Source organism: Pseudomonas sp. Root562, from assembly GCF_001427125.1.
GTDB lineage: Bacteria > Pseudomonadota > Gammaproteobacteria > Pseudomonadales > Pseudomonadaceae > Aquipseudomonas.
On the sequence record NZ_LMGK01000006.1, the window covers coordinates 115,813 to 161,374 of the forward strand.

The 45,562-nt window shown below is 59.5% G+C and carries 36 protein-coding genes and 1 pseudogene (1 of these 37 cut by a window edge); 16 read left to right on the top strand and 21 right to left on the bottom strand.

Translation table 11 applies throughout. The annotated features are described in order from the left end of the window. The 6 genes from ASD60_RS07470 to ASD60_RS07495 all read right to left on the bottom strand — a co-directional run. Positions 1–128 carry the beginning of an SAM-dependent methyltransferase gene (locus tag ASD60_RS07470; RefSeq protein WP_056853389.1) on the bottom strand. Its footprint begins 1,132 nt before the window's first position, so the window shows 128 of its 1,260 coding nt (coding positions 1–128); the start codon lies at positions 126–128; its stop codon lies off the left edge, out of view. Beyond that, positions 100–915: a DUF1365 domain-containing protein gene (locus ASD60_RS07475; RefSeq protein WP_056853390.1), complete on the bottom strand. Its 816-nt coding sequence runs from the start codon at positions 913–915 to the stop codon at positions 100–102. Before ASD60_RS07475 ends, ASD60_RS07470 begins: the two co-directional genes overlap by 29 nt. Further along, entirely contained in the window at positions 912–2,159 is a 1,248-nt protein-coding gene (locus ASD60_RS07480) for an NAD(P)/FAD-dependent oxidoreductase (RefSeq protein ID WP_056853391.1), read from the bottom strand. The genes ASD60_RS07475 and ASD60_RS07480 overlap by 4 nt, the downstream gene beginning before the upstream one ends. A 6-nt stretch (positions 2,160–2,165) precedes the next feature. Then, entirely contained in the window at positions 2,166–2,915 is a 750-nt protein-coding gene (locus ASD60_RS07485) for an SDR family NAD(P)-dependent oxidoreductase (protein WP_056853392.1), read from the bottom strand. Continuing rightward, positions 2,912–3,334 (bottom strand): nuclear transport factor 2 family protein, encoded by a 423-nt coding sequence (locus ASD60_RS07490; RefSeq protein WP_056853393.1) that lies wholly within the window; start codon positions 3,332–3,334, stop codon positions 2,912–2,914. The genes ASD60_RS07485 and ASD60_RS07490 overlap by 4 nt, the downstream gene beginning before the upstream one ends. Before the next feature lie 115 nt (positions 3,335–3,449). Beyond that, entirely contained in the window at positions 3,450–3,905 is a 456-nt protein-coding gene (locus ASD60_RS07495; protein WP_056853394.1) for a PAS domain-containing protein, read from the bottom strand. A gap of 161 nt (positions 3,906–4,066) precedes the next feature. Between ASD60_RS07495 and ASD60_RS07500 the strand changes: the two genes are divergently transcribed. After that, positions 4,067–4,984, top strand: a complete 918-nt coding sequence (locus ASD60_RS07500; protein ID WP_056853395.1) for a MerR family transcriptional regulator — start codon at positions 4,067–4,069, stop codon at positions 4,982–4,984. Positions 4,985–5,359: 375 nt separating this feature from the next. Here the strand turns inward: ASD60_RS07500 and ASD60_RS07505 are convergent, their stop codons facing one another. Beyond that, positions 5,360–7,072: an amidase gene (locus ASD60_RS07505; RefSeq protein ID WP_056853396.1), complete on the bottom strand. Its 1,713-nt coding sequence runs from the start codon at positions 7,070–7,072 to the stop codon at positions 5,360–5,362. A 356-nt stretch (positions 7,073–7,428) separates the two neighbouring features. Here ASD60_RS07505 and ASD60_RS07510 point away from each other — a divergent pair, with 356 nt between their 5' ends. After that, positions 7,429–8,529, top strand: coding sequence for a polyamine ABC transporter substrate-binding protein (locus tag ASD60_RS07510; protein WP_056853397.1), 1,101 nt, complete (start codon positions 7,429–7,431; stop codon positions 8,527–8,529). 115 nt (positions 8,530–8,644) lie between these two features. Here ASD60_RS07510 and ASD60_RS07515 read toward each other — a convergent pair whose 3' ends face one another. Together ASD60_RS07515 and ASD60_RS07520 are read right to left on the bottom strand one after the other, a co-directional pair. Then, complete coding sequence (locus ASD60_RS07515; protein ID WP_056853398.1) at positions 8,645–9,616, bottom strand: EamA family transporter; 972 nt, start codon at positions 9,614–9,616, stop codon at positions 8,645–8,647. A 160-nt stretch (positions 9,617–9,776) separates the two neighbouring features. Then, on the bottom strand, positions 9,777–10,697 hold the full coding sequence (locus tag ASD60_RS07520) for a LysR family transcriptional regulator (RefSeq protein ID WP_056853399.1): 921 nt from the start codon (positions 10,695–10,697) through the stop codon (positions 9,777–9,779). A gap of 100 nt (positions 10,698–10,797) precedes the next feature. Between ASD60_RS07520 and ASD60_RS07525 the strand changes: the two genes are divergently transcribed. Next, the gene (locus ASD60_RS07525) at positions 10,798–11,547 is read left to right on the top strand and encodes an SDR family oxidoreductase (protein ID WP_056853400.1); all 750 of its coding nucleotides are present in this window, start codon (positions 10,798–10,800) and stop codon (positions 11,545–11,547) included. 8 nt (positions 11,548–11,555) lie between these two features. Here ASD60_RS07525 and ASD60_RS07530 read toward each other — a convergent pair whose 3' ends face one another. From ASD60_RS07530 to ASD60_RS07540, 3 genes are read right to left on the bottom strand one after another with little or no spacing between them, the layout of a single operon-like run. Continuing rightward, the gene (locus ASD60_RS07530) at positions 11,556–11,834 is read right to left on the bottom strand and encodes a Rho-binding antiterminator (protein WP_056853401.1); all 279 of its coding nucleotides are present in this window, start codon (positions 11,832–11,834) and stop codon (positions 11,556–11,558) included. Between the two features lie 4 nt (positions 11,835–11,838). Further along, positions 11,839–12,099 (bottom strand): DUF2024 family protein, encoded by a 261-nt coding sequence (locus tag ASD60_RS07535; protein ID WP_056853402.1) that lies wholly within the window; start codon positions 12,097–12,099, stop codon positions 11,839–11,841. Continuing rightward, positions 12,099–12,839 (bottom strand): hypothetical protein, encoded by a 741-nt coding sequence (locus tag ASD60_RS07540; RefSeq protein ID WP_056853403.1) that lies wholly within the window; start codon positions 12,837–12,839, stop codon positions 12,099–12,101. Before ASD60_RS07540 ends, ASD60_RS07535 begins: the two co-directional genes overlap by 1 nt. 127 nt (positions 12,840–12,966) lie before the next feature. Here ASD60_RS07540 and ASD60_RS07545 point away from each other — a divergent pair, with 127 nt between their 5' ends. The 6 genes from ASD60_RS07545 (at position 12,967) to ASD60_RS28055 (ending at position 28,954) form a co-directional block, all read left to right on the top strand. After that, positions 12,967–13,521 (top strand): MarR family winged helix-turn-helix transcriptional regulator, encoded by a 555-nt coding sequence (locus ASD60_RS07545; RefSeq protein WP_056853404.1) that lies wholly within the window; start codon positions 12,967–12,969, stop codon positions 13,519–13,521. A 70-nt stretch (positions 13,522–13,591) separates the two neighbouring features. Next, on the top strand, positions 13,592–14,812 hold the full coding sequence (locus ASD60_RS07550) for a hypothetical protein (RefSeq protein WP_056853405.1): 1,221 nt from the start codon (positions 13,592–13,594) through the stop codon (positions 14,810–14,812). Between the two features lie 36 nt (positions 14,813–14,848). Then, positions 14,849–15,478: a Vgb family protein gene (locus ASD60_RS07555; protein ID WP_056853406.1), complete on the top strand. Its 630-nt coding sequence runs from the start codon at positions 14,849–14,851 to the stop codon at positions 15,476–15,478. 335 nt (positions 15,479–15,813) lie between these two features. Further along, entirely contained in the window at positions 15,814–17,520 is a 1,707-nt protein-coding gene (locus ASD60_RS07560; RefSeq protein WP_056853407.1) for a ShlB/FhaC/HecB family hemolysin secretion/activation protein, read from the top strand. A 24-nt stretch (positions 17,521–17,544) separates the two neighbouring features. Beyond that, entirely contained in the window at positions 17,545–28,557 is an 11,013-nt protein-coding gene (locus ASD60_RS07565; protein WP_082557541.1) for a two-partner secretion domain-containing protein, read from the top strand. A 49-nt stretch (positions 28,558–28,606) separates the two neighbouring features. Continuing rightward, a complete protein-coding gene (locus ASD60_RS28055; protein WP_236708420.1) occupies positions 28,607–28,954 on the top strand; it encodes a hypothetical protein in 348 nt (115 codons plus the stop codon). Positions 28,955–29,039: 85 nt separating this feature from the next. Here ASD60_RS28055 and ASD60_RS07570 read toward each other — a convergent pair. Next, a pseudogene (locus tag ASD60_RS07570) lies at positions 29,040–29,375 on the bottom strand (IS4 family transposase); the annotation flags it as partial. 75 nt (positions 29,376–29,450) lie between these two features. Here ASD60_RS07570 and ASD60_RS07575 point away from each other — a divergent pair. Both ASD60_RS07575 and ASD60_RS07580 read left to right on the top strand, forming a co-directional pair. After that, complete coding sequence (locus ASD60_RS07575; RefSeq protein WP_056853410.1) at positions 29,451–30,149, top strand: transposase; 699 nt, start codon at positions 29,451–29,453, stop codon at positions 30,147–30,149. A 716-nt stretch (positions 30,150–30,865) separates the two neighbouring features. Continuing rightward, positions 30,866–31,876, top strand: coding sequence for a GlxA family transcriptional regulator (locus ASD60_RS07580; RefSeq protein WP_082557543.1), 1,011 nt, complete (start codon positions 30,866–30,868; stop codon positions 31,874–31,876). A 36-nt stretch (positions 31,877–31,912) separates the two neighbouring features. On the opposite strand, the gene ASD60_RS07585 is transcribed toward ASD60_RS07580, so the two are convergent. Continuing rightward, the gene (locus ASD60_RS07585; protein ID WP_056853412.1) at positions 31,913–32,773 is read right to left on the bottom strand and encodes a CAP domain-containing protein; all 861 of its coding nucleotides are present in this window, start codon (positions 32,771–32,773) and stop codon (positions 31,913–31,915) included. 154 nt (positions 32,774–32,927) lie between these two features. Beyond that, complete coding sequence (locus ASD60_RS07590) at positions 32,928–33,716, bottom strand: alpha/beta hydrolase (protein ID WP_056853413.1); 789 nt, start codon at positions 33,714–33,716, stop codon at positions 32,928–32,930. A gap of 52 nt (positions 33,717–33,768) precedes the next feature. On the opposite strand from ASD60_RS07590, the gene ASD60_RS07595 reads away from it, so the two are divergent. From ASD60_RS07595 to ASD60_RS07610, 4 genes are all read left to right on the top strand, one after another. Further along, complete coding sequence (locus ASD60_RS07595; protein ID WP_056853414.1) at positions 33,769–35,022, top strand: NTP/NDP exchange transporter; 1,254 nt, start codon at positions 33,769–33,771, stop codon at positions 35,020–35,022. Positions 35,023–35,043: 21 nt separating this feature from the next. After that, positions 35,044–35,988, top strand: a complete 945-nt coding sequence (locus tag ASD60_RS07600; protein WP_082557544.1) for an aldo/keto reductase — start codon at positions 35,044–35,046, stop codon at positions 35,986–35,988. A gap of 112 nt (positions 35,989–36,100) precedes the next feature. Continuing rightward, on the top strand, positions 36,101–36,763 hold the full coding sequence (locus ASD60_RS07605; protein ID WP_056853416.1) for a hypothetical protein: 663 nt from the start codon (positions 36,101–36,103) through the stop codon (positions 36,761–36,763). A 129-nt stretch (positions 36,764–36,892) separates the two neighbouring features. Beyond that, a complete protein-coding gene (locus ASD60_RS07610) occupies positions 36,893–37,546 on the top strand; it encodes a peroxiredoxin (protein WP_056853417.1) in 654 nt (217 codons plus the stop codon). 99 nt (positions 37,547–37,645) lie between these two features. Here ASD60_RS07610 and yghX read toward each other — a convergent pair whose 3' ends face one another. From yghX to ASD60_RS07640, 6 genes are all read right to left on the bottom strand, one after another. Next, positions 37,646–38,533, bottom strand: a complete 888-nt coding sequence (gene yghX / locus ASD60_RS07615; RefSeq protein WP_056853418.1) for a YghX family hydrolase — start codon at positions 38,531–38,533, stop codon at positions 37,646–37,648. Positions 38,534–38,693: 160 nt separating this feature from the next. Then, the gene (locus ASD60_RS07620; protein ID WP_056853419.1) at positions 38,694–39,095 is read right to left on the bottom strand and encodes a heme-binding protein; all 402 of its coding nucleotides are present in this window, start codon (positions 39,093–39,095) and stop codon (positions 38,694–38,696) included. Positions 39,096–39,112: 17 nt separating this feature from the next. Beyond that, positions 39,113–40,333: a glycolate oxidase subunit GlcF gene (gene glcF, locus ASD60_RS07625; RefSeq protein ID WP_056853420.1), complete on the bottom strand. Its 1,221-nt coding sequence runs from the start codon at positions 40,331–40,333 to the stop codon at positions 39,113–39,115. Between the two features lie 3 nt (positions 40,334–40,336). Beyond that, positions 40,337–41,401 (bottom strand): glycolate oxidase subunit GlcE, encoded by a 1,065-nt coding sequence (gene glcE, locus ASD60_RS07630; protein ID WP_056853421.1) that lies wholly within the window; start codon positions 41,399–41,401, stop codon positions 40,337–40,339. Then, on the bottom strand, positions 41,401–42,900 hold the full coding sequence (gene glcD / locus ASD60_RS07635; protein ID WP_056853422.1) for a glycolate oxidase subunit GlcD: 1,500 nt from the start codon (positions 42,898–42,900) through the stop codon (positions 41,401–41,403). Before glcD ends, glcE begins: the two co-directional genes overlap by 1 nt. 261 nt (positions 42,901–43,161) lie before the next feature. Next, a complete protein-coding gene (locus ASD60_RS07640) occupies positions 43,162–44,925 on the bottom strand; it encodes an L-lactate permease (RefSeq protein ID WP_056853423.1) in 1,764 nt (587 codons plus the stop codon). A gap of 178 nt (positions 44,926–45,103) precedes the next feature. On the opposite strand from ASD60_RS07640, the gene ASD60_RS07645 reads away from it, so the two are divergent. Next, on the top strand, positions 45,104–45,340 hold the full coding sequence (locus ASD60_RS07645; RefSeq protein ID WP_056853424.1) for a hypothetical protein: 237 nt from the start codon (positions 45,104–45,106) through the stop codon (positions 45,338–45,340). Positions 45,341–45,562: the final 222 nt, after the last annotated feature.

Genomic DNA, 45,562 nt, shown 5'->3' on the forward strand with positions numbered 1-45,562 from the left:
TGATAGATCAGGCGCAGACGTCCTTGGCGCAGGTTGCGCAGTTGGGAGAGCACGGCGCTTCTGCCCAGGCCGCCGAACAACGGCGCCAAGCCAAAGGATTTACTGACGCTCAGAGTTGGATCGGACATGCTCGGGCTCCTCGTGGAAGTCATGGCCAAGGTCTTGGCTGCTCTGACGGGTGGTGTGGGCAAAGAGTGGGGTGCGCTTGAGCAACAGGCACATGGCTTGCCAATAAATGGCACTGAGGGTACGCAGGCTCATCCAGGGGAAGGCCAGTACGTGTCGTCTCAATGCAGCGGCATCCAGCGGCTTGCGCTGCAGCGCCAGATCGGCCTCGAAGACTTTCTGTTCTTCGCGGTGGTTTTCCATGTGGATGCGCACGTGCGCGCCATCGATGTGGAAGCGCATGTGGTATTGCATGTCCATCGGCAAGAACGGCGAGACATGGAATTGCTTGCTGACCGAGAATTGTCGCGGCTGACCGGGCAGCACCGACAGCACATAGTGAAAACGCTCACGCCAAGGTGTGTTACGCACCTCCAGCACAATCGCTGCCAGGAGGCCATCGCTGTCGTGGCAAAAGTAGAAGCTCACCGGATTGAAAGAAATCCCCCAACTGCGCGGCTGGGTCAGCAAATGAATGGGGCCGCACGGCGCCTGGCCCAAGGCCTTGGCCACCACTTCGCGCACCGCGTCTTTCAAAGGTATGCCGCGACGAGTCCAGGCTGGCAGGTAATCGGTTTCTCGCCAGCTCAGCGGTGCCAGCCGAGTAGCACCGAGTAACGGAGACAGGCCCAGCAGCAATTGCTGTTCGTCCAGATCCAGGTAAAGCATGGCGCTGCGATAGCGGAATCCGTGGTACCGCGGCATCAGGCGTCGGTGGCTGACCCAACCGTAGCAAAGGCTGCTGTTCACAGGCGCTCCCCGAACCGTTCGGCGACGCCCAAAGCGCTGACCACGCCATCCTCATGGAAGCCGTTGGCCCAGTAAGCGCCGCAGAAGTAGCTGTGCTGGTTTCCCTGTAGTTCACCCTGACGTGCCTGGGCCGCCATGGCGGCAAGGCTGTATTGCGGATGTGCGTAATCGAAGCGTGCCAAAACCTGCGACGGATCCACGCAATCGCCCTGATTGAGGCTTACGCAGAAGGTCACCGGTGCGTCGAGGCCTTGCAGAATATTCATGTTATAGGTCACGGCGGCCGGCGCGTGTGCCGGGCCGCCGAGACGATAGTTCCAGCTGGCCCAAGCCTTGCGCCGACTGGGCAACAGGCGCGTGTCGGTGTGCAGCAATACTTCATTGGCGGCATAGGTCAGGGCTCCGAGCACCTCATGCTCGGTGGTCGTCGGTTTCTCCAGCAGCGCCAGAGCCTGGTCGCTATGGCAGGCGAACACGACTTTGTCGAAGCGTTCCTGGCCCGCGGCGCTGGTGATCACCACCCCGGTATCATCCCGGCGGACGCCCATCACCGGGCAATTGAGGCGAATGCGCTCGCTGAAGGTCCAGCACAACGGCTTCACATAACTGCGCGAGCCACCCTCGATCACCCGCCACTGCGGCCGCTGGCTGATCGAGAGCAGGCCGTGGTTGCGAAAGAAACGCACGAAAAAGTGCAGCGGAAAACGCAGCATATCGGCCCTTGATACCGACCAGATGGCCGACCCCATGGGGACGATATAGTGATGGATGAAACGCTGCCCGTAGCCTCGCATGCTCAGGTAGTCGCCAAGGCTTATGGCTTGATCAATGCGGTGGTCGTCAAGGTCTGTTACCGCCTGGCGGTTGAAGCGCACGATATCGCGCAGCATCCCCCAGAAGCCCGGCGACAGCAGATTGCTGCGCTGTGCGAAAAGGGTGTCCAGATTATTGCCGTTGTACTCCAGACCGCTGTCCGGATCGTTCACGGAAAAGCTCATCTCGGTGGGGCGCGAGACGACTCCCAGGCGATCGAGCAAGCGAATGAAGTTGGGGTAGGTCCAGTCGTTGAAAACGATGAAGCCGGTGTCCACGGCATAGCGCTGGCCCTGCCAATCAATGTCGACAGTATGGGTATGACCGCCAATCCAGTCAGCCGCTTCGAACACGGTCACCTCATTGCTACGCGACAACAGATAGGCACAGGTCAGCCCAGAAATCCCGCTGCCGATAATGGCGATACGCATATGACGCTATTCCTGTTCGGTTCGCGCCAGTCGACGGCCCAGGGCCAGGCGCCAACGCGCCGGCAGGGCGCCAAGCAAGCGCAGGACGAGAGTGAAGAGGCGTGGAAAGTTGATCTCCAGCGGTCGTCGCGTCAGGCGCGCGACGACATGCCGCGCAGCGCGGTCGGCCGTCCAGAGTTGTGGCATGGCAAAGGTATTGCGCCGAGTCAGGGGGGTGTCGATGAACCCCGGGCTGACCAGCGTTACATCAATGCCTTCGGCGTGTAGATCCAGGCGCAGGGATTCAACGAGATAACGCAGGGCCGCTTTGGACGCGCCATAGGCTCCGGCCCGCGGCAGCGCCAGCCAGGTCACTGAGCTGCCGATCACTACCAGATGGGGTCGGTGCCCGCGGCGCAGCAGTGGCAGTGCCGCCTGCAAACAGTAGCTGACCGCCAACAGGTTGGTACGCATCACGCGCTCGACTGTCTCGGCCTCGAACTTGCCCGGCACCAGGTATTCGCAGGTGCCGGCGTTCAGAATCACCAGGTCCAGTGCGCCCCACGCCTGCTCGATGTTGTCGCAAATGGCCGAAACTTGACGCGGGTCAGCCACATCGCCGGTAGCGAGCAAGGCCCCTGGGTAGCGCAGCACGAGCGGCATCAGTGCTTCCGCCCGCCGCCCACCCAAGGCCACCGAATGGCCTTGCTCCAGAAGCCGTTCAGCCAGGGCGGCACCAAGGCCGCTGCTGGCCCCTGTCAGCCAGCAGCGACTCATGCAAGCCTCCCTTTGATCCAGCCGATCACTGCGCCAAGTACGGGAACGTGCTCGTAGATCAGGGCACCGGCATCGAAATAGTCGTGGTGCAGGTAGACATGCGTTGCCCAGCGCAGGTGGCTGCAGCCTTGCAGACTGATCGGCTGGCCACGGGACAGGCGCGGATGACGGAAGTGCAGGTTCCAGCGCAGATAACCTTGACCGGGGGCGGTTTCATCCACGTCCAGGAGTTCGTAGCGGATATCCTCGACGTTGCTGTACAGGTTTTCAAAATAGCTACGCAGTGCCGGCAGGCCATTGAGTTGGTGCAACGGATCACGAAATTGAACGTTGTTGCTGTACAGCTCGCCCAGTTTATCCAGGCAATCAGCGTTCAGCGTTGTGAACGTGTCAGCGAAATGGCGGAGATATGCAGACATGGCCGGCTCCAGGCAAAATTGTACAAGTTGAGAAAACTGTACAGGTTTACCTGAAGCCTACGGGGAAAATTGTACAAGTCAATATTCTTGTACACTTTTTGTATCGGTCGTTGCGTTACTTGTCTTGACCGCCAAGCCTTGCCAGTTGACGGCGAAGATCAGCCACTTCGGTCTCAAGCGACTGAACTCTTTCCAGAGCGGCAATCTTTTCGCTGACGTCGTGCTGTATGCCAATGTAGTAGGTCAACTGATCGGCATCGTTGTACACGGGAGTGATAGACAACTCGTTCCAGAACAGGCTGCCATCCTTACGGTAGTTGCGCAGCACCTGACGGCAGGGCTGACCGAGGCGGATGGCGTCGCGGATTGCGTTGAGGCTGGCCTGGTCATGATCGGCTCCCTGCAGGAACCGGCAATCCTGATAGAGTATTTCGTCGGCACTGTAGCCGGTCAGGCGCTCGAAGGCAGGGTTGGCATAGATGAGAATGCTGTCACTGCCTTCCTGCTCGGCCACGACGATGCCGTCATTGGAGGCTTCGACCATAAGTTGCAGGAGTTTGGCGTCAATCATGGTCCGGGCTCGCTGTAGTTCGAGGATTTGCCTCACAGCGTAGTCGTCAGCGACAGCCATGCCTAGATGGCAAGACGCAGGAACCCGGACCGCGATTGGCTGGTTAAATAGCGCCATGCCTGGTTTAGAATGGCGACACACTCAGGATGTAACGACTTTCAATGACCGAGCCCCTCGAATCCGCCTCCGACGACGCCTTGCTCCCCATGCGCGAAGTCGCCAGCCTGACTGGCGTCAACCCGATCACCCTGCGGGCATGGGAGCGTCGCCACGGATTGATCCGACCTGTTCGCACGGTAGGTGGGCATCGCCTGTATTCGCAGCAAGACATCGAACATATACGCAGCATCATGCTCTGGACCAGCCGAGGTCTGCCAATCAGCAAGATTGGCGCTTTGCTCAACCGGCAGCAGAACACGCCGGAGCTCGCTGTCACAGACGCGGCCGAAGCCCCTCTGCTCCAATGGCAACAGGCAATTCATCGTGCCACGCAGGCTTTTGATGGCGCCGAGCTGGAGCGCCTTCACGGGCAACTGTTCACGATCTACCCGAAGGCTACGGTACTGGCGGCTGTTCTGCTGCCGGTCTGGCGCAGCCTGGCAGTTGGCGATGCTTTCGGTCGACGCAGTCAGTGGCTGTTCCTGGACGCCTTCTTTCGTGCGCGGTTGTTATTGCGACTGCAGATGAACCCGGGCAACGGTGCTTGCGTGCTGCTGGCCGACGGCTCTGGCCATGCACACGAACTGGAGCTGTTGTGCGCCGGCTTGTTGATGAGCAACGACCAGCTGCGCATTGAAGTGCTGAGCCCGGGCCAGCCCCTGGAAGAACTGCCATTGCTGTGTACAGCGATTCAGCCCGCCGCGCTGGTGTTGTTGGTCCAGACGCCACTGCAGGCCGATGCGCACAAGCGACTGCGTGCCCTTCAAATGGGCGTTACGTGCCCATTGGCCTTGGTCGGCGACGCAGCTGCCGCTTCGTCGTCAGGGCTTCGTGGTTCTTCAATTGCCGTATTGGGCAACGACGAAGCGAGTATTTTGCCCAGGCTGGAAGCCTTGGTAAGGGGAACGCTGCAAATATGAATTTGGCGTTTCAGCTAAGCAGGTTTATCTGAAACGGCATTACTGATTCCGTCCAGCTCCTGCCACGGGTTGGATAGAGAACCCTTCCTGGGACACTGGGAAATGTGAGGAAACTCCAGTGTTCTGTCTGACTCGGATTGCTCTGCCTTGCAGTTCCTGCAGACGACCTTTGTTTGCGAAAGAATCCAGTTTCCATGCCATGCAAGGAGTTTTTCAGAGGGTGACATGGTCATGAAACCTCTACAAATACTGTACAGATTTTTCTGTATTGTAGAGGTTTTTTGTCCGTTTCCAATCGACTTTGTGAGCAGCTCCACACAAATAGATGAGGATTTTCGGTGGTCACTCACGCGGTGCCCACCGAAAATCTGCACTCTATTCTGCTGATGACAGCGGCGGGGTACGAGGCGGGATCATTCGTTTCGACCCGCTGGCTTCGAATGCCGAGGCAAAACGCAACAGTGCCGAATCGTCATAGGCTCGGCCGGCAAACGTCAGGCCTACTGGCATGCCGATATCCGCCATGATGCCCATCGGCACGGTGACTGTCGGCACACCCAGATGCCGGATGGCCAGGTTGCCATTGGCCACCCATACGCCGTTACTCCAGGCGATGTCGGCAGAGGCCGGGTTGACATCGGCGTCCGCCGGGCCAACATCCGCGACGGTGGGGAACAGCACTGCGTCCAGGCCCAGCCGATCCATCCAGTCTTCCAGATCGAGTTTGCGCGTCTGCTCGAGCCCACGCAGTCCATCGGGGACGGTACTGATCTGGTCCCACGGGGTGATACCACGCTCGGCCATCTTCACGTATTCGTCCATGCCGGCAGCGAGGTCGCCCTCACGGTTGGGCAATGTTCCCGGGTCATGGGGGAAAATCTTCGGTCCATCGACATCGACCAGTCGATTCAGCTTCGGATCGCCATTGGCTTGCAGGAAATCATCGAAAGCCCACGCAGTGAGATCCCACAATTCATGGTGCAGGAACTCCTTGGAGACGATGCCGCGATTGAACACCGTCGGCGCACCGGGACGGTCACCTTCGCAATTGGACACCAGCGGAAAATCGACTTCGATGACCTCGGCGCCAGCGGCTTCAAGAGCCTTGCGCGCCTGTTGCCAAAGACCGATCACCGACTCGCGGGTATTGATACGTTGGCCGGTCGGGCCACCGATCCCGGGTGCTTCGCTGGTGCCTGCTTCCGGATCGGCATTGATGTACATGCGCGGCACGCCGAGGCGCTTGCCGGCGAGCGCATCGGGTTGCGCGGCAAGTTCAAGATAGGAGGCAGGACGTACCGAAGCGACGCTCGGAATCGGCACCCAGGGTTGCATGCGCCACAGGTCGCCACGGGTGTCAGGGTCGTCCGCCACGACCACGTCGAGCACCTCCAGCAGGTCGGCCATGGTTCTGGCAAACGGCACGACAACGTCCATGGTCGGTGTCAGCGGCCAGTTGCCGCGCACCGAAATCACGCCACGCGATGGCGTGTAGGCGCACAAGCCATTGTTGGACGCCGGGCCACGGCCGCTTGACCAGGTTTCCTCGGCCAAACCGAACGCCGCGAAACTGGCGGCCGTGGCTGTGCCGGCACCGTTCGACGAACCGGAGGCGAACGGGGCGGTGAGGAAGTCGGCGTTGTACGGGCTCTCCGCACGGCCATAGACCCCGCGCTGCATTCCGCCGTTGGCCATGGGCGGCATATTGGTCTTACCCAGGCAAATCGCACCGGCGGCGCGCAGTCGTTCGACGGTGAACGCATCGCGATAGGCAATCAGATCCTTGAACGCTGGGCTGCCCGAAGCAGCCGTCAGGCCCTTGACCAGGTAACTGTCCTTCGCCGTATAAGGAATGCCATCGAGTGGCCCCAGCGTCTCGCCCCTGGCCCGACGGGCATCGGCAGCTTGCGCTTCCTTGAGCGCGTCCGGGTTGCGCACCACCACGGCATTGAGCGCGGTGTCGGTGTCGGCGCCGTCATACGCATCGATCCGGGCGAGGTAGGCCTGGACCAGTTCGACCGACGTGGTCTGGCCGGATTCGAGCGCAGCGCGCAATTGGGCAATGGAAACTTCGGTGACTTCAATCATGCGGTTACCACCGGCTCTCTCAAATATGAATTTCTTGACGGATCTGCTTGCGCAGCGTTGCGCGACGCAATCCGGTTTTCAACCTTAAGCCGCGTATTTTGCACTAAGCCGGGGCAGGGCGCCGCCATTGCCCCTCCATACGGACACGGATAATGGCCATTTCGATCCCCTTTTGGCCGATCGCACGCTGTGAACGGTCCAGGCTGTCAGCAAGAATCGGTGGCAGGCGGCCGAAGCAGCCGTGTACACAGCTTCCATAACCATAATCTTTTGCTTCCTTTGCTCCAGGCCACGTTCAAGGCCACTGCCGTTACCGATTATAAAAACCAAACGAGCTGACATTGGGGAACTGATCCATGGACATTATGAAACGCATTCTGGGCGCCACTGTTTGTGGGCTGACGTTGCTTGCCAGCGCGGTGCAAGCCGAGCAGCGCGAACTGCGGGTGTACAACTGGGCGGACTATATCCTGCCGTCCGTGCCCAAGGACTTTGCCGCCAAAACCGGGATCAAAGTGACCTGGGACACCTTCGACACCAACGAGTCACTGGAAGCCAAACTGCTGACCGGTAACTCCGGATACGACCTGGTGGTGCCGTCGAACCAGTTCATCGAAACCCAGATCAAGGCCGGCGTATTCCAGAAGCTCGACAAGTCCAAACTGCCAAACTGGAAGCACCAGGATCCGGCACTGCTCAAACTGCTCGACAAGAACGATCCCGGCAATCAATACGGCGTGCCTTACATGTACGGCACCGTGTTGATCGGATTCAACCCGGCCAAGGTCAAGGCCGCGCTGGGCGAAAATGCCCCGGTAGACAGTTGGGACCTGGTGTTCAAACCCGAGAACATGGAGAAGTTGAAGTCCTGCGGCGTCGCCATGCTCGACTCGCCTTCGGAGATCCTGCCGCTGGCCCTGCATTACCTGGGACTGGACCCGAACAGCCAGAACCCGGACGATTACGAAAAGGCCAAGGCCTTGATGCTGAAGATTCGGCCTTACGTCACCTACTTCAACTCGGCCAAATACATGACCGACATCGCCAACGGTGATATCTGCGTGGCCATTGGTTACTCCGGCAGCTTCTACCAGTTTGGCAATCGCGCCAAAGAAGCCGGCAACGGTGTGGTGGTCGACTGGCGTTTGCCGAAGGAGGGGGCGCCGATCTGGTTCGACACGTTTGCCATTCCAAAAAGCGCGAAAAACGTCGAAGAGGCCCACGAGTTCCTCAACACGCTGCTGGACCCGAACGTCATCGCGCCGATCAGCGACTTCCTCGGTTACCCGAATGCCAACAAGGATTCGCTGGCGCTGATCAATAAGGAAATCACCGGCAATCCGAACCTGACACCGACCAGCGAGGCGTTGAAAACCCTGTACGTCGTGCAGCCGCTGCCGCAGAAACTCGAACGGGTACGGACGCGGGTGTGGACGGCGATCAAGTCGGATAAATAAGCCCGGACCACACCTATCCCTGTGGGAGCGAGCCTGCTCCGGGCGGCGACCCGATGATGAGACCTGCCAGTCAACGATAACGTTGAATGACAGCTCGCTCCCATAGGCTGTGACTTCAGCCGCGCTGCGCGACAGGCTGTTCAGGCTGCGACGCGCGCTGGCCCTTGCGATAAGTCAGCAACACAATCCCGGTCACAACGATCACACCACCCACCACTTGCCCGGCACTGAGCATCTGGTCCAACACCACCCAGCCCATCAACAGCGTGGCCAACGGCTCGATGTTCATCACCGGAGCGTTGCGCGGCATGTCCAGGCGCGGCACGCAAATGAACAGCACGATAAATCCGGTGCCGTACAGTACAACCAGTGTCGCCAGCGCCAGCCACCCGGTGCTGGTGGCCGGAAGGTTCAAGCCACCAGGCAGGGCGCCGCTCATACCGGCCAGATTGATACTGCTGAACACGATGAAAATTGTCAGCAGGCTGCGCACCGATCCACGAACCTCGGCCAACTTGTGGTCGGTGATCCACAACGCACAGGCAAACACGCTGGCCGCGCAAAAGGCCAGGGTCACGCCCAGCCACCATTGCGGGCCGACACTGGCGTTGTCCGCGAGGCGACCGGGGACATCCAGCACAAATACCAGGCCCAGCAAAATCAGGCCCATCAGCGCGGCGGTGCGTGCGGTCGGACGCGGACCTCCCAACGCCCAGGTGAGCAGCGCCAGCAGAATGGGAAAGACATTGGCCACCAACAGTGCCAACGCCACCGGCACCCGTGCGACCGCGGAATACAGGCACAGGCTTTGGGTAGCGATCAGCAAGCCCAACAGCAATTGCCAACGCCAGGCACCCGCCGGCAGGCGCAGCGTCTGGCGTTGCCAAATGACCAAAGCGGCCAATACCAACAACGTCCCGCCCGAGCGCATCAGAATCGCCAACAACACACCCGCGCCGTCATCGAAGGCAACCCGCGCCGCCACATGGTTGCCCGCAAATGCACAGCCCATGCACAGTAAAATCAGCACGGCGAGATGGCGTGGGAAGGGCGCAGGCGCTTCTTGGCGGAAGGTTGGTTGGGTCATGGCAGTGTCTCGAATTGAGTGCGCTCTCAAAAGAAATGAGGTGCGAATATTTATTATGTTGTCGTACAACTAGAGGGGTTTGTAACGCATTTGGCTTGCATGAACAAGGTCGAAGGCTTTGGAGAAGGGAGTTTAGCGCCTATTGATCGCAAACAATGAGTCAAGAGATCGTATGACTTGAAATGGATTGTCCTTCCAGTCGATACAGTTCCTGTTGTACAAAATCGGCAAACAGCTTGATCCGGATCGGTGTCAGTACACCAAACGCATGCAGGGAATGGATGGCCAGCGACGGCAACCGATGGCCGGGCATGATCTGCATCAACTCACCGCGATCGAGCTCTTGCTGGACCGTGCATTTCATCAAATACGCAACGCCCAGGTTTCCCAATGCGGCGGCACGCAAGCCGAATCCCGAGTCCAGACCTATTCGGCCACGGGGCACCAACGTTTCACCGTTTTCAAAAATGATGGGCAGGGTTCGACCATTGAGTTGATAGCGCACGAAGGGCAGAGCGCGCAGTTCTTCGAGGGTGTGCGGGGTTCCCCATTCGTCGAGGAACTTCGGTGAGGCCACCAACGCCATGTCGAGTTGGGCGAGGGTACGGCTTTTCAGATCGCTGTCAGACAGGTTGCCGGCGCGGAAAATCACGTCATAACCTTCACGAATCACATCGACATGGTGGTCGAGCAACGTCAGGTCCAGTTCCACCTCCGGGTGCTCGGCGAGAAACACCGAGCTGATCCTCGGCATCAGCAATCGTCCGAGGTCACTCGGCATGCTGACCCGCAAATGACCGCGCGCACCCCCGGTGTGGCGCAACGCATCGGCGCAGTCATCGATGGCCTGCAACAACGGCGCCACACGCTCGAAAAATGCCTGCCCCTCGGGCGTAAGGCTGAGCATCCGCGTGGAGCGGCGAAACAGCTTGGCATTCAGTTCGGATTCCAGTCGGGCGATGCTTTTGGAAATGGCCGACGGCGTGGTCCCGGCGTTGCGTGCGGCAGCACTGAAAGAACCGGCTTCCACCGCGCGGACAAAGGCAATCAGGCTGGCCGACTGGTTCAACAGGCTGGGCATCTTGTGACTCCGAAGCACAACTGATGTGCCTTTTTCTGGACTGGTTGGCGCTGGGGCGAGCGACATAATACTGCGCTCCTTCAACAATCGGAGTCAGTAGATGCAACGTCTTCAAGGAAAGGTCGCAGTGATCACCGGCGGCAACAGCGGCATAGGCCTGGCGTCGGCGTGCCTGTTCGCCAAAGAGGGCGCGCAGGTGATTATCACCGCACGTCGACAAGAAGTGCTGGACGAAGCCGTGCGCCACATCGGTCACGGCGCTTTTGGCATCAAGGGCGATGTCGCCAGCCTCGAGCACCATGCCGAGGTCGCCGAGCAAGTCCGGGTGCGCTTCGGTGCGTTGGATATCTACATGGCCAACGCCGGGGTCATCACCCTGACGCCATCGCAGCAGGTCACTCCAGCGGAGTTCGACGCGCAATTCAATATCAACACCCGAGGCGTGTTCTTTGGTGTGCAGTCGATCGTGCCGCTGATGCGCGACGCTGGCAGCATCATCCTGACCAGTTCCCTGGCGGCCACGAAAGTGCTCGAAGGGCATGCGGTGTATGCCGGTTCCAAAGCGGCCATCGGCGCTTTTGCGCGCAGCTGGGCGCTGGAGCTGCGGGCGCGGCGCATACGCGTCAATGTGCTCAGCCCGGGGCCGGTCGATACTGCGATCATCGGCAAGCTGGGCGTTTCAGAAGAAGCCCGCCCCGGCTTCGAGCAAATGATGGCGGCCATGATTCCCGCCGGTCGACTGGGGGAGGCCGACGAGCTCGCACAAGCGGCGCTGTACCTGGCCTGCAGCGACAGTTCGTTCGTCAACGGCATCCAATTGCATGTCGACGGCGGCATGTCGCTGGTCTGATAACCGCCTCAGAACGTGCAAACCGCATCGGTAAACACCACCCGGCCGAACTGCGCGTTGGCGTCCAGCGGGGTGATGGCCAACAGTTGATCCAAGCGGATTTCCTGTTGGCCGTCAGCCGTTTCAAGCTCGAGGAATTCTTCCTTGTCGGCGGACGTTCGCGTAGTCAGCGCCTTCGCTTCCAGGCGGGCGCCATCCTTCAACTCGATGTCCAGTCGGTAACCGCGCATGCAGGCGATTTCCAGATAGTCGTACAGGTCGCAGTTCATGGGCTGGTAGGTGTTCATTTCGTTACTCCTGGCAACCTTGCAGTTTGAGGATGAAGTAACCCTGCTTGCCGATCGCCGCTGCCACTTCGGGATGGGTCGGTTCGACGTGACAGAACTGGCAGCGGTCCTGGGCGATATCTTCGTCCTGTATGCCCTGTTCATCAAGGAAGCGGCGGGCATAGGTTTTCGCCAGTTCGGCGTCGTTACGCTCGATCAGCACATCGAAGTGCAGGTAGCGGCCATCTTTGGTGCGCACGTGGGTATCGAATACGTTCACGCTCATTATTTGCTCTCCTTGAGTTTCCAGGTGCCGGGCAACGACAGGTCACCCGAGGCAATGTCATAGACGCTGCTGACGCACAGCAATGGGTTGTGCAGGTCGGCATTGACTTTCAGTGCAGCGGTGACGCCGTCGTAGTTGAAACTTTCGGGGAAGCCGACTGCCGCCAACGGCACATGGATTTTCGCGGCGTTTTTCTCGACGCTCAGGTCGTAGCCGGGGGAGTCGATGTAGATCGGAGCGCCAGGCCAGGTGGCCGGTAACTTCGGTTTGGCATCCTTGGGAATGTCGCGGACTTTCAAACCGCCAGGCCCACAACTTTCGTCTTTGCTCAGCACCACCCAGTGCGAGTGCCAGAGGCCGCCGTCGTTATCCTTTTTGCCGTCCTTGTTTTCGTCCAGCTGCGGGGTGTCATCGAAATCCGGGTGAGAGGTCAGCGCCAGGGCCAGGATCCCGGACTTCGCTTCAAAGCCGACAACGGAACTGTCGAGGCTGGTAGGCCAGACATAACTGAACACCTCGGCCCCGGCAAACGAACCCTTGGCGGTTGGCACGCGACTGCCGGCCTGGCCATCGACCAATTGTTCGAACACCAGATTGCTGCCTTCCTTGAAAACCCGGGTATTGACCAGATCGAACGCGGCATCGGCTTTGCCTTTGTCGCTTTGGATGCCTTGTTTGTCATGGGCCACAGCCTGTGTCGCCAGCAGCGTGCCAAGGGTGAGTGCCAGAGCGGTTTTCATGTATGCCTCCGTTTGGAAGTAAATTAGGTTTCGAATCGACACCACAAATCCTACGACAAGCCGATATTTTGTCAATAAGGTTTTTATCCGATACTATTTATCAACGCTTTTGATCAGGAATGTCCTCGTGCTTTTTGATTTGCTGGAAAGGTTGTCGAGCCTGACTCGGGTCTGGTTTCGTGAGCACCCGCTGCTGACGGACCTGCAGCCGATCCAGCTCAGCGCCTTGATGTACCTCGGCCGATGCAACCGCTACTCCGACACGCCGCTGGCGGTGACCGAATATCTGGGACTGACCAAAGGCACGGTGTCGCAATCGCTCAAGGCTCTGGAAGGCAAAGGACTGCTGACCAAACAGCCAGATGCCCGGGACAAACGCAGCGTGCACCTGAAACTGACGGCTCCGGCACAGGCGTTGCTGGACGCCGTGGTGCCACCGGATTTTCTGGTCAATGCCGCCCAGCGCATGGGTGCGCGGGCAGTGGATCTGGAAGGCTTGCTGCTGGAGCTGTTGCGCAACATCCAGCAAGGTGAAAATGTCCCGAGTTTCGGGCTGTGCCGAACCTGCCGTTTTCATCAGGCAGTGGCGGGTGGAGCGTTTTGCGGACTGACACAGGAACCACTGGAATTCACAGAAGTGGATCTGATTTGCCGCGAGCATCAAATTCGCGATCCGGCATGAGGCGCCATCGTCTGAGATAGACTCAACAGCGACTAGCCGACAATGGAGTGACCCCCATGGCAAGACTGCGATGGACTCGCTGATCACCGCCGCCGCCCAGGCGCTGGCAGCGGGGGATCCGCTGGGCGCGCTGGACAGGGTCGCGTTGCGTGACGATGCACCGGCGCTGGCGTTGCGCGCAATCGCCATGGCGCAACTGGGTGATCTGGTACGGGCCAAAGCACTGGTGCGCCGGGCAATACGGGCGTTCGGGCCAAAGGAAGCGCTGGCTCAGGCGCGTTGCATCGTCGCCGAAGCCGAGATCGCATTGGCGTCGCGGGACCTCGGCTGGCCAGTGAAGGCGCTCGATGCGGCGCGGGTCACGCTGCAAGCTCACGGTGACAGGGTGAACGCGGCCCATGCGCGCTACCTGCACATCCGCCGCCTGTTGCTGATCGGCCAATTGGATGACGCCCAGGACAACCTCGCGCAACTTGACCCTTCGACATTGCCACCCGCTTTGCACGCCACCCATGAGCTCGTGGCGGCGGGCATCGCCATGCGTCACTTGCGCTCACAAGCTGCGCGTGCGGCGTTGGCCCGGGCCAAGTTCGCCGCGCAGCAATCCGGCATTCCCGCGTTGATAGCAGAAGTCGACAGCGCGCTGCGCTTGCTCGACAGTCCCGCCGCACACTTGATCAGTAATGGTCAGGCGCGACCCTTGTTGCTCGATGACGTCGAAGCATTGCTGGCCTCGACATCGCTGGTGGTCGATGCCTGCCGGTTCGTCGTGCGCGGTGCGGGCATGTCGGTGTCCCTGTCGAAACGTCCGGTGCTGTTCAACCTCGTACGGACATTGGCCGAAGCCTGGCCGGAAGATGTTGCGCGAGAAACGCTCATCGCCCGGGCCTTTCGCCTGAAGCTCAGCGATGAATCCCATCGCGCCCGGCTAAGGGTCGAAATCGGCCGCTTGCGTGCAGCGCTCAAACCCTTGGCCAACGTGATCGCCACCAAGCGCGGGTTTGCCCTGATCACCCACGTTTCACCTGACGTAGTGCTGCTTACGCCACCGGTCGAAGAAAAACACGCAGCGGTGTTTGCACTGCTCGCCGACGGCGAAGCGTGGTCGAGTTCAGCACTAGCCCTGGCGCTGGGCAACAGCCAGCGCAGCGTGCAACGAGTTCTCGAAACACTGGCAGCACAGGGCAAGGTTCAGTCGTTCGGGCATGGGCGCGGGCGGCGCTGGATGACGCCACCAGTGCCCGGTTTCGCGACGACCTTGTTACTCCCGGTTCCGCTGGCCGGTGGCTAGGATGAACGCCACCAAACCCTTTCGAGGAACACCGAAATGAAACAGTCAGCCGCAGAAATCATTCGTGAATACGGACCTTTTGAAGGTGTAGACGATGTGCATGGCGTGACCTGGGATGGTCAGCAGGTGTGGTTTGCCACTACCGGTAAACTCATCGCACTCGACCCTTCAAGCGGCGCAACGGTGCGTTCGCTGGATGTCGCCGCCCACGCCGGCACCGCATTCGATGGCAAGCATTTATTCCAGATCGCCGAAGACCGCATCCAGAAAATCGACCCGCAAACCGGTCGCGTGCTCTCCACCATCCCGGCCCCCGGTGGAGGCAACGACTCAGGAATGACCTGGGCTGAAGGCTCGCTGTGGGTGGGGCAATACCGCGAGCGCAAAATCCACCAGATCGACCCCGAGAACGGCAAGATCCTGCGCACCCTCGAATCCAACCGCTTTGTCACGGGTGTGACCTTCGTCGATGGCGCGCTCTGGCATGGCACGTCGGAGGCCGAAGAAAGCGAACTGCGGCGCATCGACACGAACACCGGCGAGGTGCTCGAAAGCCTGAAGATGCCGGAGGGCGTAGGCGTGTCCGGTCTTGAGTACGATGGCGGCGAACGATTTTTCTGCGGTGGCGGCAGCAGCGGGCGGGTGAGGGCGGTTCGTCGTCCTTGATGAAATCCCGGCGTTAAATTGTTTGTGGATGTCGGTCCGCTGACTCATAGGAATCCAGCGTTTCGGTGACGATCGACATCCACTGCGCCAACTCTCTGCTTCTGAATCAGGCCAGCACCTCGCAAATCCCACCGTCTTCAGACCTTTCCTACGTCCCGCGCTTTCTTCCCGCAATCGATCAAGACGTTTCTCGCTGACGCCTCGGAAGCCTCCGGTTTTAGCCCTGCAGCTCATCCGTTAACGTTTTTGAACTGAGTCACTAATTGACGCCGGAATAATGGCTAACTAATATCGCGCCACTATTTTGATATTACTTTTGTTTTCGAGGGATCGACATGTTCTCACCCGCCTTCGCGGCGAGGTTGTGCCTGGCTTTGCTGTGCCTTTCTCCACTGCGTCTTGCTCACGCTGCGCCCACGCCGGGAGATACTGACCTGATTCGCGAACGCCAGGATCGCTTGCTCGAAGAACAGCGCCGGCGCCTGGAAGAGCTCAAGGAATTGCCCGGCAAAGAAGTCAAGCCCGCGCAACCGACGGCTCCTGTCGATACCCGTTGTTTCCTCATCAAGGACATCGAACTCAAAGGTGCCGACAGCCTTTCGGCCGACGAAAAAACGCAACTGCTCAAGCCCTACATCGGTCAATGCCTGGGCGTTGCGCAGCTCAATGAACTGCTTAAGGTCATCACCGATCGCTACATTGAAAAAGGCTTGGTCACCAGTCGTGCCTACCTGCCGCAACAGGACTTGTCTGGCGGGCACCTAAAGGTATTGGTGGTGGAAGGCCGGCTCGAAAGCCTGAAAAGTGCGCCCGAAAGCGGCGTGTCCGAGCGTGAATTGGCCATGGCGTTTCCTGGCAAGACCGGTGCGTTGGTTAACTTGCGCGAGATCGAGCAACTGGTCGATCAGCTCAATCGCCTGCCCTCCAATCAGGCAAAAATGGAGCTGGCCCCCGGCAAGAACGTCGGCGGGAGCGACGTGCTGGTCACCAACACCGCGCAGAAGCCCTGGCGCGTCGGGCTTTCGCGCAGCAACGACGGCCAGCGCAGCACGGGCGAACAGCAGTGGGGCACGACGTTCGATTGGGACAGCCCGCTGGGTCTGGCCGATCAGTTGATGTTGCGCGGCGGTCACGACGCGATGACCGACCACCAGCACACCTCCAACAACGCGCTGCTCAATTACAACCTGCCCTGGGGCTGGTGGAACTTCAGTTACACCTACAGCCAGAGCGAGTACCGCTCGCAGATCGCTGCCAACGGCTACAACTTCAAGCAGACCGGCGACAGCCAGAACCATCAGCTGCGCGCCGAGCGGGTGATCCACCGCGATGCCGTGAGCAAGACTTCGCTCAATGCCGGCCTGTCATACCTGCGTACCAACAACTTCATCGAAGACAGCAAGCTGAAGCTCAGCAGCAACCGCATCAGCGAAATGCAGTACGGCATCAATCACGGACGGCGGGTGGGCAGCGCGTTCGTCAACCTGGACCTGGGTCTGCAACAAGGCATCGGCGCTTTCGATGCGCAAGGGAACGGCCATCCGGGGCCGGGCCAACCAAACGCACGCTACCGCAAATACACCGCCACCACGACCTACCTGCAGCCGTTCAAGTTGTGGGGCGAGTCTTTCAGCTTCACCAGCCTGATGACCGGACAACGCAGCGAAGACATTTTGTTCAGCCCACAGCGCACCAGTCTCGGCGGTCTGTCGTCGATCCGTGGCTACAAGGATCAATCCCTGTCCGGTGACAGCGGAGGTTACTGGCGCAACGACCTGCGTTGGACTCGCCCGGTCAGCGCCGACTGGCTACGCCCGGCGTTCGCCGAATACGGCGCCGGACTTGGCTACGACCAAGGGGTTATTAGAGGTGATCGCTACAACGGCGATCAGCACGGACGCCTGTCGAGCAATTCGCTGGAGCTGTTCGCCCGTGGCCAGCATTTCGCTGCAAGCGTGACCTTTGCCCACTCCCTGGAACGACCGGATGCGCTTTACGAGCGCGAAGCACCGATTTACTTCCGCATGGATTTTTTCCTCTAACTGCCGTACTTCGAGAACATGCACATGGACGTTCGCCAATACGCTTTCCTCGCTCGTCAGTCGTCCGCCCGGGTGAAATCCCGTGATCGATTCTGGGGCATGCCCAAGCGCGGTCTGGCGTTTCTGTTGGCCAACGTCATGTTCTGGCAACCGATTTGGGCGCAGGCCGACGGCATCGTGGTGGCCAATCCCGGCACCAGTCTTGGTCAGGCAGGCAATGGCGTGCCGATCGTCAACATCGCCACGCCCAATGGCAGCGGTCTGTCGCATAACCAGTTCGTCGACTACAACGTCGGTGCTCAAGGCGTCATCCTCAACAACGGCTCGACTCAGACTTCGAGCACGCAGTTGGGCGGGATCATCATTGGCAACCCCAACCTGAAAAGCAGCGGCTCGGCGCAAACCATCCTCAACGAAGTGGTGGGCGGCAGTCCCAGCCAGTTGCGCGGTTACACCGAGGTGGCGGGGCAGTCGGCACGGGTGATCGTCGCCAACCCGTATGGCATCAGCTGCAACGGCTGCGGTTTCATCAACACTCCGCGTGTGACGTTAACCACCGGCAAACCAGTACTCGACGGCAACGGACGCCTGGATCGTTTTCAAGTGGATCAGGGCAGCGTTTCCATCGACGGTGCCGGGCTTAATGCCAATAACGTCGACCGCTTCGAAATCATCACCCGCAGCGCGAAAATCAACGCCGAGATTCAGGCGAAGAATCTGACCATCATCGCCGGTCGCAACGACGTCAACGCCGACAGCCTCAACACCACCGCCCGCGCCGATGACGGCAGTGCCAAGCCGCAACTGGCCATCGATTCGTCGGCGCTGGGCGGTATGTACGCCGGGGCGATCAAGTTGGTGGGCACCGAGGCCGGTGTCGGGGTGAAACTGGCCGGCAACCTGGCGGCCAGTGGCGGTGATATTCAGATCGATGCCAATGGGCATCTGAGCCTGGCGCAGACTGCTGCCACGAACGCGGTCAATGTAAGAGCCGCCAGCCTGGACGCCCAGGGGCCGGTCTACGGTAACGCCGTCAATGTGCAGACTCAGGGCAATCTGGCCGTGCAGCAAAGCGTTGCTGCTCGGGACAGTATCAGCCTGAGTGCCGGTGGTGTGCTGACCAGCAACGGAGTCATCGAGGCCGGGGTCAATTCCGATAACAGTCGCAATGGCAATGGTGATGTCAGCCTCAGCGCGCAGACGCTGAACAACAGCGGTAAAAGCGTGATTGCCAGTCGTAATCTGACGGTGACGACTGCGCAGACCTTGAGCAATCAGGGTGGCACCCTCAGTGGAAAAAACACGACGATCAGCGCCGGCACCCTGGACAACCAGAACAATGGTCGATTGCTGGGCAACACCAACCTGAATCTGACGGCCGGTCAGGTGTTGAACGCCCGTGGCGTGATCAACAGCGCCGGCAATCTCACGGGCAACATCGGGCGACTGGTCAACAGTAACGGCGAACTGACCAGCCAGTTGGATACCGTACTGACGGTGACGTCGCTGGATAACGTCGCCGGCCTGATGATGGCGGGCCGTTTGCTCGACATCACAGCCCTCGGCACTCTCAACAACAGCGCGGGGAAGATTGCTTCCAAGCAATCGTTGAATGTGCGTGCGCAAAATCTCGACAACCGCAACGGCGGCCTGATCACTGCTGCGGGAAAGATGAACCTCACGGCCAATGAAGTCGCAAACATTGCGGGGCGTATTTCCGGCAAGGGCGATATCGAGGCGAACATCGCCACCCTGAATCAATCGGCTGGCGAGTTAGTGGCCGAAGGCAATCTGTTGCTGACCGGCAACGTACTGGATAACCGCCAGGATGGCCTCGTCGCGTCGCTCAAAACACTGACCCTGAACGTCGGGCAGATCGATAACCGTGGCGGGTCACTCTCCAGCCAATCGGGGCTGCTGGTCAAAGGGGCAAGGCTGGACAACAGTACTAGTGGCAAGGTGTTGTCGGACACCATGTTGAGCCTGAAAGTCGACCAAATCATCAATGACACGTCCGGCCTGATCTTCAGCAAAGGGGCAAGCACGCTCACCGGTATCGGCCTGAGCAACCGTGGCGGCAAGATCGTCAGTCAAGCCAGCCTTGACTTTGCTTTCGATGGGGTGGTGAACAATCAGCAGGGCCTGATCAACAGCGAAGGCCAGTTGACCCTGAACACCGGCAGCCTCGACAACCGTTTGGGCAAACTGTCGAGTCTCGAAGACATGGCGTTGACCACTGTTGGCGCCGCTTTGAATCAGGGCGGCCTGATCGCCACACAAAAAGGTCTGGCACTGGGAAGTGGCAGCCTCGACAACAGCGTTAACGGCGTCATCAGCGCCAAGGCTGATTCGACGCTGGTCACCGGCGATTTCAACAATAGCAGCGGCGGTAGTCTGGCGACCGATGGTGCCCTGAACGTCACGGCCGGGCACCTGAATAACTCCGCCGGGCAAATCGGCAGCCAGCAGCAGCTTGATCTTTCCCTCGCGTCGCTTGAGCAGGATGGTGGCGAACTGTTCAGCAACAACGACCTCAGCCTGGACATGAACAATGGTCTGCTGAACAACCAGCGCGGCAGCATCCATACGCCGGGCCAGTTGCTTCTGAAAAACCTGAACGAGGTGAACAACAGCGCGGGTGAAATTTCCGGTGCCAAGGCCTGGAGCCTGAACGCGCAAAGCCTGAACAACGATGGCGGCAAACTGCTCAGCAATGAAAAGCTCGGTTTTGTCATCGACCGGGCACTGAGCAACGTCAAAGGCCTGATTGCCGCCGCCAGCCTGGACAGTCGCAGCGCCAGCCTGAACAACGCCGATGGCGATATTCGCGTTCGGGGCGGCGCCGATCTGCGGGTGACCGACGACTTCGACAATCGGGGCGGTATTGTCATTGCCGATGATGAGCTGTTCATCAAGGCCACGCGCCTGGACAACCGCGACGAAGGTCTGGTCGGTGCCATGCAGGCGCTGAATCTGACGGTCGACCGCCTCGACAACCGCAATGGCGAACTGTCGAGCAAGGTCGATGTGAACCTCATCGGTGATTACCTCGACAACAGCGACAGCGGCTTCATCCTCGCCGGTGGCAATCTCGCGCTGACGGTGGGGCAGGTGATCAACCGCAACAACGGCCTGATATCCGGTGACGCCGGGCTCACGCTGACCGGGGATAGCCTGGAAAACAGCGGCCGCCTGATCACGCAAAACGATCTGGCGATCACGCTTTCAGCGGATCTGGACAACCAAAAGGGCAGTCTCGTCAGCGAAGGTGCATTGGTCATCGATGCCGAACGCCTCGACAACGACGCTGGTACGGTCTCCAGTGCCAAGGCGCTTGTTATCAATACGCGGGGAGAGGTCAGCAACCAGGGCGGCAAACTGCTGACCGACTCGACACTCACCCTCGACAGCAGCGCGCTGGATAACCAGGCAAAGGGTGTACTCAGCAGCAAGGGCGACCTGAGCATCACCACGGGAGTACTCAACAACAGCCAGGCAAGCATTTACTCCGCCGGTCAGTTGAGTCTCAAAGCCGGGCAGCTGACCAACACCGGTGGCAGCCTCGGTGCAGGCACTTCGCTGCTGGCCGATGTCAGTGGCCTCGATCAGCAGGGCGGCAAACTGTTCAGCAAAGGTGATCTGAGCCTGGATCTGAAGGGCGGAACGCTGAACAACCAGGACGGCTTCATCAGTGCGCCCGGTCAACTGCTGCTGAAAAACCTGGCTGACGTGAACAACCGCGGCGGGGAAATTTCCAGCGAGCTGGGGTTCGAGCTGATTGCTGATCAACTGGACAACAGCGCAGGTCAGTTGCTGAGCAACCAGAAGCTGACCCTGCAAATCGAAAACGCACTGACCTCGATCAAAGGCAAGATTGCCGCAGCCGCGTTGCAGGTCCGCGCGTCGAGCCTGGATAACAGTGGCGGTGTCCTGCTCAGTGATGGCGATCTCAATGTGACCTTCGATGATCTGTTGACCAATCGGGACAATGGCATCATCAAGGCCGCGCAACAACTGAACCTCAACAGCAACGGCCTGGACAATCAGGGCGGTACGCTGCTCGGTGGTTCCGGCATCGCCATTGATCTGGGCGTGACACTGGGGGACCTGAACAACCAGCAAGGCTTGATCAATACAAAAGGTGAGTTGAGCATCGCCCACCTGCGTGACCTGGATAACCGCAATGGCGAAATTTCCAGCCTCACCAGTTTCAGCCTGGCCGGCAACATTCTGGACAACCGCGGTGGCAATCTGATCAGCAACGATCAATTGCAGCTCGCCGCCGCCGAAGTGAGAAACCAGGGCGGACTGGTGTCCGGGTGGAATGGCGTAACGGTCTCCGGCGGCACGCTCGACAACAGCCAGGAAGGCACGATCTCCAGTTTGTTGGGCAACCTGGGCATCGATCTGAGTGGCGCGCTGGTCAACCACACCAAAGGCGGGTTGGCCGGCAAGGGCGAGCTGAGCATCAAGGCGGCCAGCCTCGATAACAGCAACGGCATTGTCACCAGCGGCGGCAAGCAGACGCTGACGATCTCCAACGGCACCATCACCAACACCTCAGGTGGCCTTATCGAAAGCAGCGACACGCTGGATATCCATGCGGCGACGCTGAACAACGCAGCTGGCCAGATTACTGCCAAAAAGGCGATGTCCTTCACCGGTACGCAACTGGACAACACCGGTGGCAGCCTGGTCGGCGAGGACAGCGTAACCCTCGATTTGCTGGGTGCCCTGACCAACATCAACGGTGCACTTGGCAGCCGCGGTCCGCTATTGGTCAAGAGGGCGAGTAGCGTCGATAACCGAGGCGGCCAACTGATCAGCCAGTCCCTGTTGAGCCTGTTGACTTCCGGCGACCTGAACAATGGTCAGGGCGGCACCCTGTCGGCCAGTGGGCAGTTGGATCTCACCGCAGACGGCACTGTTTACAACGACGTCGATGGTTTGATTTCCAGTCGTGATGCCGGGGTTTCCATAACGGCCGCCGCGCTGAACAACGCCAGCGGCGCCGTGCAAAGCTGGGGCTTGCTGAGTGTCGAGGCGGGCAACGGCGCGATTGATAACCAGGGCGGCAAACTCATCGCCCAGACCGGCGATCTTAATATCAATGCGGCCAGCCTCGACAATCGTGGCGGCATGCTGTCGAGCCTTAAGGGACTGGTGCAAGCCCGCCTTGACGGTGTTTTGCGCAACAGCCAGGGCGGCAAGCTAGAAGGCAGCCGGCTCGACTTGCGAGCGCTGGGCGGGATCTACAGTGACGGGGGACGCATAGCCGCCAACACCGGCGACATTCTGCTCAACGCGGGCGGCAACACAGTCGACAACAGCAACGGCGGGATCTTCGCCAAAGGTCAGGTCGCCGTCGTCGGCGGCTCGATGAACAATAACGCCGGACAGGTCAGCGGCAACGGCATCGATCTGGGGCTGAGCGGCAATCTTGCCAACCGTGGCGGCCTGGTCGAAAGCGCCGACACCCTGGCCGTGCGTGCCGCCAACCTCGACAATCAGGGCGGCAAACTGCGGGCATTGGGCACCAGCGGCAAAACCGACTTCCAGATCGGCAGTCAGTTCGATAACCGCAATGGGCTGGTGGAAACCGCCAATCAGCAACTGACAATTGCGACGCCTGGCCTGCTCAATGCCGGCGGCTCTGTAACCCATGTTGGCACCGGCCTGTTCGACATCTCGACCGCCAACGTCATGAACGCTGGCGGCGCTCTGATCACTCGCGGTGACCTGAACCTGAACGCCAACAGCTGGACCAACAGCAGCGTGATTCAGGCGGGTCGTCTGACGGTGAACGTCAACAACTTCAACCAGACCGCCAGCGGCCAGTTGCTCGCGTCGAACCAGCTTGTAGGGCGGGGTGTGAACTGGAACAACGACGGGTTGATCGCCAGTGATGGCAGCCTCGATATCCAGTTGAGCGGCGGCTATGGCGGCAGTGGCCGCATGAGCAGTCTCGGCGACATGCAGGTCGACGCGTCCAGCATCACCCTCAACAGCGCCGCTAGCATTGCCGGCGGTGGCAACACGAGCGTGGGCGCTCGTGGCGGGTTGTCGGTACTGAACAACTTTGGGCGCCTGAGCGCGAGCAACAACCTGAATCTCAATGCCGGTGCCGTTAACAACTATGGCACGTTGGCGGGCGGGACGAGTTTGAAGCTCAGCGCATCGTCATTGCTGAACGATCAAGGTGGTTTCCTGTTCAGTGGCGGCGATATGAAGCTTCGGGGGGGTAGCTTCAGTAACAGGAATTCCGATGTTTACAGCCTCGGCGCTATTGATATTGCCCGGGATGATGCGGGTAGCCGGGCGGGGTTGGTGGAGAACCTTTCCGGGACGATGGAGAGCGTTGGCAACTTCTCGATTCGGTCTGATTCGATTGTCAATCGCAGGGATCAGTTCAAGACTGTTTCGGAGATGTATTCGGCGGATATTGGGGTTCGTTGTTATGAGTGTGATGAGCTTCCTTTCAGCTGGGCTGAGATGGATTCACATCCGATTGCTTCCCACCTGGTCTGGGAGCAGAAGTTCAGAGTCAGCATTCTGGAAGGGGAAAGTTCCAAGGCGGCTTCCATCACGTCGGGTAGCAATTTTGACGTGACTGGAGGTTCATTCCTGAACTCGAACTCTTCAGTCGCGGCTTCCGGAAACATCACCATCAATGTCGCCAGTTTCGAGAACTCCGGGACTGCCACGGGGGACTATGTTTCCCGTAAGTACGTCACGGGTGGGCAAAATCTTGATCAATGGAGTCAGATCGTCGCGTACAACATGTACAACGACGCTGATTACAATCGGGACCTGCGTTTCTGGAACGCCAATGAAGTTGAGTCACGGGTCACTACGCAGGTCGTTCGATACGGGGCCAAGGGGGAGCAAGATAACTGGTTCCAGCGTTTTGGTCCCGTCTTGCTTGGTTTGTACAAACAGTCATATGCCGTCGATTTTGGCGACTCCCTGTACGCGAGCGGTGCCAGAACCGACGCCCCCGACTTCATAAAAAACGCCGTCTTCAGCGAAAAAATCATCGCTTCTGACCCATCCGGATTTGCATCGGCAATCATCCAGGCCGCCGGCAACGTCACCATCAATGCCGTCAACAAGATCACCAACGGTGTTGAGCGCGCCTACAGTTCGGGCATCTCCGGTACTTCGCGCAATGCTGGCACCGGGGCCACCGGCACTGGCAAAACCACGATCATCAACCTCAACAGCCAGCTTCCACCGGATCTCGCCCAGCAACAGGTCAACCCGCTGACCTTGCCCGGCTTCAGCCTGCCGGTGGGCGACAACGGATTGTTCCGTCTGAGCGGTAAAGACGGTACCCATCCTGGCGTTGTAACGAACCCACCTCGGACCATCGCCTCCCTTTCCGGCGATGCGACCCAGCGCTCGGATGCCGCGCCCGTCAGGGACGCCACCGAGTTGCAGTTCGACGACAACGACCCGGTGTCGGTCAGAGATCGTGAGCTGGCATTGGCCGGCAACCCATCCCTGAACCTCAACAACAAAACTGCGCAGGTGAATGCCGATGGCGTGCAACTGCCCGACCGGGGCAACGTCCTGATCAATGCGCCGCGCGTACAGGGCCTGCCCGATACCAGCGTGCGCAGCAACCCTCACAAATACCTGATCGAGACCAACCCGGTACTGACCGAACTCAAGCAGTTCATGAGCTCCGATTACCTGCTGGCCAACCTCGGCTACGACCCCGACACCAGTGCCAAGCGCCTGGGTGACGGTTTCTTCGAACAACGGTTGATCCAGCAGGCCGTGGTCGAGCGTACTGGACAGCGTTTCATCGATGGCCAGACCTCTGACGAGGCCATGTTCAAGTACCTGATGAACAACGCCATCGCCAGCAAGGACGAACTGAACCTGTCCGTAGGCGTGACCCTGACGGCCCAGCAAGTCGCGGCCCTGACCCACGACATCGTCTGGCTCGAAGAGCACGAGGTGAACGGCGAGAAGGTTCTCGTGCCGGTGTTGTACCTGGCCCAGGCCGACAACCGCCTGGCGCCCAATGGCGCGTTGATTCAGGGGCGCGATGTAACGCTCATCGCAGGGCAGGATCTGAACAACGCAGGGACCTTGCGGGCGACCAACAACCTGGCGGCATCTGCCGGGCAAGACCTGACAAACAGCGGCCTGATCGAAGGCGGGAATCGTCTCGACTTGCTGGCAGGCAACAACATCATCAACCAATCGGGCGGCGTGATCGCCGGACGCGACGTCACCCTGAGTGCCCTTACCGGCGATGTCATCAACGAACGCACCGTCACCCGCACAGGCTTCAGCAACCAGGGCTACACCCAACAGCGCGACTACCTAGACAGCGCCGCGCGCATCGAAGCCGCCAACGACCTGACTATTGGCGCGGGCAGGGACGTGCTGAACAAAGGCAGCGTCATCAGTAGCGGTCGTGATACTGAAATCGAGGCTGGTCGCGACATCGGCATCGCCGCCGCTGAACAGCAGAGCAGCGACACCGGCGGAATACAAAAGAGTTCGATCACCCAGTTCGGTTCCAGCCTCGACGCCGGACGCGATATCTCACTGAGTGCTGGCCGCGACGTGAGCATCGTTGCCAGCGATCTCGAGGCCAAACGCAACATCATCCTGGCCGCCGAAGGCGATTTGACCGTGGCGTCGGCTGCCGACGAAACCCACTCCTACTACAAGACCAAGAAAGTCACCGCCCAGGAGGACCACATCAAACAAATCGCCAGCACCCTCACGGCTGGCGGCGATGTAGTGTTGAGCGCCGGTAACGACCTGGCGCTGATCTCCAGCCGGATTACGGCGGGGGACGAAGCGTATCTGGTGGCGGGCAACAACATCGAGTTGCTGGCGGCGCAGGACAGCGATTACTCACTGTACGACAAAAAGAAAAACGGCAGTTTCGGCCAAAAAGAAACCCGCCGAGATGAAATCACCAAGGTGACTCACGTTGGAAGTGAAATCACCACGGGCGGTGATTTGACGCTGGTCAGTGGTGGGGATCAGCGATATCAGGTGGCCAAGCTCAACAGCGGTAGTGACCTGGCCCTGCAGAGTGGTGGTGCGATCACGTTTGAGGGTGTGAAGGATCTGCACCAGGAGAGTCACGAGAAGAGCAGCAACAGTCTGGCGTGGACCAGTGCCAAGGGTAGGGGGAATACCGATGAGACGTTACGGCAGAGCGAGCTTGTCGCGCAGGGTAACCTGGCGATCAAGGCAGTCGATGGCCTGAACATCGACATCAAACAGATTGATCAAAAGTCAGTCAGCGAGACCATCGACGCCATGGTGCAGGCTGATCCGCAGCTCGCGTGGCTCAAAGAGGCTGAACAGCGCGGGGATGTGGATTGGCGCAAGGTTCAGGAGGTGCACGAGAGCTTCAAGTACAGCCATTCTGGACTGGGCCAAGGGGCAATGCTGGCAATCATGATCATCGTCACGGCCTTGACGGCTGGCGCCGCTAGTGCCGCGATTGGAACAGCGGCCAACGCGGCGGCAGCTTCCGGTACTGCCATGGCCGCTGCCGGAACTACAGCTGCAGGGACAGCTGTCGCGGCAGGCTGGGGAAATGTGGCTCTAACGGCAGTGGTCACTTCGGCGGCCAGTGGGGCGGCGATCAGTACGATTAACAACAAGGGTGATCTTGGAGCGGTCATTAAAGACGTGACTTCCAGCGACAGCCTGAAAGGTTATGTGATTGCAGGCGTTAGTGGTGGCATTGCTGGAGAAAATATTGCTGTACGCCTGGCTGTCAACTCGGCCCTTCAGACAGTTGCCAACGGTGGTAAATTTAAAGACAACTTGAGCCAAGCCGCAATCGGACTGGTCGCCGATATGATGGCTGGGGCCATCTATGGGCAAGTTGGTACCAGCCTGTTAGGAAGTGGTCTACCCACCAAAGTTGCCGTTCATGCCATCGTGGGTGGCTTGATCGGCGAAGCGGCTGGCGGTGATTTCGTTACTTCCGCGATGGCCGCCGGAGCCAACAAGGCTCTGATCGAGATGGTAGGGGACAAGATCTTCCCGGGCGTCGCCCACGAGCAAGTATTGGCGATGACTTCTCAGCTCTTGGGTATGACCGTTGCCGCAGCCGCGGGTGGGAGCGACAAGGATCAGCAAGTCGCGGGGTGGGTGGCACAGCAGGCTACGGTAAATAACTACCTGACTCACAAGGAGGTTGAGAGCTTAATCGAAGAGGCGAAAACCTGCGTCGCAAGCAACAGCTGTGATCAGGTTCGGAGTAAATTTGCCGATTTGAATGACGCAAACGAAAAACGTTTTGCGCTGTTTTGTCTGGACAATCCTCAAGGATGTGGATCTCCAGAGCTCCAAAAGTTTGTCGAGGATTACAACGACACGTACGACCTCCTTTCCAAAGCGCGAGCCTCTGACGATATACCTGCCGGGATGAAAAGTGTCCTGGCCACCACGCAGATGATGAACGCGGTTGCCAAGGTGCGATTGTTGGAAATGGGAGTCGCCTTGGGCCTAATCCAAGCCGGTAACGATGCTGCCGGGCAGGTTGGTATGAGTGTTGATTCCGAAAATGTAGGTGTTTTTGCCAAATGGGCAGCTATACTTTTTTGGGGTGGGAAGGGTGTTGGAGCAAAAGGGGGAGGAGCTGTTCCGAACCTTACTGAACGCGGTACGTTAACTAATGTTTTCCCAAATGACCCTGCTATCGCGCAGCGACCAATAAGGACTCTTGTTCAAGACTCATCTGGTCGTTACTGGCTGCAAACTCCAAGTGGCAGCAAGATAACGCCATCAGGATCATATGATTTTGTAACAATGCCTGATGGAACAGTTCGAGTCAGTAGACCAAATGTTAATGAAGCTTTTTCAACTCACCTTGGACTTAGCGGTGGAGGGGACGTCAAATATGCAGGTTCTATACGCTTTGGGAATAATGATGGTCCAAGTCGAGGGACAATAAGTCACTGGACTAATGCTTCTGGACATTACAAGCCGCCAGCATCGTTGAGTAGTAACTCCGGGCTGCCAGAAAATTTATTTAATCCGAAGTAGATTTGATATGGATGAGCGACAAAGGGCACTATGCGCACAGCTTGTTAAGATGAACTCTGATCAAGCTGCTGATTGGCTAATGACTAAGTATCCGATAGAGTCTGCTGATTGGGGAGAAGCATTGCTACTGATTCCCCATCGTACGTGGAAGCGGTCTGATCAAAAGCGATTAGCAAAATACTACTTTAGAAAATTACCTTTTTCTGGGCCAAGAGGGTATGAGTCTTTTGCGGCTATTATGTCTATAAAGTTATTGGTTGATTGTGTAGCGGAGGCTATTCCGGCAGAAGTATCAAGGGTTGAACTGTTGCTTTATTATTTGATTCCGATTTTAAATAGGGCGGCTAAAAATGACTCGGACCGCCAGTTAATTAGAGATTTTGTTATGGGGCTTTAGTTGGTTATTTGAAATGCTCAAAATATCCCCGGCACTGCCGGGGATATGAAAAAAGCGGAAAAAAGGGGACAGATTTGAATGGCACTTACTTAACATGTTTAGCATGCCCGTTTTTCCTGACCTCAGCCCTTGCTGACCGACGTGACTTGGTCAGCAAGGGGTAGGCCTGAGGTCTTCGTTTTATGGCTCGCGGTTCGATACGACCAGGTCGATTTCCAACGCGTCTTTGCGCTATCAACATCAGTAAGTTCGCCAGACCATCCTCGTCTTCAGGACTCCCATATTGTCGTAGCGCCAGCCATGGCTGAAGGCTGTGTTTGAAGCTCAGTTCGCGAGGCAAGCAGTCCGCTAACAAAGCCGATTGGGCCATGAGCATTCGGATCAGATTGTGGGCCAACAGATAGACCCATAACTCCTTCAAAACGGGGACAGATTTATTTTTTTCCATTTTTCTCCTTTGCTACGCTGAAAACCTCCATGGAAGGAGACTTGAAAAATGCCCAGAATGGGACGCCTCGTATTACCCAACTATCCGCACCACGTGGTGCAACGCGGTCATAATCGCCAAGTGGTATTTGCCGTCGCCGAGGATTATCAACGCTATCTGACGGATTTACGTGAACTCAAAGATGCATGGGGCGTAAAGGTCTACGCCTACTGTTTGATGACCAACCATGTTCATTTGTTGCTGGCTCCGGGTGACTCTGCTGGGCTGGGGCAGTTGATGAAAGCCTTGGCAGCGCGTGCGACGCGCTATCGCAATCGACTGGAAGGGCGTTCAGGCACTCTGTGGGAGAGTCAGTACAAATCCAGTGTGGTGCAGTCAGATTCCTACCTGCTTGCTTGTTGTCGTTACATTGAATTAAATCCAGTACGTGCTCGCATGGTGGCCGATGCGGTGGATTACCCATGGTCCAGCTATGGAGCCCGAATCAGTGACAGGCCTGATGACCATTGGCTGGATTTCGACCCATGCTTCACGGCTTTGGGTGACACGGCGATGGAGCGGCGCCATCAATACGAGCGGGTCATGCAGCAAGCTACTTCTGAGGAGGAGACCAGATTGATTCGGGACGCCTTGCAGCGTGGTCAACTGACGGGGACAAGCCGTTTTGTGGACGAGGTGGAGCGGATTGTGGGGCAGCGGATAGAGCTGCGTGGGCGAGGCCGACCAAGGAGCGGACTAGGGAAATAAATCTGTCCCCTTTTTTTGAACAGAGAGTAAAAAGGGGCACCCATTAGCCGGTCTCGAGTCAAGGCTAAAAGCCAACTTGCCCTGCAGCTTTTGTTGCAGGGTTTCTCCTATAACTAAACCCGACTGGTTGAACCCGTCGTATCCGTTTCCTCATCGTGGGCTACGGCCGAGTCGTGCCTGACACCCATGTGGATCAAGTGGTAGCGATACACCCAGCACCGCCCTGGCAGTCACCTGCTCCAGAGAAACGTTGGTGCCGCCAAATGTCCAAAAACGTGTCGCAGATCTGTGGCTCGTGCAAAAGCACCTCCAGTCTCGACGGGCTCATTTAGCAGACGACCCGGTTACAACAGCCGGTCGCCACTCAGATGGTTCACGCCCTGTCCCTTTTTGGTTGATCTGCTGGAAAGGCGTTCAGACACTCTGTCCGAACGCCTTGCGATAGCCATTTTCTGACCTCCCAAATCCCCCCATCTTCAGCCGCTTCCTGCAATCCTCCATGTCCTCATTGAAAACCCTCGGATTTCTGTGATTGCCTGATCAACCCCAACAAAATTTCTTCCGATGAACCCTCCCACTTGCTCGCAGTTATCAACTGGCGTAAACAATGCACGCACCGCGCAGGCGCAACTGTGCGGTTTATGCTGCGGATCAGGAGTGATAGACATCAAGGCGCTAAATCACATGTACGACCACACGACGAAGCGAGGCGGGCGTTGGTAGAGCGACGTCAGTTCAGCGGTGCGATGAAGGGCAAGAACCTTCGCTACCTCAATGAACAGGAAGGCCATTCAATTCGCGCCCGGGCAGGTTTTTTGCTGCTGGAGCATTTTTCGTTGCCCGCGTTTACCCAGGCACTCGATACGATTGTCACTGCGAACCTGCTGCGGCCAGAGCTGTTTTCCACCAAGACTTTCGGTTTGCGCGAAGGTGAAGTGATCAGCGATTTGGGGTTGGTGATCCGCCCGGATGCGCGCCTCGATCATGGGCAGATTATGCAGCTCGATCTGTTGGTGATTTGTGGCGGGTATCGAACGGCGCTCCAGGCTGACGACGTGCTGGTCAGTCTTTTGCAAGGGGCCGCCGAAGCAGGCGTGAAGCTGGCAGGGATCTGGAATGGCGCCTGGTTTGTCGGTCGAGCCGGTTTGCTGGACGGTTATCGCTGCGCGATCCACCCGGAGCATCGTCCCGCGCTGGCGGAAATCGCCAAACTCACCCAGGTCACCAGCGAAGCGTATGTGGTGGACCGCGATCGTCTGACGGCGTCCAGTCCCAACGGTGCGTTCTACATGGCGCTGGAATGGATCAGAGGTTTGCACGACAAGGCGCTGACCGACGGTATTGAAGACATACTGGCATTTGAAGCGTCGCGCTATCGACGCATCAAACCCAGCCTCAATGTCTCGGTCAGCGGCCCGTTGCGCGAGGTGGTCAACCTGATGGATGCCAACCTGGAAGAGCCTTTGGAGATGGAGACGCTTTGTCTGTATGCCGGTCGTTCGCGACGGCAGATCGAGCGACTGTTCAAAGAGCAGTTGGGTACGACACCGCAGCGCTATTACATGGATTTGCGCATCACCGAGGCACGCCGGTTGCTGCAGCACACGACCCTGACCATCGTCGAAGTCTCCGTCGCCTGTGGCTTCGTTTCACCGAGCCACTTCAGCAAGTGCTACAGCGCCTATTTCGGCTATCGACCGTCCAAGGAAACCCGGTTGGTGAAGTAACGGCTCGATGAATGATCGGCAATCACAGCGAGCCGATCATTTCGCCCCGAACAGCATCGTCCAGTAAACCCCTTCATCGCTGCGTGCGTCCGTCGCAAAGCCCGCACCCACTTGAGTGAACATCGGGTTCATCAGGTTGGCGCAATGCCCGGGGCTGGCGAGCCATCCGGCCATTGCCTTGTTCGCCGAGCCTTGGCCGGCTGCAATGTTTTCGCCGATCTGCCGACCACGGTAACCGGCGGCGCGCGCCCGGTCCGCAGGGGTGTCGCCATCGGGGTCGCGGTGGGCGAAGTAGTTACCGTAGGCCATCGCTTTACTGTGGCCTTGCGCGGCAGCCCCGAGACTTGCATCCCAGGACAACGGACGGGCCGCGGCGAAACGCTGGCGACCGCACAGCCGTGGTTTGGCCCGGGCGGCATTCACTTGCGCCAGCAAAGCTTTGCTAACGGCTCGCGGATCGGCCATTTGACTGTCGAGAACGGGACGGGCCAATACCACTTGCCACTCACCCCGACTGCGGCTCACACCGATGTCAGCGTACTGGCTATCGAGCAGTGCGGCGCAGTGATCATCCTGCAGCAGTTCAAACGCCTCTTCGGCATCCTGCGCACCCACCACGCGTATGGAGCGCACGGCGACAGCCTGGTAACCGGATGCCTTCAATCGATCGCGTAAACCGCCACCGTAACCCACCGGCAATGCCAGGTTTGACTTCAAGGCCAGCGGCGACAAGCGCTGGGCCGGTCGCCGCGAGCAGTCTCGCGGATGGGCACGGTAATCGTTGATGGCTTCCACCAGTTGTCGCTCCGCGCCGGCGTGGGCGGGAGGGGCGATCAAGGGCAGTAAAGTAACCAGACACAGCGAAGTGAAGCGCAAGGCGGAGGCGGTTTGGCGCATGGTGCGGACAGCTCTGAAGAGATGACAACGATAGGGAGGTGGGTTGAACGCCGATCTAAGACTGGGCTTGCGAAACAAGGTTCAAGGGACCGCTGCGCTTATTGGCTGCTGAAGCTTTCTGTCCGACGGACGCACTCGATGTTGGCGTTTGTTGCTATAACCCATCCCCCAGCGCCTTGAAGTACTCAGGGCTGTCGCTGATCGAATTGTGCCCCGTCCCCTTGATGATCTGCATCAATGCCACGCCCTTGGCGAAGTGGCTGTACAGCCGTTGCGTGCTGGAATTTGGAATCACTTCGTCATGTTCGGCGGCAATCAGCCGCGTCGGCACTGCGATGTGTGATGCGTAGCGCCAGGATTCGAATTTGTCCTGCAACAGCCACCGCACCGGGAACCATCGGAACTGACGGGCGGCGAGCTCTTCGAGGCTGTTGTAAGGCGTGACCAGCAGCAGGCGGGTGGCCGGTCGAGAACTGGCCAATCGCACCGCGACCCCTGACCCCAGGCTGCGGCCGACCACGATGATGTGCGGATGATCGGCATAGACCTTGTCGAACAAGGTCATGGCGTCGCGGGCAATGGCCTCCTCGGAGGGCGATCCACTGCTGCCGCCGTAGCCTCGGTAATGCATGAAGTACAGTGCATGGTCCGGGAAGGCCTCGGCGAAGCCGGGCAGGCTGCGGGAAACGTCTTCGGCATTGCCACCGAAATAAATCAGCGCCTTGGGACCGTCGTGCGAACGCACCGAAACCAGCACCTGCGCGTCATCGACGGGCAGCGTGAGCAATGTTTGCGCTGAACCAGCGGCGCGGGGTTGCGGGTAGTAGATGAGCGAGCGCTGAAACACGTACAGCGCTGCGCAAAGCGACAGGTACGCTGCGGCAAGGATGACAACGAGTAACACCAGGGTTCGGGACATTCGACTAACGTTAGTGGGCGGCATTGACGGCTCCGGGGTGCTGTCAGAGTGTAGCTGGCGGTGAAGGAGGGCACCGATGCCCATCGGTCTCAAGTGGCTCAATGTGTTGCCTGCGGAAAGAGCGGCCCTGGCCCTGGGTTTTGCTTTTCATTTTTGCGTGCTCGCCAGCTATTACCTGGTGCGACCGTTGCGCGATGCGCTTGGGCTGGAGGGTGGCGCCGATCAATTGCAGTGGCTGTTCACCGCCACGTTTGCGGTGATGCTGCTGATGGTGCCGGTGTTCGGCGCGCTGGCGTCGCGTCTGCCGGCCACGCGCTTCGTGCCGCTGATCTACCGCGTCATTGCCGCCTCGATGCTGGTGTTCGGCCTGCTGATCGCTAACCACGTCGCGCCAGTGACGGTCGGGCGGGTGTTTTTTGTCTGGATCAGTATCTACAACCTGTTCATCGTCTCGATTTTCTGGAGTGTGCTGGTCGACCGCTTCTCCAGCGAGCAGGGCCGGCGACTGTTCGGTTGCATCGCCGCCGGTGGCACCCTCGGCACGTTTATCGGGCCGCTGCTCGCGGCGACCATGGCCACCCGGCTTGGCCCGGTGGCATTGACCGTTGCGGCGGCACTGTTGCTGGAGATCGCCGTGCATTGCTATCGAGGGCTGCTGGCGCGCACGCAGTCGCAATCGGGCAAGCCGTTACTCGACGAACGGCGCCTGGGTGGCAGCATGCTCGCCGGCATCACGCTGATCCTGCGGTCCCCGTACCTGTTGGGGCTGGTGCTGTTCATGCTGCTGCACACCAGCGCGGCGACGCTGTTGTATTTCGAGCAGGGACGGATTGTCGCTGGCAGCTACGCTGATACAGGCAGCCGGACGCAATTCTTCGCCATTGTCGATTTGATCGTGTCGGCACTGACCCTGACGTTGCAACTGCTGCTGACCGCACCCTTGATCCGCCTGGTGGGGATCGGCGGTGCGCTGCTGGCAATGCCGTTGGCGACCATCGTGGCCTTTGCCGCCATGGCAATGGCACCGGTACCGGCCACCGTGGCACTGGCCCAAGGCTTGCGCCGTGCTGTGGAGTTCGCCCTCGTGCGACCGGCGCGGGAGGTATTGTGGACAGTGGTCAGCCGCGAAGAGAAGTACAAGGCCAAGAATGTTATCGAGACCCTGGTCTATCGCGGCGGCGATGCCGCCAGTGGCTGGTTGTCCGCCGGTTTGACGGCGTTGGGCGCAGGATTTGGCCTGGTGGCGCTGGTCATCGTGCCATTTGCCGGGATGTGGGGCGGGTTATGTCTGTGGCTGGCTCGGCGCCAGGCGCAACAAGTCGAAACCTGATTGGCGGGCGAGGGACGATTTATGAGCCATCCTGTGGGGTACACCCGTAGAAAAATTCTTACGCTGGCTGCCGGTGTTTCGGCGGTCTTCACGTTCGGTCCGACCGGCGCACAAACTTCGCCGTCGACGGGAACAGGAGGCAAGAACATGCAGACCCGCGTCATTCCTTCCAGCAAAGAGTCGTTGCCCATTGTCGGCCTGGGCACCTATCGCGGTTTTGACGTGTCCCCGGACGATGCCGCCTACAAGCAACTGCCTGCGGTGCTTCGCGCATTGTTCGAGAAGGGCGGGACGGTGATCGACAGCTCGCCGATGTACGGCCGTGCCGAACAGACCACCGGTGAACTGTTGTCCATCCACGAGCCCCGCTCACCAGCGTTTCTGGCAACCAAGGTCTGGACCCGGGGCCGCGAAGAGGGCATCGCGCAGATGGAGCAGTCGTTCAAGTTGTTGCAGACCGATCGTATCGATCTGATGCAGATCCACAACCTGCTCGACTGGCAAACCCATCTGCCAACATTGCGCCGATGGAAGGAAGAGGGGCGCATTCGTTACATCGGTATCACCCATTACACCGCATCGGCGTATGAGGAAGTGGAAGCGGTGCTCAAGGCCGAGCCGCTGGATTTCTTGCAGATCAACTATGCGCTGGATGATCGCGGTGTCGAAAAACGCATCCTGCCGCTGTGTCGCGAGCGCGGTGTAGCGGTGATTTGCAACCGGCCGTTCGGCGGCGGTGGCTTGTTGGGGCGACTCAAGGACAAACCGCTACCGGGCTGGGCGGCTCAAGTCGGGGTCAAGAGCTGGCCGCAACTGGCGCTCAAGTTTTTGTTGTCGCATTCGGCGGTGACCTGCGTCATTCCCGGCACCGGTAACCCGCGCTACATGGCTGAAAACGCCGGTGCCGGTTTCGGGCCGATGCTCACCGATGCGCAACGGCATCAATTGATCGCCATGGTGGATTGACGAGGGCTCGCTCGATCAGCAGCAGGCACGTTCCTGACTACACTGAGTGAAGCATTCGGATTTAACCTCCCTTGAACACGACGGCTCGCCTGCGGGCCGTAAGGCCGTGCCTATGCAAGACAACCGCGAACAGCTGCGTACACGCGTGCTCGATCCTGTCGATCGGGTCACGGAAGTGATTTTTGGCTTGCTGATGGCCATGACTTTCACCGGCACTATCAGTGTTGCGACCGCCAATCAGGAAGAGGAGCGCACCATGATGATTGCCGCGCTCGGCTGCAACCTGGCCTGGGGGTTGGCGGACGCGGTGATGTATCTGTTGCGCACGGTGATCGAACGCACGCGCAACCGCACACTGTTTGCCGGTTTGCGCGCGGGCGCGGACGCGAGCACCGGCCAGGCACTGATTGCCGATGCGTTGCCACCGCGTATCGCCACGGCGGCCGGCACCGAAGGCCTGGAAGTGTTGCGCCAGCGCCTGGTCGCATCGCCGGCCACGCCGAATTATCCAGTCCTGAGGCTGGAGGATTTCAAGGGGGCGCTGGGTGTTTTCCTGTTGGTGGTGCTCGCGACGTTTCCGCTGGTGGTGCCGTTCCTGCTGCTTGAGCAAACGGGGCTGGCGGTGCGTTTGTCCAACCTGATCGGGCTGGTAGTGCTGTTCGTGGCTGGCTGGTTGCTGGCGCGATACGCCGGAGCCAAACCCTGGCAGGGCGCGGTGGCGATGGCGGTTGTCGGTGCAGCGCTGATCACGGCAATCATCGCGCTGGGTGGCTGAGCGTGGGCTTGCAGCCTGTCATCATTCGTCTCCTATACTCAGTCGCGTTGACTGGCTCGACAGCCATGCACGAATGCTGTTGCGCGTGCTCTGACAGCATCCCTGAAACTCACTTTAAGGAGATCGATCATGACCATTCGCATTGGCGATGAAGCACCGGATTTCACCGCCGACACCACCGAAGGCCCTATCAATTTTCACCAGTGGATTGGTGATGGCTGGGCCATTCTGTTTTCCCATCCCAAGGATTTCACACCGGTCTGCACCACTGAACTGGGCTATCTGGCCAAGCTCAAGCCCGAGTTCGACAAGCGCAACACCAAGATCCTCGGCCTGAGCATCGACCCGGTCAGTGATCACAACAAGTGGGTCGGTGACATTGAAGAAACCCAGGGCAACGCCGTCAATTATCCGTTGATCGGCGACGAAAACCTGGTGGTGGCCAAGCTCTATGACATGATCCATCCGAACGCCAGCGGCGGTTCGCGCACCGCTGTGGACAACGCCACCGTGCGCTCGGTGTTCCTGGTCGGGCCGGACAAGAAGGTCAAGGCCATGCTGATCTACCCGATGAGTGCCGGGCGTAACTTCGATGAAGTGCTGCGCCTGCTCGACTCGCTGCAACTCAATGCCAAGCACACCGTGGCTACGCCGGTGAACTGGCGTCCGGGTGAGGACGTGATCATTCCGACGTCGGTGTCCGATGAGGACGCGAAGAAGAAGTATCCGGATGGGTTCAAGACTTTGAAGCCTTATCTGCGCACCGTGGCGCAGCCCAAGTAATCAGCGGCAGTGACACCGCCATCGCGAGCAGGCTCGCTCCCACATTCGATCACCTGTGGGAGCGAGCCTGCTCGCGATAGGGCCGGTCCTGCCGGCCTGTCAAACCAGATACTTGCGAAACCACTCCAGCGTCCGATCCCACGCCAGTTTCGCCGCCGCTTCGTCATAACGCGGTGTGGAGTCGTTGTGGAAACCGTGATTGGCGCCCGGGTAGATATACGCTTCATACGTCTTGCCGTTGGCCTTCAGTGCCTGCTCATAAGCCGGCCAGCCTTCATTGATTCGCGTATCCAGTTCGCCAAAGTGCAGCATCACCGGCGCCCTGATCCGCGGCACATCCTTGGCATCGGGTTGGCGGCCATAAAACGAAACGGCGGCGCCCAGTTCCGGGTAAGCCACCGCCGCCGCATTGGTCACGCCACCGCCGTAACAGAACCCGGTGATGCCGACTTTGCCGTTGCCGGCATCATGTTTCATCATCCATTCCACAGCCGCAAAAAAGTCGTTCATGAGCTTTTGCGGGTCGACCTTTTCCTGTAGCGCGCGACCCTTGTCGTCATTGCCCGGATAGCCACCCACCGAACTCAGGCCATCCGGAGCGAGGGCGATGAAACCGGCCTTGGCCACACGCCGGGCGACGTCTTCAATGTACGGGTTGAGCCCACGGTTTTCATGCACGACCACTACACCCGCGACCTTGCCGGTGGCTTTGGCCGGGCGCACCAGATAACCACGTACCTGCCCGTGACCCTTGGGCGACGGGTAGGTGATGTATTCAGCGATGATGTCCGGGTCGGTGAACTCGACTTGCTCGGCGAGCGCGTAATTCGGGCTCAGGGACGCGAGCAGCGCACTGGCAGTCAAACCACCGAGGGTGAACAGCGCGGCGCGGTCGAGAAATTCGCGGCGGTTGATCAGGCCATGGGCGTAAAAGTCGTAGAGTTCCAGCAACTGCGGGGCAAAGTCTTTCGCGGTGAGGCGGGTCATCGGTGTGCTTCCTCTTCGGCGGGTTGGACACTACCCCCGTAGGAGCGAGCCTGCTCGCGATGGCGGTGTATCAGGCAAACGGATGTTGGATGTGCCGCCGTCATCGCGGGCAAGCCCGCTCCCACAGGGATCTGCGGGGGTTGTTAAATGTGCATCGCGATCACTTCAAACACTGCGCCCCGGCTTTCGCCACTTGCGCATCCTGCTCGGCCTTGACGCCCGACACGCCCACCGCGCCGATCACCTGGCCGTCGACGATAATCGGCACGCCGCCCTCCAGCGATGTCAGCAGTGGCGCCGATAGAAAAGCCGTGCGGCCGCCGTTGACCATCTCTTCATAGCCCTTCGATTCCCGCCGACCCAGCGCCGAAGTGCGGGCCTTTTCCGTGGCAATGTAGGCGCTGATGGGCGAAGCGCCGTCGAGGCGTTCGAGCGCCAAGGGATGGCCGCCGTCATCGACCACCACGATGGTCACCGGCCACTGGTTGGCCTGGGCTTCGGTCCGCGCCGCCGTCAGGATCTGGCTGACTTCGGCCTGGCTCAGGATGGCTTTGCTGTTCATGGGCAATCTCCGGGGCGTTATTGGGACAGGGCGGCTTCGACCAGTTCGATCCAGTGCCGGACCGGTGTACGGCCCGCGCCATCGAGGTGCGACTGGCAGCCGATATTGGCCGTGGCGATGACTTCGGGGTAGCCGCTTTCCAGGGCATTCATCTTGTTGTCGCGCAGTTGTCGGGCCAGTTCCGGCTGGGTCAGCGAATAGGTGCCCGCCGAGCCACAGCATAGATGACCGTCGGGCACGGTCGTCAGATTGAAGCCCAGGCGTATCAACACCGACTCCACTGCGCCACCGAGTTTCTGCGCGTGCTGCAACGTGCAAGGGCAATGAAACGCCACGCGTCGGGCGTTATGAATGCCGAGTTGTTCCAGTGGCTCGTTACGCAGTACTTCGACCAGGTCCTTGGCCAGAGCACTGACGGTTTTGGCCTTGTCGGCGTAGGCCGGGTCGCGTTCGAGCAAATGCCCGTAATCCTTGATAAATGCACCGCACCCACTGGCCGTTTGCACGATGGCTTCGGCGCCGCTTTCAATGCTGGGCCACCAGGCGTCGATGTTGTGCCGGGCACGGTCCAGTCCGGTCGCCTGGGCGTCGAGATGATAATCCACGGCACCGCAACAACCGGCTTCGCGGGCCGGCATGACACTGATGCCCAACCGATCGAGCACCCGCGCAGCGGCGACGTTGGTATTGGGTGACAGCCCCGGTTGTACGCAACCTTCGAGCATCAACACCTGCCTGGCGTGGCGGGTGGTGGGGCGTTTTTTGGTTGCCGGTGAACTGCGCGGCAATTTGCTTTGCAATGTGCCAGGCAGCAGCGCACGGAACATCTGGCCGCTGTTGACCAGGCCCTTGAACAGGTCCGCATGCGGCACCAGCGTGCGCAGCCCTTCGCGTAACAGGCGCTGACCAATCGGGCGCGGCACTGCCGCATCGACCACCGCCCGGCCGATGTCCAGCAGGTTGTGATAGTCGACGCCGGACGGGCAGGTGGTTTCGCAGTTACGGCACGACAGGCAACGGTCCAGATGTTGCTGGGTTTTCTGCGTGACCTCGTTGCCCTCGAGCACTTGCTTGATCAGGTAAATGCGCCCGCGCGGGCCATCCAGTTCATCGCCGAGCAACTGATAGGTAGGGCAAGTGGCATTGCAGAAGCCGCAGTGCACACAGGTGCGCAGGATGCTGTCGGCTTCTTCGGCGCGGGGCAGTTGGCGAGCATTTTCACTCAGGGTGGTCTGCATGGTTCAAAGCTCCGCGTACAGACGTCCGGGGTTGAAAATGCCCCGGGGATCGAGTTGCTGCTTGAGGTTGCGGTGATAGCGCATCAGCCCGTCGGGCAGTGGCTGGAACGGAGTGTCGGTGAGGCCGTGGCTGTAGCAGGTCACGTGGCCGCCGACTTCCTCGACGACCTGGCGAATGAATGCTGCCTGGGCGTCGGACTTGAGCCAGCGCTGGGCGCCGCCCCAGTCGATGAGCTGCTTGCCGGGCAGCGACAGGCGCGGCGTGTTGTTGGGCAAGGACAGCCGCCACAACGGTTGGTCCTCGTCGAAGAAACTCAAGCGCTGTTCATTGAGATCCGCCCAGTACGCCGCCTCAAGCAGCTCACCGCCCAAACGGTCATGGGCCGCCGCCACCGAGCCTTCACCGCCCTCGAGCCGCAGCTGCAAGCGTTCGCCGTCGTGACACGCGGCACTTATTGGCAATGGTTGCTGGCCCCATTCTGCCAGGCGCAACAGCGCGCGCTCAGCGCTCATTTCAAGACTGATGCTCAAGGCTTGGCGGGGTTTGGGCAAAACCTTGAGCGAGACTTCAGTGATCAAGCCCAGGGTTCCGTAGCTACCGGCCATCAGCCGCGACAGGTCGTAGCCGGCGACGTTCTTCATCACTTCGCCACCGAAACGCAAATGCTTTCCCTGGCCGGTGATCACCCGTATGCCGAGGACGAAATCGCGTACCGAGCCGGACCAGGGCCGACGCGGCCCCGACAACCCGCAGGCAATCATGCCGCCAACGGTGGCGCCATCGCCAAAGGCTGGCGGTTCACAGGGCAGCATCTGCTGGGCGGCGTCCAGCACTTGCTTGAGTTCGGCCAATGGCGTACCGCAGCGCACGGTGATCACCAGTTCAGTCGGGTCGTAACTGACGATGCCGCGATGTGATCGGGTGTCGAGTATTTCGCCGGCCGTCATGCGCCCGAGAAACGCTTTGCTGTTGGCGCCCTGGATGCGCAACGGCGTGGCGTTTTCCAATGCCTCGTTGACCTGCTCCAGCAGCAGCGCGCTGTCGTCCAAATCGGCTTTTGCGTACATCAGAAACGCTCCAGGTCAGGGAACGGCAGTTTTCCGGCATGCACGTGCATTGCGCCAAATTCGGCGCAGCGGTGCAGGGTCGGGATGTTCTTGCCGGGGTTGAGCAAGCCACCGGGGTCGAACGCGGCCTTGATCGCGTGAAACAGGGTCAGCTCATCGCTGTTGAACTGTGCGCACATCTGATTGATCTTTTCGCGCCCGACACCGTGTTCACCGGTGATGCTGCCGCCGACCTTCACGCACAGCTCCAGAATCTTGCCGCCCAGGGTTTCGGCACGCTCCAGTTCACCGGGCTGATTGGCATCGAACAGAATCAGCGGGTGCATGTTGCCGTCGCCGGCGTGGAACACATTGGCGACGCGCAAACCATATTCCGCCGACAGCTCGGCAATGGCCTTGAGCACGCCGGGCAATTCGCGGCGCGGGATGGTGCCGTCCATGCAGTAATAATCCGGTGACAGGCGACCCACCGCCGGAAAGGCGTTTTTCCGACCGGCCCAGAACCGCACCCGTTCGGCTTCGTCTTTGGCCAGGCGCACTTCGGTGGCGCCAGCCTGTTCCAACACCTGGCGCACGCGGTCGCAGTCGTCATGCACATCGGCTTCAACGCCGTCGAGTTCGCACAGCAAAATGGCTTCGGCCTCAACCGGATACCCGGCGTGGATGAAGTCTTCAGCGGCGCGGATAGCCAGGTTATCCATCATCTCCAGGCCACCGGGAATGATCCCGGCAGCGATGATATCGCCGACGGCGCGGCCGGCTTTTTCCACGGAATCGAATGCCGCCAGCAGTACCTTGGCGGACTGCGGCTTGGGCAACAACTTGACCGTGACTTCGGTGATGACCCCGAGCATGCCTTCGGAACCGGTGAACAGTGCGAGCAGATCCAAACCCGGTGAGTCTAGGGCGTCGGAGCCCAGCGTCAGGTGTTCGCCATCGACGGTGAGGATGTCCACCTTGAGCAGGTTGTGCACGGTCAGCCCGTATTTCAAGCAATGCACGCCACCGGCATTTTCCGCGACATTGCCGCCGATGGAACAGGCGATTTGCGAGGAGGGATCGGGGGCGTAATACAAGCCATAAGGTGCGGCGGCCTGGGAAATCGCCAGGTTACGCACGCCCGGCTGAACCCGCGCAGTGCGGGCTGCGGCGTCGATATGCAGGATCTGATTGAAGCGCGCCATCACCAGTAGCACGCCTTTTTCCAGCGGCAATGCGCCGCCCGATAAACCGGTCCCGGCACCCCGAGCCACCACTGGCACCCGGCGCTCATGGCACAGGCGCAATATCCCTTGAACCTGTGCGATTTCACGCGGCAGCACCACCAGCATCGGCGTGGTGCGGTAGGCGGAAAGCCCATCGCACTCGTACGGCTTGAGTTCTTCCTGCTGGTGCAGGATTTCCAGGTCGGGCATCTGCGTTTGCAGGGCCTGCAGCAGTGCGTTTTTGTCGACGTCGGGCAGGGTGCCGTCAACGCGTTCATCGTAAAGAATGTTCATCGGCGCTCGACACTCGGTTTGTTGTTCTGGGATTGCTTGCCTTGGGTTTGTCCCTATCTTTTCGTCCCTGGTAAAGCGCTTTTCATTCAATAAGTTTTGCCCTGAAACGCAGATACGCAAGTACCACCGCAATCCCGGCCCCTGTAGGAGCGAGCCTGCTCGCGATGTACTCCAGAACTGCCCTTCGAAGAAAAAGCCCGGAAGGCGAACCTCCCGGGCAAGGGCTTGAGCTTCAGCGCAGTGAAACCTCGGTCTGTCGGTTCAATTTCCGCCCACCACCATACTGCTGAATGGCGCCACATACGCTTGCAACGTCACCAAACCGCCGACCAGGATCGCCAGAATGATCGAGTGGAAGAACACGTATCGCAGGATTTCCCCTTCATGGCCGTACCATCGGGTAGCGGTGGAGGCGACAACAATCGACTGCGCATCGACCATCTTGCCCATCACCCCACCGGAACTGTTGGCCGCTGCCATCAACACCGGGCTCAGGCCCAGTTGCTCGGCGGTGACCCGTTGCAAGCCGCCGAACAGCACGTTGGACGCGGTGTCCGAGCCCGTCAGCGCCACGCCGAGCCAGCCGAGTAATGTGCCGAACATCGGATAGAAGATTCCCGTCGCGGCAAAGGCCAGGCCCATGGTGGCATCCAGCCCGGAGTAACGGGTGAGGAAACCCAGGGCAAGCATCGCCGTGATGGTGATCAACGAATAGCGCACCACCCACAGGGTTCGCAGGTATTGGTGGATCAATTGCGGGATGGAATAGCCCATCAGCAATCCACCGACAATCGCTGCCAGCAGGATCCCGCTGCCGGTGGAGGTGAACCAGGTGAATTTGTAGACCGCCTCTTCGACTTTAGGCGCTGGCACCACCGGTGGCACTTTTTCGATTTGCTGGTGGATGGTGGTGAAGGTCAGGACCGGGGCGAACACCGGGTTGGCTTCGCGCATCGGCTTGCCCTGCGGGTCGAGCTTGGCCGAATTGGTGGCCGGATCAATCGCCGGGCGGGTGTCGAACATGTTCTTGAAGCCCTGGGTGCCCCAGGCGAATACGAATACCGTGAGGATGATCCACGGCATCCACGCGCGCATTACAGCCTTTTTCGATTCGCTGGAAAACGCCGCGCTCGGCTCGATTTTCGACTCATATTCGGCGTCGATCTTCGAGTTATCGACTCGGCCGGTGAGGGCGGCGGACGTGTGCACGGTGGCCGGTTTCCAGACTTTCAGGAAACCGGTCAGGCAGGCCATGGAAATCAATGCGGCGATCACGTCCACCAGCATCGGCCCGTGATAGTTGGAAACAAGAAATTGCGGAATGGCAAAACTGACCCCGGTGACCACGATGGCCGGCCAGATTTCCAGCATCTTGCGCCACCCGGCAAAGGCCCAGATCAACCAGAACGGTACGATCACCGAGAAGAACGGCAATTGCCGCCCGACCATCATCGACAGCTCCATTTCATCCAGCCCGGTGACTTTGGCCAGAGTGATGATTGGCGTGCCCAACGCGCCGAATGCCACCGGCGCGGTGTTGGCGATCAGCGCCAGGCCCGAAGCCGCCAGCGGCGAAAAGCCCAGGCCGATCAGAATCGCGCCGGTCACCGCCACCGGCGTACCGAAACCGGCCGCGCCCTCGAAGAAAGCGCCGAAGCAGAAGGCGATCAGCAGCAATTGCAGGCGCCGGTCGTCGGTGATCCGCGCCAGGGAATCCTGCAGCACTTTGAACGAGCCGTTCTCGGTGGTGAGGCGGTGCAGGAAGATGATGTTCAACACGATCCAGCCAATCGGCAGCAAGCCGTTGGCCGCGCCGTAGAGTGCTGCAGACCCCGCCATGTTGGCCGGCATGCCGAATGCGAAAATCGCGATCACCAGCGCCGAGGCCAGGGCGAGCAGTGCCGCCAGGTGGGCCTTGACATGGAAAAATGCGAGGGCTGCCAGCATCACCACCACCGGCACGGCGGCCATGACGGTGGAGAGTACCGGGTTATTGAACGGATCGTAGATTTGCTGCCAAACCATGTTCCACCTCTGCTTTTTATTGTTGGATGCGCAGACCCCGGAGGGGCGGTGGCTTGTAGTATAGGTGGCATTTCGCCGCTGTCAGGTTGAGTGTTCAGAGTCGCGAATCAGCGCGATTGCGGTGCTGAGCTAGGATTGGCAGTAAGGTCGAAAATCCTGCGACGGGAGGAAAATTGCAATGACTGAGCGCCATCTGGACCACAAGGAGACGCTGTCGAACGGATGCAGCATTCGGGTCAAAGCCGAGATTTTGAAGGACGGTTCGCTGGGGATGTTCATCGGCGTCTATCGGCCGGACGGCACGCCGATCGACGAAAATCACGACCCGAAACCGCACATGCTGGACATGGAAGCGGCGATGGATTGGGGTATCGATATCGCCAAGGGTATCGGCAACAGTCAGCGAACGTTGTAGGGATTGGTTTTGGAACAGCGGTGACGCCATCGCTGGCAAGCCAGCTCCCACAGGGATTGCTGAGATTTTGTGGGAGCTGGCTTGCCGGCGATGCGTTTCTTAGTGCCTGAACATCACATGCCGAACGACGGTGTAATCCTCGAGCCCATACATCGACATGTCCTTGCCATAGCCAGACAATTTCTGCCCGCCATGGGGCATTTCGCTGACCAGCATGAAGTG

Coding starts and splice junctions, on each gene's coding strand:
- ASD60_RS07480 (WP_056853391.1), bottom strand. CDS start 2,159: ATGCGTATCGCCATTATCGGCAGCGGGATTTCTGGGCTGACCTGTGCC.
- ASD60_RS07485 (WP_056853392.1), bottom strand. CDS start 2,915: ATGAGTCGCTGCTGGCTGACAGGGGCCAGCAGCGGCCTTGGTGCCGCC.
- ASD60_RS07490 (WP_056853393.1), bottom strand. CDS start 3,334: ATGTCTGCATATCTCCGCCATTTCGCTGACACGTTCACAACGCTGAAC.
- ASD60_RS07495 (WP_056853394.1), bottom strand. CDS start 3,905: ATGATTGACGCCAAACTCCTGCAACTTATGGTCGAAGCCTCCAATGAC.
- ASD60_RS07500 (WP_056853395.1), top strand. CDS start 4,067: ATGACCGAGCCCCTCGAATCCGCCTCCGACGACGCCTTGCTCCCCATG.
- ASD60_RS07505 (WP_056853396.1), bottom strand. CDS start 7,072: ATGATTGAAGTCACCGAAGTTTCCATTGCCCAATTGCGCGCTGCGCTC.
- ASD60_RS07510 (WP_056853397.1), top strand. CDS start 7,429: ATGGACATTATGAAACGCATTCTGGGCGCCACTGTTTGTGGGCTGACG.
- ASD60_RS07515 (WP_056853398.1), bottom strand. CDS start 9,616: ATGACCCAACCAACCTTCCGCCAAGAAGCGCCTGCGCCCTTCCCACGC.
- ASD60_RS07520 (WP_056853399.1), bottom strand. CDS start 10,697: ATGCCCAGCCTGTTGAACCAGTCGGCCAGCCTGATTGCCTTTGTCCGC.
- ASD60_RS07525 (WP_056853400.1), top strand. CDS start 10,798: ATGCAACGTCTTCAAGGAAAGGTCGCAGTGATCACCGGCGGCAACAGC.
- ASD60_RS07530 (WP_056853401.1), bottom strand. CDS start 11,834: ATGAACACCTACCAGCCCATGAACTGCGACCTGTACGACTATCTGGAA.
- ASD60_RS07535 (WP_056853402.1), bottom strand. CDS start 12,099: ATGAGCGTGAACGTATTCGATACCCACGTGCGCACCAAAGATGGCCGC.
- ASD60_RS07540 (WP_056853403.1), bottom strand. CDS start 12,839: ATGAAAACCGCTCTGGCACTCACCCTTGGCACGCTGCTGGCGACACAG.
- ASD60_RS07550 (WP_056853405.1), top strand. CDS start 13,592: ATGGACTCGCTGATCACCGCCGCCGCCCAGGCGCTGGCAGCGGGGGAT.
- ASD60_RS07555 (WP_056853406.1), top strand. CDS start 14,849: ATGAAACAGTCAGCCGCAGAAATCATTCGTGAATACGGACCTTTTGAA.
- ASD60_RS07560 (WP_056853407.1), top strand. CDS start 15,814: ATGTTCTCACCCGCCTTCGCGGCGAGGTTGTGCCTGGCTTTGCTGTGC.
- ASD60_RS07565 (WP_082557541.1), top strand. CDS start 17,545: ATGGACGTTCGCCAATACGCTTTCCTCGCTCGTCAGTCGTCCGCCCGG.
- ASD60_RS28055 (WP_236708420.1), top strand. CDS start 28,607: ATGAACTCTGATCAAGCTGCTGATTGGCTAATGACTAAGTATCCGATA.
- ASD60_RS07575 (WP_056853410.1), top strand. CDS start 29,451: ATGCCCAGAATGGGACGCCTCGTATTACCCAACTATCCGCACCACGTG.
- ASD60_RS07585 (WP_056853412.1), bottom strand. CDS start 32,773: ATGCGCCAAACCGCCTCCGCCTTGCGCTTCACTTCGCTGTGTCTGGTT.
- ASD60_RS07590 (WP_056853413.1), bottom strand. CDS start 33,716: ATGCCGCCCACTAACGTTAGTCGAATGTCCCGAACCCTGGTGTTACTC.
- ASD60_RS07595 (WP_056853414.1), top strand. CDS start 33,769: ATGCCCATCGGTCTCAAGTGGCTCAATGTGTTGCCTGCGGAAAGAGCG.
- ASD60_RS07600 (WP_082557544.1), top strand. CDS start 35,044: ATGAGCCATCCTGTGGGGTACACCCGTAGAAAAATTCTTACGCTGGCT.
- ASD60_RS07605 (WP_056853416.1), top strand. CDS start 36,101: ATGCAAGACAACCGCGAACAGCTGCGTACACGCGTGCTCGATCCTGTC.
- ASD60_RS07610 (WP_056853417.1), top strand. CDS start 36,893: ATGACCATTCGCATTGGCGATGAAGCACCGGATTTCACCGCCGACACC.
- yghX (WP_056853418.1), bottom strand. CDS start 38,533: ATGACCCGCCTCACCGCGAAAGACTTTGCCCCGCAGTTGCTGGAACTC.
- ASD60_RS07620 (WP_056853419.1), bottom strand. CDS start 39,095: ATGAACAGCAAAGCCATCCTGAGCCAGGCCGAAGTCAGCCAGATCCTG.
- glcF (WP_056853420.1), bottom strand. CDS start 40,333: ATGCAGACCACCCTGAGTGAAAATGCTCGCCAACTGCCCCGCGCCGAA.
- glcE (WP_056853421.1), bottom strand. CDS start 41,401: ATGTACGCAAAAGCCGATTTGGACGACAGCGCGCTGCTGCTGGAGCAG.
- glcD (WP_056853422.1), bottom strand. CDS start 42,900: ATGAACATTCTTTACGATGAACGCGTTGACGGCACCCTGCCCGACGTC.
- ASD60_RS07640 (WP_056853423.1), bottom strand. CDS start 44,925: ATGGTTTGGCAGCAAATCTACGATCCGTTCAATAACCCGGTACTCTCC.
- ASD60_RS07645 (WP_056853424.1), top strand. CDS start 45,104: ATGACTGAGCGCCATCTGGACCACAAGGAGACGCTGTCGAACGGATGC.